The sequence below is a fragment of the Kerstersia similis genome, from assembly GCF_965139615.1.
Classification (GTDB): Bacteria; Pseudomonadota; Gammaproteobacteria; order Burkholderiales; family Burkholderiaceae_B; genus Kerstersia; species Kerstersia similis.
Window position 1 is genome coordinate 1 of sequence record NZ_CBCSIQ010000026.1, and the last position, 56,494, is coordinate 56,494.

General features: G+C 62.5%; 46 protein-coding genes and 3 tRNA genes (1 of these 49 cut by a window edge). 23 read left to right on the top strand and 26 right to left on the bottom strand.

Annotated features, from left to right (window positions below; all coding sequences use genetic code 11):
• Window positions 1-473: TSUP family transporter (locus ACNA1V_RS14245; protein WP_415834266.1), on the top strand; the 473-nt coding region annotated here is incomplete at its 5' end.
• A 12-nt stretch (window positions 474-485) separates the two neighbouring features.
• Here the strand turns inward: ACNA1V_RS14245 and ACNA1V_RS14250 are convergent.
• Window positions 486-1,385 (bottom strand): IclR family transcriptional regulator domain-containing protein, encoded by a 900-nt coding sequence (locus ACNA1V_RS14250; protein WP_415834267.1) that lies wholly within the window; start codon window positions 1,383-1,385, stop codon window positions 486-488.
• A 179-nt stretch (window positions 1,386-1,564) separates the two neighbouring features.
• Between ACNA1V_RS14250 and pobA the strand changes: the two genes are divergently transcribed.
• Window positions 1,565-2,740: a 4-hydroxybenzoate 3-monooxygenase gene (pobA, locus tag ACNA1V_RS14255; protein ID WP_415834268.1), complete on the top strand. Its 1,176-nt coding sequence runs from the start codon at window positions 1,565-1,567 to the stop codon at window positions 2,738-2,740.
• Between the two features lie 176 nt (window positions 2,741-2,916).
• On the opposite strand, the gene ACNA1V_RS14260 is transcribed toward pobA, so the two are convergent.
• Window positions 2,917-4,122, bottom strand: a complete 1,206-nt coding sequence (locus ACNA1V_RS14260; RefSeq protein WP_415834269.1) for an MFS transporter — start codon at window positions 4,120-4,122, stop codon at window positions 2,917-2,919.
• Between the two features lie 111 nt (window positions 4,123-4,233).
• On the opposite strand from ACNA1V_RS14260, the gene ACNA1V_RS14265 reads away from it, so the two are divergent.
• On the top strand, window positions 4,234-4,677 hold the full coding sequence (locus ACNA1V_RS14265) for a winged helix-turn-helix transcriptional regulator (RefSeq protein ID WP_415834270.1): 444 nt from the start codon (window positions 4,234-4,236) through the stop codon (window positions 4,675-4,677).
• A 150-nt stretch (window positions 4,678-4,827) separates the two neighbouring features.
• Here ACNA1V_RS14265 and ACNA1V_RS14270 read toward each other — a convergent pair whose 3' ends face one another.
• Entirely contained in the window at window positions 4,828-5,121 is a 294-nt protein-coding gene (locus ACNA1V_RS14270; protein WP_415834271.1) for a hypothetical protein, read from the bottom strand.
• 473 nt (window positions 5,122-5,594) lie between these two features.
• On the opposite strand from ACNA1V_RS14270, the gene ypfH reads away from it, so the two are divergent.
• A complete protein-coding gene (ypfH, locus tag ACNA1V_RS14275; RefSeq protein WP_415834272.1) occupies window positions 5,595-6,320 on the top strand; it encodes an esterase in 726 nt (241 codons plus the stop codon).
• Between the two features lie 94 nt (window positions 6,321-6,414).
• Window positions 6,415-7,911 (top strand): AMP nucleosidase, encoded by a 1,497-nt coding sequence (locus tag ACNA1V_RS14280; RefSeq protein ID WP_415834273.1) that lies wholly within the window; start codon window positions 6,415-6,417, stop codon window positions 7,909-7,911.
• Between the two features lie 52 nt (window positions 7,912-7,963).
• Here ACNA1V_RS14280 and ACNA1V_RS14285 read toward each other — a convergent pair whose 3' ends face one another.
• Entirely contained in the window at window positions 7,964-8,851 is an 888-nt protein-coding gene (locus ACNA1V_RS14285; protein ID WP_415834274.1) for a LysR family transcriptional regulator, read from the bottom strand.
• A 111-nt stretch (window positions 8,852-8,962) separates the two neighbouring features.
• On the opposite strand from ACNA1V_RS14285, the gene ACNA1V_RS14290 reads away from it, so the two are divergent.
• A complete protein-coding gene (locus tag ACNA1V_RS14290) occupies window positions 8,963-10,138 on the top strand; it encodes a YeiH family protein (protein ID WP_415834275.1) in 1,176 nt (391 codons plus the stop codon).
• A gap of 128 nt (window positions 10,139-10,266) precedes the next feature.
• Here the strand turns inward: ACNA1V_RS14290 and ACNA1V_RS14295 are convergent, their stop codons facing one another.
• From ACNA1V_RS14295 to ACNA1V_RS14315, 5 genes are read right to left on the bottom strand one after another with little or no spacing between them, the layout of a single operon-like run.
• Window positions 10,267-11,886, bottom strand: coding sequence for a long-chain-fatty-acid--CoA ligase (locus ACNA1V_RS14295; protein WP_415834276.1), 1,620 nt, complete (start codon window positions 11,884-11,886; stop codon window positions 10,267-10,269).
• A gap of 39 nt (window positions 11,887-11,925) precedes the next feature.
• On the bottom strand, window positions 11,926-13,683 hold the full coding sequence (locus ACNA1V_RS14300) for an acyl-CoA dehydrogenase C-terminal domain-containing protein (protein ID WP_415834277.1): 1,758 nt from the start codon (window positions 13,681-13,683) through the stop codon (window positions 11,926-11,928).
• A gap of 35 nt (window positions 13,684-13,718) precedes the next feature.
• Window positions 13,719-16,037, bottom strand: a complete 2,319-nt coding sequence (locus ACNA1V_RS14305) for a 3-hydroxyacyl-CoA dehydrogenase/enoyl-CoA hydratase family protein (RefSeq protein WP_415834278.1) — start codon at window positions 16,035-16,037, stop codon at window positions 13,719-13,721.
• A gap of 31 nt (window positions 16,038-16,068) precedes the next feature.
• Window positions 16,069-17,190 carry a thiolase family protein gene (locus ACNA1V_RS14310; protein ID WP_415834279.1) on the bottom strand — a complete coding sequence of 374 codons (1,122 nt, stop codon included), beginning with the start codon at window positions 17,188-17,190 and terminating at the stop codon, window positions 16,069-16,071.
• 43 nt (window positions 17,191-17,233) lie between these two features.
• Window positions 17,234-18,904 (bottom strand): electron transfer flavoprotein-ubiquinone oxidoreductase, encoded by a 1,671-nt coding sequence (locus tag ACNA1V_RS14315; RefSeq protein ID WP_415834308.1) that lies wholly within the window; start codon window positions 18,902-18,904, stop codon window positions 17,234-17,236.
• A gap of 302 nt (window positions 18,905-19,206) precedes the next feature.
• Between ACNA1V_RS14315 and ACNA1V_RS14320 the strand changes: the two genes are divergently transcribed.
• Both ACNA1V_RS14320 and ACNA1V_RS14325 read left to right on the top strand, forming a co-directional pair.
• Entirely contained in the window at window positions 19,207-19,851 is a 645-nt protein-coding gene (locus ACNA1V_RS14320; RefSeq protein ID WP_415834280.1) for a TetR/AcrR family transcriptional regulator, read from the top strand.
• A 273-nt stretch (window positions 19,852-20,124) separates the two neighbouring features.
• A complete protein-coding gene (locus ACNA1V_RS14325) occupies window positions 20,125-20,964 on the top strand; it encodes a mechanosensitive ion channel family protein (protein WP_415834281.1) in 840 nt (279 codons plus the stop codon).
• 46 nt (window positions 20,965-21,010) lie between these two features.
• On the opposite strand, the gene ACNA1V_RS14330 is transcribed toward ACNA1V_RS14325, so the two are convergent.
• The gene (locus ACNA1V_RS14330; RefSeq protein ID WP_415834282.1) at window positions 21,011-21,790 is read right to left on the bottom strand and encodes an RNA methyltransferase; all 780 of its coding nucleotides are present in this window, start codon (window positions 21,788-21,790) and stop codon (window positions 21,011-21,013) included.
• A gap of 94 nt (window positions 21,791-21,884) precedes the next feature.
• On the opposite strand from ACNA1V_RS14330, the gene ACNA1V_RS14335 reads away from it, so the two are divergent.
• The 3 genes from ACNA1V_RS14335 to ACNA1V_RS14345 all read left to right on the top strand — a co-directional run bounded on the left by ACNA1V_RS14335 (window position 21,885) and on the right by ACNA1V_RS14345 (window position 25,479).
• Window positions 21,885-22,670, top strand: coding sequence for an inositol monophosphatase family protein (locus tag ACNA1V_RS14335; protein ID WP_415834283.1), 786 nt, complete (start codon window positions 21,885-21,887; stop codon window positions 22,668-22,670).
• A 193-nt stretch (window positions 22,671-22,863) separates the two neighbouring features.
• Complete coding sequence (locus ACNA1V_RS14340; RefSeq protein WP_415834284.1) at window positions 22,864-24,444, top strand: TerC family protein; 1,581 nt, start codon at window positions 22,864-22,866, stop codon at window positions 24,442-24,444.
• 183 nt (window positions 24,445-24,627) lie between these two features.
• Complete coding sequence (locus ACNA1V_RS14345) at window positions 24,628-25,479, top strand: undecaprenyl-diphosphate phosphatase (protein ID WP_415834285.1); 852 nt, start codon at window positions 24,628-24,630, stop codon at window positions 25,477-25,479.
• 240 nt (window positions 25,480-25,719) lie between these two features.
• Here ACNA1V_RS14345 and ACNA1V_RS14350 read toward each other — a convergent pair whose 3' ends face one another.
• The 3 genes from ACNA1V_RS14350 to ACNA1V_RS14360 all read right to left on the bottom strand — a co-directional run bounded on the left by ACNA1V_RS14350 (window position 25,720) and on the right by ACNA1V_RS14360 (window position 27,828).
• Window positions 25,720-26,502 (bottom strand): UDP-2,3-diacylglucosamine diphosphatase, encoded by a 783-nt coding sequence (locus tag ACNA1V_RS14350; RefSeq protein WP_415834309.1) that lies wholly within the window; start codon window positions 26,500-26,502, stop codon window positions 25,720-25,722.
• 1 nt (window position 26,503) lies between these two features.
• Window positions 26,504-27,013, bottom strand: a complete 510-nt coding sequence (locus tag ACNA1V_RS14355) for a peptidylprolyl isomerase (protein WP_415834286.1) — start codon at window positions 27,011-27,013, stop codon at window positions 26,504-26,506.
• 143 nt (window positions 27,014-27,156) lie between these two features.
• Window positions 27,157-27,828, bottom strand: a complete 672-nt coding sequence (locus ACNA1V_RS14360; RefSeq protein ID WP_415834287.1) for a tetratricopeptide repeat protein — start codon at window positions 27,826-27,828, stop codon at window positions 27,157-27,159.
• 209 nt (window positions 27,829-28,037) lie between these two features.
• Here ACNA1V_RS14360 and cysS point away from each other — a divergent pair, with 209 nt between their 5' ends.
• From cysS to ACNA1V_RS14390, 6 genes are all read left to right on the top strand, one after another.
• Entirely contained in the window at window positions 28,038-29,528 is a 1,491-nt protein-coding gene (gene cysS, locus ACNA1V_RS14365) for a cysteine--tRNA ligase (protein ID WP_415834288.1), read from the top strand.
• A complete protein-coding gene (locus ACNA1V_RS14370; protein WP_415834289.1) occupies window positions 29,525-30,184 on the top strand; it encodes a DNA-3-methyladenine glycosylase family protein in 660 nt (219 codons plus the stop codon). Before cysS ends, ACNA1V_RS14370 begins: the two co-directional genes overlap by 4 nt.
• Before the next feature lie 41 nt (window positions 30,185-30,225).
• Complete coding sequence (locus tag ACNA1V_RS14375) at window positions 30,226-31,191, top strand: acetyl-CoA carboxylase carboxyltransferase subunit alpha (RefSeq protein ID WP_415834290.1); 966 nt, start codon at window positions 30,226-30,228, stop codon at window positions 31,189-31,191.
• Window positions 31,192-31,198: 7 nt separating this feature from the next.
• Window positions 31,199-32,224, top strand: coding sequence for a tRNA lysidine(34) synthetase TilS (gene tilS / locus ACNA1V_RS14380; RefSeq protein WP_415834291.1), 1,026 nt, complete (start codon window positions 31,199-31,201; stop codon window positions 32,222-32,224).
• Window positions 32,225-32,541: 317 nt separating this feature from the next.
• Window positions 32,542-33,804 (top strand): aspartate kinase, encoded by a 1,263-nt coding sequence (locus ACNA1V_RS14385; RefSeq protein ID WP_415834292.1) that lies wholly within the window; start codon window positions 32,542-32,544, stop codon window positions 33,802-33,804.
• A 322-nt stretch (window positions 33,805-34,126) separates the two neighbouring features.
• Window positions 34,127-35,488, top strand: a complete 1,362-nt coding sequence (locus tag ACNA1V_RS14390) for an MFS transporter (protein WP_415834293.1) — start codon at window positions 34,127-34,129, stop codon at window positions 35,486-35,488.
• Window positions 35,489-35,493: 5 nt separating this feature from the next.
• On the opposite strand, the gene ACNA1V_RS14395 is transcribed toward ACNA1V_RS14390, so the two are convergent.
• The 6 genes from ACNA1V_RS14395 to baeS all read right to left on the bottom strand — a co-directional run bounded on the left by ACNA1V_RS14395 (window position 35,494) and on the right by baeS (window position 42,870).
• The gene (locus ACNA1V_RS14395) at window positions 35,494-36,885 is read right to left on the bottom strand and encodes a TolC family protein (protein WP_415834294.1); all 1,392 of its coding nucleotides are present in this window, start codon (window positions 36,883-36,885) and stop codon (window positions 35,494-35,496) included.
• A gap of 2 nt (window positions 36,886-36,887) precedes the next feature.
• Window positions 36,888-38,849, bottom strand: coding sequence for a MacB family efflux pump subunit (locus ACNA1V_RS14400; protein WP_415834295.1), 1,962 nt, complete (start codon window positions 38,847-38,849; stop codon window positions 36,888-36,890).
• Window positions 38,849-40,054: an efflux RND transporter periplasmic adaptor subunit gene (locus tag ACNA1V_RS14405; RefSeq protein ID WP_415834296.1), complete on the bottom strand. Its 1,206-nt coding sequence runs from the start codon at window positions 40,052-40,054 to the stop codon at window positions 38,849-38,851. The genes ACNA1V_RS14400 and ACNA1V_RS14405 overlap by 1 nt, the downstream gene beginning before the upstream one ends.
• 13 nt (window positions 40,055-40,067) lie before the next feature.
• On the bottom strand, window positions 40,068-40,631 hold the full coding sequence (locus ACNA1V_RS14410) for a Spy/CpxP family protein refolding chaperone (protein ID WP_415834297.1): 564 nt from the start codon (window positions 40,629-40,631) through the stop codon (window positions 40,068-40,070).
• Between the two features lie 125 nt (window positions 40,632-40,756).
• Window positions 40,757-41,470 carry a response regulator gene (locus ACNA1V_RS14415; protein WP_415834298.1) on the bottom strand — a complete coding sequence of 238 codons (714 nt, stop codon included), beginning with the start codon at window positions 41,468-41,470 and terminating at the stop codon, window positions 40,757-40,759.
• Window positions 41,467-42,870: a sensor histidine kinase efflux regulator BaeS gene (gene baeS / locus ACNA1V_RS14420; protein WP_415834299.1), complete on the bottom strand. Its 1,404-nt coding sequence runs from the start codon at window positions 42,868-42,870 to the stop codon at window positions 41,467-41,469. The genes ACNA1V_RS14415 and baeS overlap by 4 nt, the downstream gene beginning before the upstream one ends.
• A gap of 302 nt (window positions 42,871-43,172) precedes the next feature.
• Here baeS and ACNA1V_RS14425 point away from each other — a divergent pair.
• The 4 genes from ACNA1V_RS14425 to ACNA1V_RS14440 all read left to right on the top strand — a co-directional run bounded on the left by ACNA1V_RS14425 (window position 43,173) and on the right by ACNA1V_RS14440 (window position 45,945).
• Window positions 43,173-43,265, top strand: a tRNA-Ser gene (locus ACNA1V_RS14425).
• Window positions 43,266-43,544: 279 nt separating this feature from the next.
• A tRNA-Arg gene (locus ACNA1V_RS14430) sits at window positions 43,545-43,621 on the top strand.
• A 395-nt stretch (window positions 43,622-44,016) separates the two neighbouring features.
• The gene (locus ACNA1V_RS14435) at window positions 44,017-45,618 is read left to right on the top strand and encodes an inorganic phosphate transporter (protein ID WP_415834300.1); all 1,602 of its coding nucleotides are present in this window, start codon (window positions 44,017-44,019) and stop codon (window positions 45,616-45,618) included.
• A gap of 250 nt (window positions 45,619-45,868) precedes the next feature.
• A tRNA-Arg gene (locus tag ACNA1V_RS14440) sits at window positions 45,869-45,945 on the top strand.
• A 201-nt stretch (window positions 45,946-46,146) separates the two neighbouring features.
• On the opposite strand, the gene fumC is transcribed toward ACNA1V_RS14440, so the two are convergent.
• From fumC to ACNA1V_RS14475, 7 genes are all read right to left on the bottom strand, one after another.
• Window positions 46,147-47,604, bottom strand: a complete 1,458-nt coding sequence (fumC, locus tag ACNA1V_RS14445; protein WP_415834301.1) for a class II fumarate hydratase — start codon at window positions 47,602-47,604, stop codon at window positions 46,147-46,149.
• Between the two features lie 407 nt (window positions 47,605-48,011).
• Entirely contained in the window at window positions 48,012-48,143 is a 132-nt protein-coding gene (locus tag ACNA1V_RS14450) for a hypothetical protein (protein ID WP_415834302.1), read from the bottom strand.
• A gap of 245 nt (window positions 48,144-48,388) precedes the next feature.
• Window positions 48,389-50,023, bottom strand: a complete 1,635-nt coding sequence (locus ACNA1V_RS14455; RefSeq protein WP_415834303.1) for an FAD-binding protein — start codon at window positions 50,021-50,023, stop codon at window positions 48,389-48,391.
• Between the two features lie 171 nt (window positions 50,024-50,194).
• Window positions 50,195-51,091 carry an ATP-binding cassette domain-containing protein gene (locus tag ACNA1V_RS14460; RefSeq protein WP_415834304.1) on the bottom strand — a complete coding sequence of 299 codons (897 nt, stop codon included), beginning with the start codon at window positions 51,089-51,091 and terminating at the stop codon, window positions 50,195-50,197.
• The gene (gene ssuC, locus ACNA1V_RS14465; protein ID WP_415834310.1) at window positions 51,088-51,867 is read right to left on the bottom strand and encodes an aliphatic sulfonate ABC transporter permease SsuC; all 780 of its coding nucleotides are present in this window, start codon (window positions 51,865-51,867) and stop codon (window positions 51,088-51,090) included. The genes ACNA1V_RS14460 and ssuC overlap by 4 nt, the downstream gene beginning before the upstream one ends.
• 38 nt (window positions 51,868-51,905) lie before the next feature.
• Window positions 51,906-53,060 (bottom strand): ABC transporter substrate-binding protein, encoded by a 1,155-nt coding sequence (locus tag ACNA1V_RS14470; protein ID WP_415834305.1) that lies wholly within the window; start codon window positions 53,058-53,060, stop codon window positions 51,906-51,908.
• Between the two features lie 308 nt (window positions 53,061-53,368).
• Entirely contained in the window at window positions 53,369-54,772 is a 1,404-nt protein-coding gene (locus tag ACNA1V_RS14475; protein WP_415834306.1) for a hypothetical protein, read from the bottom strand.
• A 507-nt stretch (window positions 54,773-55,279) separates the two neighbouring features.
• Between ACNA1V_RS14475 and ACNA1V_RS14480 the strand changes: the two genes are divergently transcribed.
• On the top strand, window positions 55,280-55,831 hold the full coding sequence (locus ACNA1V_RS14480; protein WP_415834307.1) for a SecDF P1 head subdomain-containing protein: 552 nt from the start codon (window positions 55,280-55,282) through the stop codon (window positions 55,829-55,831).
• Between the two features lie 425 nt (window positions 55,832-56,256).
• Window positions 56,257-56,494, top strand: the beginning of a protein-coding gene (locus ACNA1V_RS14485; protein ID WP_415834311.1) for a lipoate--protein ligase family protein. Its footprint extends 488 nt past the window's final position; 238 of the gene's 726 nt are visible here — the first part of the coding sequence; its start codon is at window positions 56,257-56,259; the stop codon falls past the right edge of the window.

A 56,494-nucleotide genomic window follows, 5' to 3' on the forward strand; every position in this document is an offset into this window, starting at 1 on the left:
GCCTGGGGGCGCCGGCAGGGGGCTGGGCCAGCCTGACGCTGGGTGTGGCCTTGCTGGCCTATGCAATCTGGGGTCTGGCCGGCCGCACGCTGGCAGTTCCGCCGCATCATGAACGCTGGATGGGGCCGGTGGCCGGTGTGTTGACGGGGTTGCTCACGGCGGCTTCCGGCGTATTCGTGCTGCCGGCCGTGCCCTACCTGCAGGGCTTGGGGTTGGGCCGGGATGCCCTGATACGCGCCATGGGCCTGGCGTTTACCGTTTCGACCCTGGCCTTGGGGGCTGGGCTCTGGTGGAATGCCAGTTATGACCTGTGGATCCTGGCGGTGTCCTGTCTCATGCTGCTGCCCGCAGTGGCCGGGATGCAACTGGGCGCCATGCTGCGGGCGCGCTTGTCCGTGGCGCGTTTCCGGTTTTGCTTCTTTGTGTGTCTGGCTGGTCTGGGCTTGCACATGCTGCTGCGCCAGTGGGGCTGATCGGGGCCAGCGTCAAAGCAGCCCGCGCAATTCGCGGGCGGCATCCAGCATGGCGGGCAACATTTCCAGGCGCACCTGTGACGGTGTTCGGCCTTGCGTGGATGAGACGATGTTCAGCGCCGCCAGCGCAACGCCTTTCATGTTGCGCAAGGGAATCGCCAGCGCATGCACGCCCAGCTCATGTTCTTCGCTGACCTGGCAGTAATCCTGCTTGCGCGCGGTATCCAGGCTTTGGCGCAGTTCGCGGATATCGGTGATCGAGTTGGGCGTCAGGCGTGGCAACTCCCGCTGATTGCCAGGGCCGGGGCCTTGCAGCCAGCGTTCCAGCTCAGGTCGGCTGAGCAAGGCCAGCATCATGCGTCCGGTGGAAGTGGCATGGGCGGGCAGGCGGGCGCCCAGATGCAGGCCATAGGGCAGCATGGCGCGTTCGCCTCCGCCATAGTTGGCGCTGCGGGCAACGATCACGCTTTCATCTCCGTCCAGCACACCGACAGAGAATGAACCACCGGTTTGGGCCGCCAGGCGATTGAGCGTCGCTTGCACCACACGCGGCAGGCGGGCGGATGACAGATAGCTGCCTGAGAAACGTAGAACCTTGGGCGAGAGCCAGAAATAATGGCCGTCGCTCTCCAGGTAGCCGAGATGGGCGAGCGTGAGCAGGTGGCGCCTGGCGGCGGCGCGCGTCAGGCCGGCGCGTTCTGCTGCCAGGGTGGCGTTCAGACGCTGCCGTTCGGTATCGAAGCTTTCCAGCACGGCCAGCCCTTTGGCCAGGCCGGCGATGAAGTCGGCATGGGCAATATCGCCGGCTGCCTTGTCCCGGCGACGCGACTGCGTCTGGCCGACTGCGGCACTGGTGGCGTCAGGCCGCTCGGCAGAGGGGAGGGAGGGGGCTTGAAAACGGGAGCGAGACATGGTGCCTGAGCGACGAGACAGTTAGGTTCTATCAATAATTGCGCGATTATCGCACAGCTGTTCCGATGATCGCGCAATAGGCAAGTGGAGCCATGGCATAAAGAAAGCGGGTCTTTTAGTCTGCTCGGGTGGGCACGGAATTGGATTCCGGCCAGAAAAATATCATCAGGAGACTCCCCATGCGTACCCAAGTCGTCATCATCGGCGCCGGCCCTTCCGGCTTGCTGCTCGGCCAGTTGCTGTACAAGGCCGGCATCGACAACATCATCCTCGAACGTCAGACGGGCGACTATGTGCTGGGCCGCATTCGCGCCGGCGTGCTGGAGCAAGTCGCCGTTGATTTGCTGGACCGCGCCGGCGTGGGTTCGCGCATGCATGAAGAAGGCTTGCAGCATCATGGCATCGAACTGTTGTTCAAGGGAGAGCGCCATCGTATCGACCTGACCGGCTTGTCGGGCGGGAAGTCTGTGCTGGTGTATGGCCAGACCGAAGTCACCCGCGACCTGATGGAAGTCCGCGCAGCTGAGGGCCTGACGACCGTCTATGAGGCTGCCAATGTCAACCTGCATGATTTCGATAGCGAGCACCCGCGCGTGCGCTATACCAAGGATGGCCAGGAACACGAGATTGAATGTGACTTCATCGCCGGTTGCGACGGTTTCCATGGCGTCAGCCGTGCCAGTGTGCCGGCGTCCGCCATTCACAATTACGAGAAGGTCTATCCCTTTGGCTGGCTGGGCCTGTTGTCCGATACGCCGCCGGTCAGCGATGAACTGATTTACGCCAACACCACGCGCGGTTTCGCGCTGTGCAGCATGCGCAGCCAGACCCGCAGTCGCTACTACCTGCAGGTGCCGCTGACGGACAAGGTTGAAGCCTGGAGTGACGATGCCTTCTGGAACGAATTGCGCCTGCGCCTGGATGAAGAGGCGCGCGAGAACCTGGTGACCGGCCCGTCGCTGGAAAAGAGCATTGCGCCGCTGCGCAGCTTTGTCGCGGAACCCATGCGCTTCGGTCGCCTGTTCCTGGCGGGGGATGCGGCCCACATCGTGCCGCCCACGGGCGCCAAGGGCTTGAACCTGGCAGCTTCCGACGTCGGCTATCTGTCGGAGTCCATCACCGAGTTCTATGACGAGAAGAGCCAGGCAGGTATCGACAGCTACTCGCAGCGTTGCCTGAGCCGTATCTGGAAGGCAGAGCGTTTCTCCTGGTGGTTTACGTCGCTGATGCACCGTTTCCCCGCCGAAGGCGAATTCGGTCAGAAAATCCAGGAAGCCGAGCTGGATTACCTGGTGAAGTCGGTCGCGGCTTCTACTTCCTTGGCGGAAAACTATGTCGGCCTGCCGATGAAATAATGGCGGCGACGCCTGGCCCTGCGGGCCTCACGCACTGAGTGAGGACAGATGACCGGTGCTGCCCTGAGGATGGGCAGCACCGGTTTTTTTCCTTGCACGGGCTAGGACGCGGCATTGTCGGAGGCTACCGGGGGAGGGCTGCCCCGAGGGCCGTCCCGAAGGCCGGCATCGCTGTGTCAGGCCTGGGCCGCATTAGCCTGCGGAGTTGCCTGCCGTGTCAGCCACCAGAACCACAGTGCAAGCGCGCTGACCACCGCGCCCAACAGGCATACACCTTGCCAGCCCGCATGGGCATAGGTGAGGGTGGTACCGATGGCGCCCAGCCCGCTGCCGAGGGCATAGAACAGCATGTAGAGCCCGACCAGTCGGCTATGGGCTTCAGGGCGTGTGCGGAAGATCAGGCTCTGATTGGTGACGTGCAGCGCCTGACCACCAAGATCGAGCAGTACGATGCCGATCACCAGCGCCCACAGCGACCATTCCATCAGCGACAGCGGCCACCAGGCCAGCAGCAAGACCGCCAGCGCCGCCGCGCTGGTGCGCTGGGCATGGCCACGGTCGGCCCAGTGTCCGGCACGCGCAGCGGCCAGGGCGCCCACCACACCGACCAGGCCAAATGCCCCGATGAGGGTGTGCGAAAAACTGTATGGCGGCGCGCTCAAGGGCAGCACCAGCGCGCTCCAGAAGATATTGAATGCGGCGAACATCAACAACGCCAACATGCCGCGCACTTGCAGCACTTTTTCTTCCCGCAGCAGCGTCAGCATGGATGCGATCAGGCGAGGGTAAGACATAGGATGGGCAGTTAACGGCAGGGCAGGCAAGCGTCGCCACAGCGGCAGTGCGATCAGCAGCATCAGCACGGCGGCGCAGAAATACACGCCTCGCCAGCCCGCCAGATCGCTGACGCCCCCCGCGAACACGCGCGCAAGCAACAGGCCGATGAAAACGCCACTCTGCGCGGTACCGACGACCCGCCCTTGTTCATGGGGCGCGGCGGCGCTGGCCGCATAGGCGATCAGCCCCTGGGTCATCGCCGTGCCTAGCAGCCCCACGGCCAGCATGCCCGCCAGCAGGACACTGGCGGATTGCGCCATGCCGACGGTCACCAATGCCGCCACCAGTGCCAGCAGCTGCACCATCATCAATCGGCGGCGGTCCAGGCGGTCACCCAGCGGCACCAGCAACAGCAGGGCCAAGGCGCAGCCAAGCTGAGTGGCCGTTACCACGCCACCCACAGCGGCATGACTGATGCTGAAATCGCGAGCCAGCGCATCCAGCAGAGGTTGCGCGTAGTACACGTTAGCCACGCTCAAGCCGCTGGCTGCAGCAAACAGCAGCACCAGGCCACGCGGCATATTCGCAGTTCGGGAGGAGTCCATATTCCCTGATCCATTTAATCTGGTTTCAAAACAAAACTGATTGAATGTTAGGGTGCATGGTTTTAAAATGCAACCGGAAAATCCGATTGTTGCTATCTGTCTGGAGAAGTCATGCCGCGCCGTCTTGCCAGCGACGAACCCTGTCCTGTTGCTCGTGCCGTCGATGTGATCGGGGATCGCTGGTCGCTGCTGATCGTGCGCGATGCGTTCGATGGCACGCGCCGCTTCAGCGACTTCCAGCGCAGCCTGGGCATGGCTCGCAATATCCTGTCGGACCGTCTGCGGAAGCTGGTGGAAGCAGGCATTCTCGCCACCCAGGATGCTTCGGATGGCACGGCCTATCAGGAATACGTGCTGACGCCGCAGGGTGAGAGTCTGTTTTCTGTCGTGGTGGCCTTGCGCCAGTGGGGGGAGCAGCACCTGTTCGCGCCTGGTGAACGCCATTCGGTGCTGATCGACAAGCGTACCGGTACGCCGGTTGCGACCATGGCGCCACAGGCCCACGATGGTTCCGTGCTGTTGCCTGCCGTGACCGAAGTGCGGAAAGTGGAATAAGGAGCAATGCGGCTGGCTGTGATAGCCATGTCATCCCATGAAAAAAGCGCAGCCTATGGGCTGCGCTTTTGCTTGCAAGGCTGGTGTCAGCAAGCTTGTCCGCGGACGGCAGATCGCTGGCAGGACCAAGGGGAACGGGTCACGGGGAAATCAAGGTTCCTGGCGTGACGGATCCGGAGCGAACAGCGTGGAGAGGATGTCTATTCCGTGGCTGATGGCCATATCTATGGCCTGGGCCGGACTGAGGGCATAGGCGATGTTGCTGCCCGCGGCATTGTTGAAAGCAGGCACCGGATACGTGAAGCCGGGGTCGTCCGGCTGGCTGGCCTTGCGGATGTCCAGCATGGCGGTAAAGGCCGGGCTGGAGCCGCTGGCGCCTTCCGGCGCGGTGGACAGGCGAGCAAGTAGCAGATAGCCCTTGTAGATGTAGCGATTCGGGTACACCAGGCACATCTCCTGTAGAACGTCTTGGCGGGGTGCTGGCCCGGCAGGCGGAAAGGCCGGCAGGGCAGGGCAAGACGATGACTCCCCGGAGCAGAGCGCTGCCGGATCGTGGCGGAGACGCACCGACGGAGCCGCCTGGTGTGCATCACGACCGATCCCAAGCGGCAAGGCCAGCACAGGTGGTCAGGAATTAATCACTATGGAGAGTATCTGCCTGACTGTCAAGCCTTGCTTGCAGGAAGCGGGAAAATCCGGATATTTTCTTCAATTTCGCCGTTTCCCCGATAGATTGTCGTGATTCTGTCTTGAATGTCGGGTAGATAAGGTCAGCATCCGCACCGGCAGGGTGCTGTTGCCGGTAGCGGGCGCCGCGCCAATCTGTCTGGCGGAATACCGCGAGCGGCGGCAGGGCCTTCATGGCAATGTTGTAAAGCCAACATACAATAGCCCGCTAGCAGCAGGAGAAGGCAGACATGACAGACGCTCAAGACACCACGCAGTTTTCTTCGGACGGCGAAGCCCATTGGCTGGTGCCGCCCACCCACGATGGTCAGGCCCCCGGACAGCTGTTCGTCCTGTTCCACGGGCAAGGCGGCGAACCGGCAGACTTGCTCTGGCTGGCGCGCACCTTGCAGGCCCAATGGTCGGGCGCGGCCATCATGGCATTGCGGGCGCCGTATCCTGCCGGCGCCAGCGAGGCGGAAGGCAGGCAATGGTTTGTGGCCGAGGACGCGGACGCGGAACAACTGGCGGCCCAGGTATCCGCCGGTTTGCCGCCATTGCTCAAATTGATCCGCCGGGTGCAGGCGCAGTGGCAGATAGCCCCCGCAGCGACGGCCTTGTTCGGTCTGGGGCAGGGCGGCCTGATCGCATTGGAGCTGTCAGCCGCTGACCATGCGCTGGCCGGCCGGGTAATCGCTTTTTCTGCCGGCTATGCCAGATTGCCGCTGGAAGCGGCGGCCGAAACGAGCGTGCATCTTCTGCATGGTGCGGACGACACGGTGATTCCGCCTTCGTCCTCGCAAGCCGCATTCGACCGTATTCAGGAGCTGGAAGGCGATGCGACGCTGGATATCCTGCCCGATGTCGGCCATGAACTGCATGTGGCCCTGGTGACACGCGCCATCGAGCGCCTGCGCACCCATGTTCCGCTGCATATCTGGCAAACCGCCCTCATGAGTGCACGCCAGTCCAGTTGATGCCAGGCGGGATCCGCCCGCCTGCATGCAGGCGACGTTCCGCCCCATTGTTCCATAGTGGCCGTCAATCCCGGCCGGCCAGGAGAGCCTACGCATGTCCGCGCATTTCCCTTCGGTGGTACTGACGCCGGAACCGGTCGAGTTCCAGTCCTTTGAGGTCGCCGCCGCAGCGGTGGATCGCCTGATCGAGATCTACGAGCGTAATACGGCTTTTCTGCGCAGCCATTTCGCAGCCCTGGCGCGTGGCGAGCAACTGCCGCGTTCGGCGCGGCTGCGGGCCTGGTACCCGGCGATCCGCATCCAGGTGGATACCTATGACCTGGTTGATACGCGCCTGTCTTACGGGCACGTGTCCGAACCCGGCATCTACGAGGCCACCATCACGCAGCCACGCCTGTTCCAGGCATATCTGGTGGAGCAGATCGGCTTGCTGCTGCTGCATCACAAGGTGAAGGTGACGGTAGGGGAATCCGAGACGCCGATTCCCCTGCATTTCGCCTTTCCCGGCGGTGCGCATGTCGAGGGCGTGGATCTGGCGGCGCTGGGCCGGCCGCTGCGCGATATCTTCGATGTACCGGACCTGACCATCACCGATGATGCCATCGTCAATGGCAGCTGGCGTCCGGTGCCGGGCAAGCCGCACCCGCTGGCGCCGTTTACCGCGCCCCGGGTGGACTACTCCCTGCATCGCCTGCAGCACTACTCGGCGACATCGCCGGCGCATTTCCAGAATTTCGTGCTGTTCACCAATTACCAGTTCTATGTGGATGAGTTCTGCGCCTACGCACGGGCGCGGCTGGCGGATGGCGTGGGAGGCTATGAATCCTTCATTGAACCGGGCAATGTCGTCACGCTGCGCGGCGAGGCTGGCCCGGTGTCCGGGACGGCGCCGGAACGCCTGCCACAGATGCCGGCCTACCACTTGTGCCGGGCAGGCCATGGCGGTATCACGCTGATCAATATCGGCGTCGGTCCTTCCAATGCCAAGACGATTACCGATCATGTGGCCGTGCTGCGCCCGCAAGCCTGGCTGATGGTCGGGCATTGCGCGGGCCTGCGTTCAACCCAGCGGCTGGGCGATTATGTGCTGGCGCACGGCTATGTACGGGACGATCATGTGCTGGATGCCGACTTGCCGCTATGGGTGCCGGTACCGCCATTGGCAGAGGTGCAGGTAGCGCTGGAGACGGCGGTGGAGGAGGTTGCCGGCCTGTCGGGCTGGGAGTTGAAGCGCATCATGCGTACCGGCACCGTCGCCAGCATCGACAACCGCAATTGGGAGTTGCGGGATCATCAGGAACTGGTGGAACGGTTCGCGCAGTCGCGCGCCATTGCGTTGGATATGGAGTCCGCCACGATCGCGGCCAATGGCTTCCGCTTCCGGGTTCCCTATGGCACCTTGCTGTGCGTGTCCGACAAGCCGCTGCATGGCGAATTGAAACTGCCGGGCATGGCCAATGATTTCTATCGGCGCCAGGTCGGCCAGCATTTGCAGATCGGCATTCATGCCCTGGAGCTTCTGGCCAGCATGCCCAAGGAAAGGCTGCATTCGCGCAAGCTGCGCAGCTTCATCGAGACAGCGTTCCAGTAGGCCAGTGCGGCCGTTGCGGCTGGCACTGCGCTGGCATTGCTGCCGACAGCGTTTATGCCGCCAGCAGCAATGCCAGCGCAGGAGAGAATTGCTTGCTGCGATGGCGGATGCGATAGAGCTGGCGATGCAGCGCTGGCAATGTCGTTTGCAGCAGGTGCAGCCGGCCCAGGGCCAGCAGATCCTGGACTGCACTGCGTGACAGGCAGGCAATGCCCAGGCCGGCAGCTGCAGCCTGCTTGATGGCTTCGGTGCTGCCCAGTTGCAATGCCTGGTCGAAGTTGCCCAGATGCGGCAGCAACACATTGTCAACCGCTTCGCGGGTGCCGGAGCCGCTTTCCCTGAGCAGCCAGCGCTGCTGGCGCAGCAGTTCCAGGCCGCAAGGCTCGGGTAGCTGTGCAAGCGGGTGCCGGGCAGCCACGACAAAAACCAGTTCATCACTGAGCCAGGGCAAGGCTTCCAGCTCGTCGCTATGGCAGGGGCCTTCGATCACACCGGCATCCACTTCGCGGCGCAGCACGGCACCGACGATTTCCTGGGTATTGCCGATGCGCATTTCGACGCTGGCGAGCGCATGCGTATCCAGCAAGCGGGCAATGCGCTCAGGCATCAGGTAATTGCCTATGGTGGTACTGGCGCCCAGCCGGATGCGCGCCGGCAGGGGCATGCCCGGGCTGGCGTCGTCCATGCCGAAATTGATTTCGATATCCCGTGCCATATCCAGCAGCGAACGTGCCGGGTCCAGCAGCGCACGGCCGGTTTCATTGAGCTGCAGCCGTTTGCCGATACGGTCGAACAGACTGGCACCCAGCATGGACTCCAGTTCCCCCAGCGCGGCGCTGGTGGCGGATTGCGACAGCGGAATGCTGCTGGCAGCCGCAGTGGTGCTGCCATGTTCGGCGATGGCGGTGAAGATCTGCAGCTGTCGCAGCGTGATCCGCATGGGTGTCGCTCTGTTTATCTGTTATTTCGATAGGTTATAGAAATATAACCTGTTTTACAGATATTTTTTTCAAGGTCATTATGTTCTCAATTCATAAGGAATTGATCTGTAATGACTGCAAATCATATGTTGGGCGCCGGCAGCACGGCGCTCGCGCCGGAGGGGAAGGCTACGCATGAGCCGGGCAGTGGCGTGCGGACGGTGCCTGGGCCCGGTGCTGCACCCCTTGTGGCTCAGCGCAGGGCATGGCAGGTCAGCCCCTTGCTTGCCGGCCTGTTGCTGACAGGTGGCATCGCCGCTGCGGCGCAAGGTCTGGCCAGCCAGCCGTGGGCGCAGGCGCATGGTATCGCGGCGCTGACCCTGGCCATCGTGGTGGGCATGGTTCTTGGCAATACCGTCTATCCCTCGTTCGCTCGCCATGTGAGTGCGGGCGTCGATTTTTCAAAGGCGCGTTTGTTGCGTGCCGGTATTGTGTTGTATGGCCTGCGCTTGACCTTCGCCGATGTTGCCCTGGTGGGTTACGAGGGGGTGCTGCTTGACGCCTGTATGCTGCTTTCGACGTTTTGTCTGGCCTGGTGGCTGGGGACGCGTTTCCTGGGCCTGGACCGGCAGACGGCCTTGCTGATCGGGGCAGGCAGTTCGATTTGCGGGGCAGCTGCCGTGATGGCCGCCGGTCCGGTGGTGGGCGGCCGGCCGGCGCAGATCAGTGTCGCCGTCGCGACGGTGGTGATTTTTGGCACGGTTGCCATGTTTGCCTGGCCGGCCTTGTATCACCTCGGACAAGAGCTGGGGTGGATTCAGATGGATGCCCGCGCTGCGGGCGTGTTCATCGGGGCCACAGTGCACGAGGTGGCGCAGGTGGTGGCCGCCGGGCGTGCGCTGGGCACTGAGGCAGCGGATGCCGCTGTCATCGCCAAAATGGTGCGTGTCATGATGCTGGCGCCGTTTCTGCTGGGGCTGGCGCTCTTGCTGGCGCGCCGGCAGGGCGAGGGCGCGGCGGCGGGACAGGGGCGGCGCGGGATCGCCGTTCCCTGGTTCGCTTTCGGTTTCATCCTGATGGCGGCGTTCAATTCCTGGGTTGCGCTGCCGCCGGCAGTGCTCAGCCTGGCATTGGACCTGGATACGATTCTGCTGGCCATGGCAATGGCCGCGCTGGGCTTGACGACCCATGTTTCGGCTTTGCGCCGGGCGGGGCTGCGCCCCTTGCTGCTGGCTTTGCTGCTGTTTGTCTGGCTGCTGGGGGGCGGGCTGGCGCTGAATGCACTGGTGCACGCCGTCCTGGCCTGATAGCCGCAGCCGGGGCGTGCGCATAACGCATGCATGCCAGGGGACTGGTTGCGCACCCATGGCATGCATGCGTACTTCGGGGCTGTCGTTCAGGGCTTGTACGACAGCGATTCATTCGGAGGCAGGCGTCAGAAGCGTGTTTGATAGTGTTCCTGCACCAGTTGCCGAATGGCGGCTTTCAGCAGTTTCCCCGTTGCGGTGTGAGGCAGTTCCTCGACGATCAGCACATCATCCGGAATGCTCCATTTGGCGATTTTGCCGCTGTAGATCTCTAGCATATCGTCCCGGGTGAAAGCATGGCCGGGACGGATCACGGCGACCAGGATAGGGCGTTCCCCCCAGCGCGGGTCGGCCATTGCCACCACGGCGGCTTCCTGAATCGCGGGGTGCGCCTGGGCCAGATTTTCCAGTTCCACGGAACTGATCCATTCACCGCCGGATTTCACGACATCCTTATTGCGATCGACGATCTGGACGAAGCCATCTTCATCCATGGTGATGATGTCTCCGGTATCGAACCAGCCGGGTACGACGGCATGTGCCGGGCTGGGGGGCGCGTTGTAGTAGCTGCCCGCCACCCAGGGGCCACGGATGAGCATGGAACCAAATGATTTGCCGTCACGCGGCACGGCCTGGCCATCCTGGCCGTGAATCATGAATTCCATGCCGAAGACGGGGCGTCCCTGTTTGGCTTCCAGCATGAGCCGCTGTTCCGGCGAGAGCGCCTGATGTTTGGGCAGCAGGCTGCACGACAGTCCGACCGGACTGGTTTCGGTCATGCCCCAGGCATGACGGGTTTCCACGCCCATGCGATGAAAGCGTGCCAGCATGATTGGCGGGGCGGCCGCGCCACCGATGGCAACGCGCTTCAGGTCCGGCAGCTGCTGGCCATTTTTTTCCATCCAGTCCTGCAAGGCCATCCAGACGGTAGGCACGCCTGCCGTGAAAGTGACTTTCTCGCTGGCAAACAGTTCGTGCAGGCTGGCGCCATCCAGCCGCGGCCCTGGCATGACCAGTTTGGCGCCCACCATGGGCGCGGCAAACGGCAGGCCCCAGGCATTCACATGAAACATGGGCACGACAGGGACAATCGTGTCGCTGGCGGACAGCCCCAGTACATCGGGGGCGGGAATGGCCATGGCATGCAGGACGGTGGAGCGGTGGCTGTACAGCACCCCTTTGGGGTCGCCGGTCGTGCCGGAGCTGTAGCACAGGCCGGATGCCGTGTTTTCATCGAAGACCGGCCAGTCGTAATGCGGGGATTCGGCGCCGATCAGGGTTTCATAGCAGAGCAGTCCGGGCAGGGCAGCGGACGCCGGCATATGGGCTTCGTCGGTCAGCAGCACCACCGCCTTCATGCCCTGCAATTGTTCGGCCAGCGATTCCAGCAGCGGCAGGAAACTCAGGTCGGCAAAGAGGACGCTGTCCTCGGCATGCTGGATGATGTAGCTGATTTGCTCCTTGAAGAGGCGCGGGTTGATGGTATGGCACACCAGCCCCGAGCCGGAGACGCCGTAATACAGTTCCAGGTGGCGATAGCCGTTCCAGGCCAGGGTGGCGACTCGGTCTCCGAAGGCCAGGCCCAGGCGCTGCAAGGCATTGGCGAGCTGCTGGCTGCGTTGCCAGGCATCGGTATAGGTATAGCGGTGCAGCGGCCCTTCGACAGTGCGTGAGACGATTTCGGTCTGGCCGTGGTAGGTCGCGGCATGACGCAGAATCGAAGAGATCAGCAGAGGTTGGTGCATCATATTGCCGAGCATTGTGTCTCCTCCAATTGTCGGCGCAGCTTAGAACGCGTCCGCAGCGAGTTGCGCCAGGTCGGCGGCATCTGCGCGGATCGCCTGTTCCAGGGCGATGGTCTGGGGCAGCAGGCGGGTGATGAAAAAACGTGCCGCGGCCTGCTTGCGCTGGTGCAGCGGCGTCGTGCGGGCCTGGCTCTTTTCGGCCATGCGTACCCACAACCAGCCATAGGCGACCAGGGCGAAAAAGCGCAGGTAATCGGTGGCGGCGGCGCCCAGCGCGTTGGCATCGCGGGCGACCGACAGCAAATGGACGGTCACGCCTTCCAGGCGTTGCAGCGCCTGCAGGACGGGTTGTGCCAGCGCGGCGCTGTCGGGATGGCTGACTTGTTCGAGTTCGCTGCGCACCAACGCAAAGAAACGCTGGGCGACGGCGCCGTTTTCCATGGGCAGCTTGCGGCCGACCAGGTCCATGGCCTGAACGCCGTTGGTGCCTTCATAAATCTGGGTGATGCGGGCATCACGGACATACTGTTCCATGCCCCATTCGCGGATGTAGCCATGGCCGCCGAACACCTGCTGGCTGAGCACGGCAGTTTCGAAACCGAAGTCGGTGAACGCCGCCTTGATGACCGGCGTCAGCAGGGCCACAAAGCCATCGGCCTGTTGCCGGGTGGCGGCGTCAGGATGCAAGGTGGCGGTATCCATCTGCAAGGCTGTCCAGACGGCCAGCGCACGGCCGGCATCGCTCAGGGCGCGGCCAGTCAGCAGCATGCGGCGTACATCGGCATGTTCGATGATGGGCACCGGCCCGCGGCTGCCATCGGCAGAGCGGCCCTGGAGGCGTTCGCGGGCGTAGGCGGCAGCCTTTTGCGTGGCAGCTTCGCCGATGCCCAGCCCTTGAATGCCGACGAACAGGCGTTCCGCGTTCATCATGGTGAACATGGCATTGAGCCCGCGTCCGGCTTCGCCAACCAGCCAGCCGATGGCGCCGTCATAGTTCATGACGCAGGTGGGCTGGGCGTGAATCCCCATTTTGTGTTCCAGGGCGCCCACCGACATGTGGTTGCGCTCGCCCGGTTCGCCATTGGCATCCGGCAGGAATTTGGGCGCCAGGAAGAGGCTGATGCCCTTCACGCCCGGCGCAGCGCCGGGCAAGCGCGCCAGTACCAGATGAACGATATTGCCGCCGAAGTCCTGGTCGCCGGAAGAAATGAAAATCTTGGTGCCGGTAATGCGGTAGCTGCCATCTTCCAACGGTTCCGCGCGGGTGGTGAGCAAGCCCAGGTCGGTGCCGGCCGAGGCTTCGGTCAGCGCCATGGCGCCTGTCCATTCGCCGCTGACCATGCGCGGCAGATAGAGCGCTTTCAAGGCCGGGCTGGCGTGATGCGAAATGGTCTCCACGGCGCCGTGCGTCAGGCCGGGGAACAGCCCGAACGACAGGTTGGCCGACGATACCATCTCATTGAGCAGGATCTGCAGCGTGAGCGGCAGGCCCTGGCCACCATATTCGGTCGAGCCCGACAGGCCGCACCAGCCTGCCTCGCGGAAGGCTTGGTAAGCCGCGGCCAGCCCTGGCGGGGTCGTGACCTGACCGTTTTCCAGGCGGCAACCGGTTTCATCGCCGCTGCGGTTCAGCGGTTCTATCACTTCGACGCAGAACTTGCCGCCTTCTTCCAGAATGCTGAGCGCCAGATCGGTATCGACTTCTTCGCAGCCGGGCAGGGCGGCCATGCTGGCATTGAAGTCGAACACGTCCGACAGCAGGAATTGGGCATCTTCGGTAATGGGGGTATAAGCAGTCATCGTGTTTCCTTGTCTTGAGGGGACAGCAGGGAAAATCAGTTGCGCAGCGGCTTGCCGGTATCCAGCATATGACGGACCCGTGCCTGGCTGGCGGGGGTGGCGAGCAAGTCGAGAAAGGCAGTGCGTTCCAGTTGAAGCAGGGCATCCTCCGTCAAGGGGTGCAGCGGGTCGGCGGCGTTGCCGCCGCTCAGGATGCCGGCAAGCGCCATGTTGACGACGCCATCGTGGGGGCTGGCACGGCCAGCCTGGATCTCGGCATCAATCAGATTTTGCAGCGCGGCCAGGCCGGCGCCGCCTGCCACCTGGAGTGTCGCAGGTTCGGGCGCCCGGTAATCCTGCGCCAGTTGCAGCGCTTTTTCCTTGGCATCTGCCAGCAGCCGGTTGCGGTTCATGCTGATGCCATCACGGGGTGTCAGAAAGCCCAGTTTACGGGCGTCGAAGGCGCTGGCGGAAACCTTGGCTGCCGAGATGAGATTGAACGCGGCGATGGCCGGGGCCACCGGGCCTCGGGGAACGCCAGGCGCATGCTGCATGCGCAGCAGCATTTCCTTGCAGCCGCCCCAGCCGGGAATGACGCCGATACGGGTTTCGACCAGCCCCATGGATAGCTCTGCATGGGCCTGGATGGCATCGCAATGCAGCAGGATTTCGCAGCCGCCGCCCAGAGCCAGGCCCGCAGCGGCGCCGACCACGGGAAAGGGGGCATATTTCACGGCCTGGAAGGTGTCATGCCCCAGGTCGAGGAAGCGCTCCAGTCCGGCGATGCCATGTTGTTCCAGTGTTTCGAGAAACACGCGCAAATCGGCCCCTGCGCTGAAGGCGTTTGCATCGCTGCCGATCACCAAGGCCCGGAAATGGCTGCGGGTGTGCGCCAGCGCCGCCTGGATGGTTTCCAGCAGGGCAGGGTTGAAGGTATTCATCTTGGTGCGGAAGGCCAGGCCGGCGACGCCGTCACCCAGATCCCAGAGTTCGGCCGTCTCCCAGCGTGCTGCGGGCGGGCGTGCCAGGGACAGGTCGCCCAGCAGCAGCACGCCGGGCGCGCGTTGCTGCCGCTGGCGGCTGCCGTCTGGCAGCAGGCAGGCACGCCGGCCGTCCTGTACCGAGTAGAAACCGCCTTGGCCCGCCGCCAGGGCCAGGTAGGCCGGAACGGGCAGGCCGCGCGCCTGCAGGCGTTGCGCCAGCCAGTCGGTGCCCAGGCGATCCATCAGTTCGAAGGGACCTTCCTTCCAGCCATAGCCATTGCGCATGGCTTCATCGACATCAAAAGGGGTATCGGCGATTTCGGGAACCAACGCCGCAGCATAGGCCAGTGCCTGCTCCATGACGGCGGCGGCATATTGCCCGCCGCGGCCCGGGTGTTCCATCAGCGCGCGGGGATTGCCACGGCTGGCCTGCAGGCTGTCCGAAGCGACGGCACGCTGGGGCCGGTATTCACCGGTGGCCAGGTCAGTGACATCGCGCTGGCGGCGGTCGGCTGAGAGCCGCACGAAACCTGCGCCGCTTTTGCGGCCCAGGCGGTTTTCGCGGATCATGCGGGCGATCAGTGGCGGCTCGGCGTCGCAGGCCTGGATGGCATCGCCGGCTGGTGTGGCCTGTTGCAGAATGCGCAGCAGAGTGGGCATCAGGTCTATGCCTACCAGATCCAGCAGGCCGAAAATGCCGGTGGCGGGAATGCCGAAGGGGCGGCTGATGATGGCATCCGCTTCTTCCACATCCAGGCCCAGCCGGATGGCTTCATTTTGGGCGACAACCATCCAGTAGTTGCCGATGCGATTGCCGATGAAGCCCGGCGTATCCTTGCAGCGCACCACGGTTTTGCCCAGTTGCTGATCGGCGAAGCGGCTAATGGTAGTGACGGCATCCTGGCGGGTCTGCGGCCCGGTGATCAGTTCCAGCAAACGCATGATGCGCGGCGGATTGAAAAAATGGGTAATGAGGAAATCGCTGCAGAAGCGTTCCGGCATGTCCGCTGTCAGCGCGGCCAGCGGGATGGTCGAGGTATTGGACGACACAATGCTGCCGGGCTTGCGAATGGCATCTATCTCGCGATAAAGCGCCTGTTTGATCTCCCGTTTTTCGGCAATGGCTTCGATAATCCAGTCGGCATCCGCCAGCGCCGGCAGGTCTGTGGCCACTGCGCCCGTGCGCAGGCGCGCCGCGAAAGCCGGATCCATGAAGCCGCCGGCCTTCAGTTGCCGGGCGACGCCAGTGTCTGCATTGGCCTTGTCGATATCCAGCAGGATGACTTCCAGGCCGGCATTGGCCAAGTGGGCGGCAATGCCGGCCCCCATGACGCCCGCGCCGATAACCGCCGCCTTGTGTATCGAGCCCGTGCCGAGGGTGTTCGTGTTCATGGTGTGTGTGTCCAGGGTGCTTGTGTTCATATCAGACGGCCTCCATTACCATGGCGATGCCCTGGCCGCCACCGATGCATTGGGTGGCCAGGGCATAGCGGCCGCCGTCGCGGCGCAGCAGGCTGGCGGCCTTGCCGACCAGGCGCGCGCCGGTCGCGCCCAGGGGGTGCCCCAGGGCGATGGCGCCGCCATCGCGGTTCAGCCGTGCGGGGTCTATGTCGAGATCCTGGCAGCAGGCCAGCACCTGAACGGCAAAGGCTTCGTTCATTTCTATGACATCCAGTTGCGTGGCGCCAATGCCGGCGCGGCTCAGCGCCTTGCGCGTCGCTGCCACCGGCCCGATACCCATGATCTCCGGGGCGCAGCCCGAGATGGCATAGCCGGCTACACGTGCCAGTGGTTGCAGGTCATGGCGTTGTACAAATGCTTCCGAGCACACGAGCGTGGCCGAAGCACCATCGGTGAGCGGTGAGGCATTGCCGGCGGTGACGCTGCCGTCGGCCTTGAAAACGGTTTTCAGGCTGGCAAGCTTGTCGGTATCCGTGGCGCGGGGGCAGCCGTCTTCTGCGACCCCGTGAAATGGCGTGATTTCCGCAGCCAGGCTGCCATTGGCGCGTGCTGCCAACGCCTTGCGCTGGCTTTCCAGGGCATAGGCGTCTTGAGCGCTGCGCGTGATGCCGTAGCGGCTGGCCAGGTTTTCGGCTGTCAGGCCCATGTTCAGGAATGCGGTGCGCAGGGCTTCATCCCAGGCCGGGTTGGGCAGCGGGTTGAAGCCCATCATGGGCACCCTGCTCATGCACTCGACACCGCCGGCAATGAAGGCGTCGCCTGCGCCCATGGCGATGGCACCGGCGGCCATTTGCACGGCCTGCAGGGAAGACCCGCACCAGCGGTTGACAGTAGAGGCGCCCACGGACAGCGGCAGTCCGGCCGTCAGTGCCGCGCAGCGGGCGATGTTCAGGCCCTGCTCGCCTTCCGGGAAGGCGCATCCCAGGTTGACATCTTCCAGCAGGTTCGGATCCAGGCCGGTGCGTTGAACCAGGGCAGAGATTACATGGGCGGCAAGATCGTCGGGCCGTACGCCGGCCAGCGCGCCGCGATAGGCAGGCGTGAAAGGGCTGCGCAGGTAATCGACGATATAGGCAGTTGTCATGATGGGGGTTCCCATGAGGGGCGGCGTGTTGGCCGTTAAGGGGTTACATGTTGGGATAGTTCGGCCCGCCGCCACCTTCCGGCGGCGTCCAGGTAATGTTCTGGGCGGGATCCTTGATGTCACAGGTTTTGCAATGCACACAGTTCTGCGCATTGATCACAAAACGCGGCGCGGGGCTGGCAGCCGCCGCGTCCGGCGTGGCAGGGGGATCGTTCACGACTTCATAGACGCCGGCCGGGCAATACAGCCGGGCCGGTTCGCCATAGCGCGGCAGATTGCTGGCGATGGGAATGTCCGGATTTTTCAGCTTCAGGTGGGAAGGCTGATTTTCCGCATGGCTGGTGCTGGACAGAAAGACTGACGAGAGCTTGTCGAATGTCAGGACACCGTCATACTTGGGATAGGTAATAGGGCGCACAGCCGCCAGCGGCTGCAGACAGGCGTGATCCGGCCGGCGATGGGCCAGGGTGCCGAATGGCGATTTGCCCGTCCAGGTCTGGCACCACATGTCCAGGCCGCCCAGACCGATGCCCAGCGGCGTACCGAAACGCGACCAGAGCGGCTTGACGTTACGCACCGGCTTCAGGTCACGGCCAATGGCCGAGTCGCGCCAACCGTTGCTATAGGTTTCCAGGATATCGTGCCCGCGCCCGGCGGCCAGCGCCTCGAAGGCGGCATCGGCGGCCTGCATGCCGGAGTGCACCGCGTTGTGGCTGCCCTTGATGCGCGGCACATTCATGAAGCCCGCCGCGCAGCCTATCAGTGCGCCGCCGGGAAAGGCGAGCTTGGGCACGGATTGCCAGCCGCCTTCAGTTAGTGCGCGTGCGCCATAGGCCAGGCGCCGGGCGCCGGAAAAGGTATCGCGAATCAGGGGATGGGTCTTGAAACGCTGGAACTCGTCATAGGGGGAAAGCGTCGGGTTTTTATAGTCCAGGTGCAGGACGAAACCGACACTTACCAGATGATCGTCGAAGTGGTAGAGGAAAGAGCCGCCGCCGGTCTGCCTATCCAGCGGCCAGCCAAAGGAGTGTTGCACCAGCCCGGGACGGAAGTGTTCCGGGCTGACTTGCCATAGCTCCTTGATGCCCAGGCCGAATTTTTGCGGAGAGATGCCGGCATCCAGTCCATATCGGGCCAGCAACTGCTTGCTGAGGCTGCCGCGTGCACCCTCGGCAAAGAGGGTATAGCGTGCCCGCAGCTCCATGCCGGGTGCATAGTCGTCGCGTGGCTGGCCGTCGCGGCCTATGCCCATGTCGCCGGTCGCAATCCCGCAGACCGCGCCTTGAGTGTCGTACAGCACTTCGGTGGCGGCAAAGCCGGGATAGACATCCACCCCCAGGGCTTCTGCCTGGGCGGCGAGATAGCGCGCAAGATTGCCCAGGGAACCGATGAAGTTGCCATGGTTGCTCATCAGGGGCGGCATGAGCCGGTTGGGCAGGCGTGTGCCGCCCTTGCGCCAGAGGAAATAGAAATGGTCGTCGGTGACGGGCGTGCTCAGGGGCCGTTCGGGATCTTCACGCCACTCGGGCAGCAGCGCGTCTAGGCCGGAGGGGTCTATGACGGCGCCCGACAGAATGTGCGCGCCGACTTCGGAGCCTTTTTCCACGACCACCACGGAGATTTCCTGTCCGGCCGAGGCGGCGCGTTGCTTGAGCCGGATCGCCGCGGCCAGCCCGGCAGGGCCGGCACCGACAATCACGACATCAAAGTCCATGGATTCGCGCTGGGTTTCGCTTGTCACTGCAGGTTTCCTGGCAAGAGTGGCTGGGCGGCCTGGCATCGCCGCCGAAGCGAGGATCTCAGGCCGACGCGGTGCGGACAGGCCGGAAACGGGCTGTCAGACGCCTGGTTTATGAATCGTTAAAGGACTATATCAAACGATTGGTGTAATGGCGAAGGCGGCGATTCTCCCAGCTTGACGCTGGCGCGCGAACACGCTATATCCGCACATTCCCGGCGCGTAGCCTGTAGGATGCGGCAGGTCGGGAAGATTCAATCAATCAGGTCGGAGCAGAGATGAGCGGTAAGGGAAGCGGGGCAGATAAGCGGGACAGCAGGGGAAAGTTCATCAGCGCCTTGCCTGTCGAGGGCATGAGCGAACGTCATCGCGAGGTGCTGGAAGCTGCCGCAGCCTTGTTTGCCGAACGGGGCTACGCTGCGACATCGGTACGCGATATCGGTGAGCGGGTGGGCCTGCTGGGCGGTTCCCTGTATCACTACATCAAGTCCAAGGAGGCGTTGTTCGTCAATATTCACGATATGGCGCTGCAGGTTGCGGAAGACCGCATCAAGTCCGCGATGGCCGACCATGTGGATCCCTGGAAACGTCTGGAGGCCGCCTGTATTGCCATGCTGGATATCCAGCTGGATCCGGAATCGCTGACCATGCCCCTGATGAGCGATTTCAATGCCGTACCGCTGGAAATCCGCGTCAGCCTGGTTGCCAAGCGGGATAAGTTCGAAGAAATATTCCGCAGCCTGATTGCCGATTTGCCGCTGGCGCCCGACCTGAATAGAAACGTGTACCGCCTGTTGCTGCTCACGCTGCTGAATAATGTCAGTGGCTGGTATCGCCAGGGCCTGCTTTCCCCGGCGGAGATCGGCCAGCAGATCCTGCGGATTTTCCGGCACGACGACATCAGCGCTGGCGCGGCTGGGTAATAGCGGCGCCAGGGAGGACAAACCGCGCAAGTCGGCGGTACTCGCCTTGTATGGCGGTGGTCAATTTTTGATCATGAATTTCAAGTCATTGATTCCTATGGCTGAAATTCGTTGCTCCCCAAGCTATCCAGAAAGTTGTCCACATTTTTTCGGGATAAGAATCGAAAATTGAGGGGCAGCCGGGCTGGGGGCGGCCGGATGGGTATGCTAGGCTGTCGCCAGCTCCGTCAGCCGCTGTGGCGGCGGACAACAAGGTTTCTCAGGAGTTTCTTCATGACTGAATCCGTCAGCAAGGCCATACTGGAATCCCAGGCCTACGATTTCGCCATTACGTTATTGATCGCCGTCGTCATCCTGATTGTCGGCTGGTGGATCTCCAAATGGCTGGGTTCCGTGGTGCGCCGCGCCGCGACCAGCTCGCCGCGCATTGATGCAACCATTGTTCCCATCCTCAGCAGCACGGCGGTGTGGGCCGTCCGTGTCTTTACATTGGTGGCCGTGCTGGCGCGTTTTGGTGTGCAGACGGCCAGCATCATCGCCGTCCTGGGGGCGGCAGGCCTGGCGATTGGCCTGGCGTTGCAGAACACGCTGCAGAATATTGCGGCAGGTGTCATGCTGCTGGGGTTGCGCCCCATGCGTGCCGGCGAGTACATCTCGGTGGGCGGCACCAATGAAGGGACGGTCGAGGAGATCGGCCTGTTCATGACCCGCCTGACGCAGTTCGATGGCATCGCCATTTCGCTGCCCAACAGCACGGTCTGGGGCGCGAACATCATCAATTACAGCCGCAACCCGACCCGTCGCCTGGATCTGGAAGCCCAGGTGCGTTACGACGATGACCTGGACACCGCCGTCAACAGCCTCAAGGCCTTGATCAACGATCACCCGCTGGTATTCAAGGATCCGGCGCCGATGGTGATGGTGATGGGCTACCGTGAGAATGGCGTCAGCATCAATGTCCGGGTGTGGACGGACAACGCGAAGTATTGGGAATTGCGTTGGGACCTGCTGTACAAGATCCGCAAGACGCTGGTCGATGCCGGGATGGGAGCCGCCGTGCCGGTGCGCGAACTGCAAGGCCCGGTGGTGGCCAAGGAACGTCGCGAAGGCTGAGGTTCAGCCATCTGACCCGCGCCGGCGCGGGTCAGATGGGGATAGTTCAGGACGGTTTGCGATGGTGCTGTGGCGCCAGCATCGCGGTGCAGACGCCGCGCATCATATCGACTTCGTCACGGGTGAGGGCGCTGCGGCCAAACAGGTGCTGCATGCGCGGCACCAGTTTCTTAGGATGTTCTGGGTCAAGGAATCCAACGGCAATCAGCGCTTCCCGCCAGTGCTCCAGAAAGGCCTGCACTTGGCCGTTGCTTGCCAGGGCGGTGCCCGGATCTATGCTCTGGATCGGCGTATGCGGCAAGGCCCGGCCTTCGGCACCCAGGGCGTAGCGCATTTCCCAGGCTGCCAGTTGCAGCGCCTGCGCCACATTGAGCGAACTGTATTCCGGATTGGCGGGGATATGGCAGATGCGCTGGCACAGGGCGATATGCGCATTGGTCAGCCCGCTGCGTTCCGTACCTAATACAATAGCAACGCTGGCATCTGCCTGTGAGACCAGCAATTCGCGGCTTTCCGCTGCAGCTTCGCGTATGTCGCAGACCGGTGGGCCGATGTCGCGTGGCCTGGCGGTGAGGGCATAAGCCCGGGTGACCGGGGCGAGCGCTTCTTCAAGAGAAGCTGTTATCAGTGCGCCAGACAGGATATCATCGGCGCCACTGGCCATGGCAATGGCGTCGGGGTGCAGGGTGATATCGTCCAGTTTCGGGGTGACCAGCACCAGCGAGGAAAACCCCATGGTCTTGATGGCCCGGGCAGCTGCTCCCACATTTCCAGGGTGGCTGGGGGAGGTCATGATGAAGCGTACACGCGAAAAAACAGGCGTCATTTAAAATACCGGTCTGGGCCTACTGCCAGTTACTTTTATATAGGCCCTGGATGGGAGTCATCCAGGGCCTGCGAACGGATCAATACGGAATTCTATGCATCCCATGCTCAACACCGCCGTGAAGGCGGCGCGCCGTGCCGGCGCGATCATCAACCGTGCCAGCCTGGACCTCGACAAGATTCAGGTCGGCCGCAAGGGGCCCAACGATTATGTCACGGAAATCGACCGGGCCGCAGAGCAGGCCATCATCGAAATCCTGAGCACCGCCTATCCCGACCATGCCTTCCTGGCGGAAGAGTCGGGCGACGTCCCCGCTGCCGACGGCTCGGCCGAATCCGAGTACCGCTGGATCATCGACCCGCTCGACGGCACGACGAATTTCATCCACGGCTATCCTTCCTTTGCCGTGTCCATTGCTTTGCAGCATCGTGGCGTGACCACCCAGGCGGTGATTTACGATCCCTCCACCAATGAATTGTTCACGGCCAGCCGTGGCGGTGGCGCATTCCTGAATGACCGCCGTGTGCGCGTGGGCAATCGTGCGCGCTACCACGATGCCTTGCTGGGTGTGCGCTGGTCCAGCGGCGCAGGCCCGGTGGGCGTGCCGCGCTATCGTGAACTGATGGAGCAATGTTCGGGCGTGCGCCGCAGCGGCTCGGTCGTGCTGGATATGGCTTATGTTGCCGTGGGCCGGCTGGATGGTTTCTGCGGAATGGGCCTGAAGCCCTGGGATCTGGCCGCAGCTGGCCTGATGGTGCTGGAAGCCGGCGGCCTGGTCGGCGACTTCGAAGGCGAGCAGACCTGGTTCGAAAGCGGCAATGTGCTGGCCGGTTCGCCCAAGATCTTCACGCAAATGCTCGGCCATTTGCAGCTGGACTGAACGCTGCCGGAACGAGCGCTATCCTGCCTGCCGGCAGGTGCGGCAAACGTAAAAACAACGGGTGTGGATCGACATGATCCGCACCCGTTGTTTTTTTCAATTGTCTGCGATATGGATTTTTTTATTCGCTTGCGCCGCGTATGACACAGAATCCTAGTACGATTGGAAGCTTCTGGAACAACTGGAGTCTTACATGGAGTGGCTGCTGGACCCTTCAGCATGGGTCGGCTTGCTGACATTGGTCGTGCTTGAGCTGGTGCTCGGTATCGACAACTTGGTATTCATCGCTATCCTGGCGGAGAAACTGCCGCCCTCGCAGCGGGATCGCGCCCGTCTTATCGGCTTGTCACTGGCGCTTATCATGCGTCTGGGGCTGCTGGCTGCGATTTCCTGGATCGCGACCCTCACTACACCCCTGTTTTCCATCGGCTCGCTGAGCTTCTCAGGACGCGATCTGATATTAATGGTCGGTGGCTTCTTCCTGCTTTTCAAGGGCACGATGGAGCTGCACGAGCGTATTGAAGGCAAAACGCACCATGTCCGCGGCCCCCGTGTCTATGCGGGCTTCTGGGTCATCGTGACGCAGATCGTGGTACTGGACGCCGTCTTCTCGCTGGACGCCGTGATTACCGCTGTCGGGATGGCCGAGCACCTCTCCGTGATGATGCTGGCGGTGATTATTGCCATTGGCGTGATGCTGATTGCATCCAAGCCGCTGACGATCTTCATCAATCGACACCCCACCGTCGTGGTGCTGTGTCTGGGCTTCCTCCTGATGATCGGTTTCTCTCTGGTCGCGGAAGCGTTTGGTTTCAAGGTGCCCAAGGGCTATCTGTATGCGGCCATCGGTTTCTCGATCCTGATCGAAGTGCTCAATCAGCTGGCGCGCCGCAGCATGGTGCGTACGGTCGCCGCGCGTCCGATGCGGGAACGTACGGCAGAAGCGGTGTTGCGCATGTTGGGCAAGCGCCTGCCGGATGAAATCGAGACCGATCAGCCCGCGCCTGAGGCGCCTACCGTCGGCTTCGGTGTCGAGGAGCGCAATATGGTCAGTGGCGTACTGACGCTGGCCGAGCGTTCCATCCAGTCCATCATGACGCCGCGTACGGACATCAGCTGGGTCAACCTGAAAGATAGCCCCGAGGTCATCCGTGAGCAGCTGAGCGCATCGCCGCACAGTTTCTTCCCGGTATGTGACGGCGTGCTGGATGAAGTGGTGGGCGTTGGCCGGGTGAAGGACATGATTGCCGACCTCATCACAGAAGGCGCCATCCGCCGCGACAGGCTGCGTGAACCGTTGATCGTGCATGAGTCCATAGATATCCTGCGCCTGATCGACACGCTCAAGCGCTCGCGCGGCCAGCTGGTGCTGGTGACCGACGAGTTCGGCGCCATCGACGGCCTGGTGACCCCGATCGACATTTTCGAGGCCATTGCCGGCGAGTTCCCTGACGAGGACGAAACGCCGGATGTGGTTCAGGATGGCGATAACCGTTGGCGTGTCAACGGCGCGGCAGACCTGCATTACCTGGAGCAAGTCCTGGAAGTGGATGGCCTGGTGGATGAAGCCGATGATTACACGACGCTGGCGGGGTATCTGCTGGCGCGTTTCGGCAGCCTGCCGCAGGTTGATGATGTCTGCGAATATGTGCAGGATCATGTGCGCGTGCGTTTCAAGGTGCTGGCACTGGAAGGGCGGCGTATTGCCGAGGTGCTGGTAGAGCGCACCGTTCTGGAGCCGGAAATGCCGGATGGTGGTTCTCAGGCCACCTGATGCACGGAGCGGGGCCGGCTTGCCGGCCCCGTGTTCAAGAAAGGGTCAGCCAAGCCGGTTATGATGCGGCGTTTCGGTTTGTTCCTTGCACCTGCCGGGTCAGGTGCCGGATGATCATCACGTTTGAGCCTGGCAGTGGCTGGCAGCCACTGCCGCTTTTTTTGAATCACTATCGGAATGGATATGGACGCAGGACTTCTACATCTGGTCAAAGCCTTTTTTCTGGGCATCATCGAAGGGTTGACGGAATTCATTCCGGTGTCCAGTACCGGACACTTGATTCTGATCGGCGACTGGATCAGCTTTCAGAGCAGCGATGGCAAGGTGTTTGAAGTGGTGATCCAGCTGGGCGCCATCCTGGCCGTGATGTGGATTTTCCGTGCCAGGCTGGGTCAGTTGATCGGTGGAACCTTGCGCGGCGAACGCCAGGAAGTCCGGTTTGCACGCAACCTGATCGTGGCATTCCTGCCCGCCGGCATTGTGGGCGCCATTTTCATCAGCCAGATCAAGGCGATCTTCTACCATCCCGGTGTCGTTGCCACGACACTGATCATCGGCGGCTTCATCATGCTGTATGTGGAGCGCAACGCCCATAATGCGAAGGCGCCCAAGCAGACTGCCGCTGATGTTCGCGCAACGTCTTATACCCTGGAAGATATTTCCTGGAAGCAGGCGCTGGGCGTGGGCGTGGCGCAGTGCGTCGCCATGATTCCGGGCACGTCGCGCTCGGGGGCGACCATCGTCGGCGGCATGATCGCGGGGATTCAGCGCAAGACCGCCACGGAGTTTTCGTTCTTCCTGGCAATGCCGACCATGCTGGGTGCGGCGGTGTATGACATGTACCGCAACTATCATTTGCTGACGCAGCACGATCTGTCGGCGATTGCCGTCGGTTTCGTGGCGGCATTCCTGAGCGCCATCCTGGTGGTGCGTGCAGTGTTGCGCTTCGTTGCCAACCACACCTATCGCGGCTTCGCCTGGTATCGCATCGCTCTGGGCCTGGTGGTCGCTGTCGTGCTGTTTGCGAAGGGCTGATCAGGCAAGATCGGATGGGAGTCATGGCAGGCAGCACGGTGAACCGTCTGCCGCGCCGTGTTCCGGAATTGGCTTGAAAGGCGGCGCCGCACCTGGCGCAGCGCTGAAGGAAAAATGCCTGTCATGGCGGCAATAGTCGCCATGACAGGCATTTTTTTTACAGGCGTTTTTTAACCTGGTGGTTTTGGTTTTCCTTCTGGGCGCTGCGCTTGGGCAGCGCCGAAGGAAAATGCAGGGGGGTCAGCTTTCTTCCTGCCCGGCTTCTTCCAGATCGTAGGCGGTCATGCCGTCCCGATCCAGTGCGAACCAGCCGCCGCGCCAGGGCTGTTCGTCACAGCTCCAATCGGGCAGCACCCAACGCTCGCAGGCCCGGCCATCCACCTGCAGGACATGCCGTGCGGGACGATGCGTGTGGCCGTGGATCATCAGGGAGACACCCGTGTCACGGAAGGCCGCCTCAATGGCGGCCGCGTTGACATCCATGATTTCCTGGGACTTCTGCTGATTGGCCTGCATGCTGTCGCTGCGGGCCTGCTGCGCCATTTTCAGGCGCTCAGGAATCGGCATCGACAGGAATTGCGCCTGCCATTGCGGATTGCGTACCATGGCCCGGAACTGCTGGTAGGCCTGGTCGTCGGTGCAATACTCATCGCCGTGCGACAGCAGCACGGTGCGGTAATCCGTTGCCAGCAGCACTTCATCGGGCAGCAGTTGCGCGCCCAATTGTCCTGCCAGGGTTTCGCCCATCAGAAAATCCCGGTTGCCCCGGCCGATCCAGAGAGGAATCCGGCTGGCGGTGTCGCGCATGGCGGCAAGCACATCTGCCAGCCAGGGCGGGGCAATGGCAACGGTGTCGTCACCAATCCAGAAATCAAAGATATCGCCCGGCAACAGCAGGGCATCGGCTTCTTCGGCAGCTGCCGCGAGAAAACCGATGAATGCCTCGTTGGTGGCAGGCGTGGCTTGCGCCAGATGCAGATCGGCGGCGAACCACAGCGTGCCGGGCAGCGTCAGGCGCGGCAACTTATTCAATCGTTTCTGCCTTGATGATCACCACGTCTTCGACCGGAACGTCCTGGTGGAAACCACGGCTGCCGGTGCGGGTGCCCTTGATCTTGTCCACGATGTCCTGGCCTTCCACGACTTCGCCGAAGACGGCGTAGCCCCAGCCTTGCGGGGTGGGCGCGCTGAAGTTCAGGAAGTCGTTGTCCTTGACGTTGATGAAGAACTGGGCCGTGGCCGAATGCGGATCGCTGGTGCGGGCCATGGCCAGCGTATAGCGCTTGTTCTTCAGGCCGTTGTCGGCTTCGTTCTTGATCGGGGCATGGGTTTGCTTTTGCTTCATGCCGGCTTCAAAACCGCCGCCCTGGATCATGAAACCGTCGATGATGCGGTGGAAGATCGTGCCGTCGTAGAAGCCTTCCTGAACATAGGTCAGGAAGTTGGCGGCGCTGACCGGTGCTTTTTCTGCGTCCAGGGCGATAATGATGTCGCCTTGGTTGGTCTGCAGTTTGACGCGGGGCTGATTGCTCATGACGGGGGCTCCTTGGCTTGTCGGTGAAATGGCCGGGCTGGGCTGTTTGCCTGCGTTGACAGGCATGAAGGCATAGCCTGCGGCGACGATAGCCGCAAGAGCAATGCCGGAGAACGCCAGCCGGCGGGTAAAAGTCCTGTTGGTCATGGCTGGACCTCAGGGGAAGAAAGGGATTGTACGGCGGAGATGCGGCCATCCAGGCCGCGCAGGCCCAGGCCGCGGGCGCGCTCGAAAGCGCGTGTCGCCTGCGCCAGCCGGAGGTCTCCGAGATTGGCCCAGGCCAGCGCGTAGCCTGGGTCGGCATTGAGGGCCATGGAGAGGGCATCCTCGGCCAGGTCGAGCTTGCCGGCGCGCCAGTACAGCGCTGCCAGATTATTCCAGGGCTCGGGCAATTCCGGGTAGTTCGAGGTCATTTCGCGATAGATATCCATGGCCTGAGCCGTCTGGCCGCTGGCTTGAAGCGCGCGTGCGTAGAGGAACTGCAGTTGCACATCGACGCCCGGATCGCTGCGGCTGCTTTCCTCGGCCAGCCGCTGCTCGATGCGCGTCATGGCTTCGCGGGTGTTGCCGCTGTCGAGCAGGCGGGCGATTTCCGCTGCGGTTTCGCTGGCGCTGGGGGGCAGAGCAGTATCGACGCCAGGTTTGAGGGCTTCAAGAAAGCGGGCCAAGGTATCCGAGCCGCCGCTGGGCTCGCCCTTGCCGTTTGGCGTGGGCAGATCGACGACGGGCAGCGCCTGGGCATGCACCGCCGGTGCTGCCAGCAGAAAGCTGGCCAGCAGGGCGCGGGACAGAAAAATCGAGAAGGTTTTGGTCATATCGCCTGGGCGGATTTCATTGCAAAGACTGCCGGGCTTGAAGTCAGGGCAGCCGTGCTTGCTATACTTGCCGATCGCCATTTTAGCCTTGCTTGCCGTCCGGTACGGTACGCCGCAGGCTGCGCCGCGCCATCAGGGGGGATTTCTCCAGGATTGCATGCCTGCGCAGCCACGTTCATCACCTGTCATACATCGGGCCGTTCGACTTCATGATGCAGATTCACAACACCCTGTCACGTACCAAGGATTCCTTGCGCCCCATCGAGCCGGGCAAGGTGCGCATGTATGTGTGCGGCATGACGGTGTATGACTACTGCCACCTGGGCCATGCGCGGATGCTGGTCAGCTTCGACGTCGTGCAGCGCTGGCTGCGGGCCAGCGGGCTGGATGTGCGCTATGTGCGCAACATTACGGATATCGACGACAAAATCATCCGTCGTGCGGTCCAGAGCGGCAAGCGCATCGGTGAAGTGACGTCCTTTTTCATTGATGCCATGCATGCCGACGAACGGGCGCTGGGCGTGCAGCCGCCGGATGCCGAGCCGCGTGCGACCGAGCATGTGGGCGATATGCTGGGCATCATTGCCAAGCTGGAAGAAAAAGGCCTGGCCTACCGCGCCGAGGATGGCGATGTGAATTATTCGGTCCGGGCCTTCCCGGGCTATGGCAAGCTGTCCGGGCGCAGTCTGGACGATTTGCGCGCCGGTGAGCGGGTGGCGGTCGATACCAGCAAACGGGATCCCCTGGATTTTGTGCTCTGGAAGGCAGCCAAGCCGGATGAGCCGGCGGATACGCGCTGGGATTCTCCGTACGGTTTTGGCCGGCCGGGCTGGCATATTGAGTGCTCGGCCATGAGCAAGGCCTTGCTGGGCTTGCCGCTGGATATTCATGGTGGCGGGCCGGACTTGAAGTTCCCGCACCATGAAAACGAAATCGCCCAGACGGAAGGCGCCTACGATCAGACTTTGGCGAATATCTGGATGCATTGCGGCCCCTTGATGGTGGATGCAGACAAGATGTCCAAGTCGCTGGGTAATTTCCGCACGATCCGGCAGACCATTGCCCGCGATGCGGCGCACGAGGAGCATCGGGAAGGGGAAGGGGACGAGTGGTTCAACCGCCGCGAAGCGGAAATGCTGCGTTTCTTCATCGTGCGCAATCATTACCGCAGTGCCTTGAACTACGCGCCCGACAATCTGAACGATGCGCAGAATGCGCTGGATCGGCTGTATCGCAGTTTGCAGGCGGTGCGTCCCGATGACGCCGGCGTGGATTGGAACCATCCCAGCGCGCAGGCCTTCAAGGCCGCCATGGATGATGATTTCAATGCGCCGGGTGCACTGGCGGTGCTGTTCGAGCTGGCCGGCGAAGCCAACCGCGGTGGCTCGGCTCGCGTGGCTGGCCAACTGCGCGCGCTGGGCGAGTTGCTGGGCCTGCTGCAGCAGGATCCGGAAGCCTATTTCAAGTGGCCGACGCGCTATCGGCAGAAACCGGTGGCGGAAGGCGCTGGGGATCACGCCACGGCCACGGCCGGCGCTGCCCTGGACGATGCCGCCGTCGATGCCCTGGTGGCGCAACGCGGCGAAGCCAAGCGAGCCCGTGATTTTGCCCGGGCCGATGCCTTGCGGGCCGAATTGCGCGCAGCAGGCGTGGAATTGGACGACAAACCGGGCGGCGTGACGGTCTGGAGGCGTGCATGAGCCAGGCAAGCCAGCCCGGCCTGGACGGCTCGGTCAAACCCGCTTATTGGGATGCGGCAGTCGCGCACCTGCTGCGACGTGACCGCATCCTGAAAAAAATCATTCCCCAGCATGATGGCAGCTGGCTGGTCTCACGCGGTACGCCTTTCGCGACCCTGGTGCGTTCGGTGGTCGGCCAGCAGATTTCCGTCAAGGCCGCCAACGCGCTCTGGGAAAAATTGAGCCTGGCGAGCCAGTCGGTGCATGAGCCCGCAGTCTATCTGGCGCTGGGAGAGGACGGCTTGCGCGGCCTGGGCCTGCCCAAGCGGAAAGCAGAGTATGTCCTTGATCTGGCAGCAGGTTTTCAAGAGCGTCGCTTGCGTCCGGAACTGTGGGACGGTATGGACGACGAGGCCGTCATTGCCGAATTGACCACCATTCGGGGTATCGGCCGCTGGACAGCGGAAATGTTTCTGATCTTTAATCTACAACGGCCGGATGTCCTGCCGTTGGATGATGCCGGCCTGCTGAAAGCCATTTCGCAGCATTATTTCAGTGGCGAGCCCGTGTCGCGCTTCGAGGCGCGCGAGGTGTCGCAGGCATGGCAGCCCTGGCGTACTGTCGCCACCTGGTATCTCTGGCGCAGCCTGAATGCCGTCGCAGTGCCTTCCTGCTGACGGCTCGGGCTCGTCTTCACGCATACGGAATCTCATACGCAATGCGCAATACATTTCTCGAATTCGAACAGCCTCTGGCAGAGCTGGAAAGCAAAATTGAACAGCTGCGCTTTGTCCAGACTGATTCGGCAGTCGATATTTCGGATGAAATCTCCAAACTGCAGCAGAAAAGCCAGACGCTGGCCAAAAGCATTTATGCCAAGCTGACCCCGTGGCAGACGGCCCTGGTGGCGCGCCACCCGCAGCGGCCCTACACGCTGGATTATGTGCGCGAGATATTCACCGATTTCCATGAGCTGCATGGTGATCGCATGTACGCCGACGACCAATCCATCATCGGCGGCCTGGCGCGTTTCGAAGGCAAGCCCTGCATGGTCATCGGCCATCAGAAGGGCCGTGATACCAAGGAACGCGCCCGCCGGAATTTCGGCATGCCGCGTCCGGAAGGTTATCGCAAGGCGCTGCGCCTGATGCGCCTGGCAGAAAAATTCCGCCTGCCGGTTTTCACCTTTGTCGATACGCCGGGCGCCTATCCTGGCGTGGGAGCGGAAGAGCGCGGCCAATCCGAAGCCATCGGCCACAATCTATATGCGATGGCTGAGCTGCGGGTGCCCATCATTGCGACGATCATCGGCGAAGGCGGCTCGGGCGGCGCATTGGCGATTGCCGTTGGCAATACCGTGATGATGCTGCAATACTCCACTTATTCGGTCATTTCGCCCGAAGGCTGCGCTTCCATTCTTTGGCGCAGCGCGGACAAAGCCTCGGAAGCTGCCGCTGCGCTGGCGATTACCGCGCCGCGCCTGAAGGAGCTGGGGCTGATCGACCGCGTGGTCAATGAACCCATAGGCGGTGCGCATCGCGACCCCGGCGTCATGGCGCGCCTGCTGCGCCGTGCGTTGGCCGATGCCTTGCGCCAACTGAGCGGCATGACACCCGAGCAACTCGTTGCGCATCGACTGGAGCGCATTCGCGCCTACGGCGAAGTGCAGGAAGTCAAGGGCTGAGGACAGCATGCAAGCGGCGGCTCGCGGCTCGAGCGCCGGCGCCGCCAGTGCGCTGACCGAGCCCTTGCGGGAGATGTTGGCCGGCCTGCCCGCAGGAACACGCATCGCCGTGGGCCTGAGCGGCGGGCCGGATTCATTTGCGCTGGCTTGCTGCGCGGCGCCCCTGGCGCATAGCCTGGGGCTGGAACTGCAGGGTTTCCATGTGCATCATGGTTTGCTGGCGCAGGCCGACGCCTGGGCTGCGCAGGCGCGTGCGCTGGGGGAACAGCTGGGGTGCCCGGTGCATGTCGCCCGGGTGGACGTCACCGGCGCTGCTGCGCTAGGCATGGAAGCGGCCGCCCGTGAGGCGCGCTACGCCGCATTGGCGGAGCTGGCCCAGTCCCATGGCGTAGGCATCATCCTGCTGGCGCATCACCAGGACGATCAGGCGGAAACCGTCTTGCTGCGCTTGTTGCGCGGCACCGGCCCGGAAGGCCTGGCCGCCATGGCGCGGCAAAGCGAGCGTGACGGCGTTGCCTATTGGCGGCCGTGGCTGGATGTGCCGCGCAGCCGCATCGTGCCGGTTGCCCAAGCCTATGCCGGGCAGTATGGCGTGCCATTGGCAGATGACCCGACCAATCTCGACCCGCGCTATACCCGTGCGGCGCTGCGCGTGCAATTGGCCCCTGTGCTGGATGAGCGCTGGCGTGGCTGGCGCAGCATCCTGGCGCGCCATGCGCGCCTGGCGGCGCAACAGGCCGAGATGATGGCGGAGCTGGCCAGCGCGGATTTGCAGGCGTTGGATCCTGCGCCCGACGGCAGTTTTTCGCTGGCCCGCTGGCGTGAGCTTTCCGCTGCTCGCCAGGCGCATGTATTTCGGTATTGGCTGCAAACCCAAGGGGCGTTGATGCCGACCGAAGCCCGGTTGAATGACATGCTGCGGCAGTTGCGCCAGTTGCATGCCCTGGGGCACGATCGCCGTATGGCGGTCAGGCACGGCGCCTGGCAGGTCAGCTGCGTGAAAGGACGGGTAGGGCTGACCCGCCATGCCTGAGCAGCTTGCCCCGGCAGGCATAGGCAGCGAGCTTTGTGCAGCCTGATGCTGGGCCGCCGTGGTGGTTCGGGCGCAGGCGCAGCGCTAGGGCAGGCAGCCGCACCAGCACCAGACCGCAGGACGGCCCAGGCTTGGGAATCGGCTGCTTTTTCTCAGGAAGGACCACAGTGACGCAAGTTCTGTAAGGAAATTGCTCACTTGGCTATCTATCGTTGATAAGATAGAACGTTTGCGCTATATGCGGTAAACACTTAGCGTTAAAATTATTCCCCTTTTATTTCCCGTTCAACGGGCGCGTGCTTAAAACCGGGTGGAAGATGGCTCTGATAGTTCACAAGTACGGCGGAACCTCCATGGGGTCTGTCGAAAGGATCAAGAATGTTGCGCGGCGCGTGGCCAAATGGCACGCGGCTGGCCATAAGGTCGTGGTGGTGCCGTCTGCCATGTCGGGCGAGACCAACCGCCTGCTCGGTTTGGCGCGTGAAATTTCTGCCATGCCCGATGGCCGCGAACTGGACATGATTGCCGCTACGGGTGAACAGGCCAGCAGCGGCCTGCTGGCGCTGGCGCTGCAGGCCGAAGGCGTGGCTGCGCGCAGCTATGCCGGCTGGCAGGTGCCAGTGCGTACCGATTCCGCCTATACCAAGGCACGCATCCAGGAAATCGACGGCACGCGCGTACAGGCCGATCTGGACGCCGGCCGCGTGGTTGTCATCACCGGCTTTCAGGGTGTGGATGACAACGGCTACATCACCACGCTGGGCCGTGGCGGTTCCGACACCTCGGCGGTGGCGGTTGCTGCCGCGCTGGGCGCCGACGAGTGCCTGATCTATACCGATGTCGATGGCGTTTACACCACCGATCCGCGTATCGTTCCGGAAGCCCGCCGCCTGAACGTCGTTTCCTTCGAGGAAATGCTGGAAATGGCGTCGCTGGGCTCCAAGGTGCTGCAGATTCGCTCGGTGGAGTTTGCCGGCAAGTACCGTGTCCCGGTGCGAGTGTTGTCCTCGCTCACCGACCCCCTTATTCCGCTCGACGAAGAAATGCGCTCGGGCACGCTCATTACATTCGAGGAAGACGAAAAAATGGAATCCGCCGTTGTCTCCGGCATCGCGTTCAGCCGCGATGAGGCCAAGATCACCCTGGTCGGCGTGCCCGACACCCCCGGCGTGGCCTCGGCCATCCTGGGCCCGGTTGCTGCTGCCGGTATCGACGTGGACATGATCATCCAGAACCAGTCGGTCGAAGGCACCACGCTGTTCTCCTTCACGGTCAACCGCAACGAACTGCTGCGTGCCCGCCAGGTGCTCGACACGCAAGTCGTGCCCGCCATCAAGGCCCGTGAAGTGCTGACCGACGAAAAGGTCTGCAAGGTTTCCATCGTGGGCATCGGCATGCGCTCGCATGTTGGCGTGGCTGCGCTGATGTTCGAAACGCTGGCCAAGGAAGGCATCAATATCCGCATGATCAGCACCAGCGAAATCAAGACTTCGGTCGTGATCGAAGACAAGTACATGGAGTTGGCAGTGCGTTCGCTGCACAAGGCCTTTGGCCTGGATGGCGAGCCCAAGCTGGCCTGAGTGCCGGGCCGGGAGCAGGCCGGTGCGCTAGCGCACCCGCCGGGCGACCCGCGTGGCTGAGAAAACGGTCCTCGATGAATATCGAGGGCCGTTTTTTTTGTCCATGGCCTGCTGCGTTGGCTGTGTTGGATTGCCGACAATCCGTGTTCATGGCACGGACGGGCAACGGCCTTGGGAGTAGAATTCCGTCCGCTTCCTATGCGGGCGCAGTAGTGGAGTGGTCCGGGGCATAACCCAGGGCGTGGTGGCTGGCGATACGGGCCGTGCCTCCCATGCGCGCGTGTGGTCATCCTCCGGCCTGTGGCCGGCTTCCGAGGTTTGTATGTTGCGGCAATTGCTGGCCAACGCGCTGGCACCTTTACTTGGCCTGTTTATCATCTGTATCGGTAACGGCTTCATTTCCTCCCTGACGTCGATCAGGCTGGATGCGGCGGGTGAATCCGCCATCATCGTCGGGATCGTTTCCTCCGCCTACTTTATCGGCCTCACCCTGGGGGCCATGTTCAACGATCGCCTGATCGTGCGCATCGGGCATATCCGGGCCTATAGCAGTTTTGCTTCCCTGATTGCCGTGACGGTGCTGTTGCAGGGCTTGTTCCTGGATGCCTGGGGCTGGGCTTTGCTGCGCATGATCAATGGCTGGGCCACGGTGGGCGTGTTCCTGGTGGTAGAGAGCTGGCTGCTGATGGCGGCAGACCCGAAGCTGCGCGGACGGCTGCTGGCGGTCTATATGATTTCCTTGTATGGCGCCGGGATGGTGGGCCAGGCCATGCTGGGCATGGTGGATGCCTCCGGTGCCGCCGCCCCATTCATGGTGGCCGGCATGCTGGCCTCGCTATCGGTCATGCCCATGGTGATTCTGCCGCGGGTATCGCCTATCGTGGAGCGCGTCGAACCCCTGCCGCCGCATCGTCTGCTGCGCATGTCGCCTACCGGCGTGATCGGCTGTTTCGGGTCGGGGGTGGCGATTGCGGCGGTCTATACGCTGCTGCCGCTCTATTTGCAGCGCATCGGCCTGAGCGTGGGGGATATCGGCCGGATGATGGCCATTACGATTTTCGGCGCAATGGTATTGCAATACCCCGTCGGGCGCTGGTCAGATCGGCAAAGCCGGCAGCTTGTACTGATTTCGCTCAGCGTATTTTGTACGATCCTGTCATTGGCCATCCTGCTGTTGCCGGCATCCTTGCCGCTGCTTTCGGTCTTGCTGTTCCTGCTGGGCGGCGGTGTATTTGCCATCTATCCGGTGTCGGTCAGCCATGCGGCCGACAGGGCCACCGCCGATGCGTTGGTACGTATGATTCAGGGGCTTTTGCTGATCAATTCCCTGGGTTCCGTGCTGAGCCCGCTGGCGATTGCGCCGATGATGACATGGATGGGGGCCAGCGGCCTTTTCTGGGCGTTCACCTTGTTGAACCTTGCCATGCTGGCGCTCTATATCTGGCGTCGCAAGGAGCGTCCGGCCCCTCTGCCGGCCGCACCGTTTGCCGCCGCGTCGCAGATGTCGCCGACCGGTGTGGAGCTGCGCGTGACGGAAGACCTGGTGCAAGGGGCGCTGGATAATGAACTGATGGATGCGGTGGGCGCAGGTGCTGCGGGCAGCGGTGTCAGCGCGACGGACAGCGGCGCTGCAAGTGTTGCGAGTTCCGCAGCTGCTGCAGCCGCAGGCGCGGGCAAGCATTGACCGCCTCAGGCCGCTTCAGGCGGCCCGCCCAGCGCCTGCCAGAGCTTCAGCTGGTTGATGCGCTGGTTGAGTTGCGCATCCCACAGGGCCGTTTCGCTGTTGCGCCGGGCATCCTGCGCATCCAGCAGCGTTTTCAGATCCACGGCGCCAGCCTGATAACGGACTTCCTGCAGATTTTCGGTTTGCCGTGCCGCGTCCAGCGCGAGTTGGCGCTGGCCGGTTTCCTCGGTGTAGCGGGTTTGGGCCGACAGCGCGTTCTCCACTTCCGCAAAGGCCTGGTACAAGGTCTGGCGGAAGCTGATGATGGCCAGTTCGGTATCCGTATCGGCAATCTCGCGGTTCAGGCGCATCTCTGTCGCTTGCAGAAAAGGCAGGCTGAGACCGGCGCCCAGCGTGGCGACAGGATTCGATAGCAAATTGAGCAAGGCGCTGCTGCTGGTGCCCAGCGCGCCTGTCAGTGACAGGCGCGGATAGTAATCGGCACGTGTGGCATCGGCGCTGGCATAGCTTTTTTTCAGGCGCCGTTCTGCGGCCTGGACATCAGGGCGACGGGCCACCAGGCTGGCGGGCAGGCCGGCGGCCAGCGCAGGCAGTTGAATGTCTGGCAGTTGCGTCGGTACCGGCAGCTCGGTGCTGGGGGGCGCGTCGCGCAACAGGGCCAGGGCGCGCAGGTTTTCATCACGGCTTTGCAGCAGTTGGGCGTGGGTGCTTTCCAGGCTGGCCAGACTACGGGTGATTTCCGCCAGATCCAGGGCGCTGGCTGCGCCGGCGCGATGCTGTACGTCGATGATTTGCCGGGTTTTGCGGGCATTGGCGATGTTGGCGCTGCTGGCGGCGATGCGTTGATTCAGGTAGCCCGCCTGCCAGTACAGCGAGGCTGTCGTGACAACCAGGCCCTGACGCACGGCATCACGGTCGGCTTCCGTGGCCTGGGCTTCCCACTGTGCGGCCGCGTCCCTGGCAGACAGGCGGCCCCAGATATCCCATTCGTAGGAAAGCCCCAGCCGTGCGCTGCTTTGGCGGTTTTCCTGCCCATGGTCGAGATCCCGGCTCAGGTTGCTGCTGGCATCGGCCGAGAGGCTGGGGCGCATGGCATCGGCGCTCAGGCCCGCCTGCAGGCGGGCGCGCTGGGTTTTCAGCCCGGCGCTGGCCAGGTCGCTGTTGCGCGCCAGGACATCGGCAACCCAGCGTTCCAGCAGCGGGTCGTGGAATTGCTGCCACCAGCCGTCGATGTCCTGTGCGGCGTCGAGCGTGATAGGCGCGGCATTTTCCTCTTGCCATTGGGCGGGAATCTCCACTTTGGGGGGCGTGTAAGGCGTGTGCACGGCACAACCGGCCAGCAGCAGGGCCAGCGTCAGTACGGTGCCGCTGGCACGCCAGGAAAGCGGGGCAGGCATGTTCATCCTTTTGAAAGGGCAACGATAGGATCCAGATTGGCGGCGCTGCGTGCCGGCAGGTAGCCGAACACAATGCCTACCAGGCTGGAGCAGGCTACGGCAGCCACCATGGACATGCTTGAAAACACCATGGAGAACTCCGTGCTGAAGAGCGAGAACAAGGCGCCTATGCCCAGCGCACCGAGGATGCCCAGGACGCCGCCGAACAGGCAGACCAGCACGGCTTCGATCAGGAACTGCTGCATGATGTCGCTGCGGCGTGCGCCGATGGCCATGCGCACGCCGATTTCCCCGGTGCGCTCGGTCACGGAGACCAGCATGATGTTCATGACCCCGATCCCCCCCACGACCAGCGAAATCAGGGCGATGGCCGAAATTAGCAACCGCATGGTGGCGCTGGTGCTTTCGATGGTGTTACGGATGCTGTCCGTGTTGACGATAAAGAAGTCCTGCGCCTTGTGGCGGCGCGTCAACAGGGTTTCCACGCCTTGCTGGGCGGCCGTGGTCGAGATGTTGTCCGCGACCCGGATCGTGATATTGCGCAGGTAGGATTGCCCCAGGATACGGCTCATGGCGGTGGTATAGGGAACCCAGACATTGAGCTGTTCGCTGTTGCCGAACGGAGAGTCGTTTTTGGCCGTGACGCCGATGACCCGCACAGGAATATTGCCCAGCAGTATCACCTGGCCTAGCGGGTCTGTGTTGGGGCCGAACAGCGTATCGCGTGTGTTCTGATCAATAACCGCTTCTTGCGCCAGGCTTTTCACTGCTGCGGCATTGAAGGCCCGTCCGGCGGCAATGTTCAGGCCTTTCACGCGGAAGTACTGCTCGCTGACGCCGTTGATCTGGCCATTGGCCGAGGTATTGCCAAAGCGCAGGCTGGCGGTGCTGCTGACGAGCGGGGTGATGCTATCCACATAGGGCTGCTGGGCGAGGGCATCGACGTCACCAGGCACCAGGGTGCGGATGCGGCCGGAGCGTTCGTCGCCAAATCCGCGGCCGGAGAAAATTTCCAGCGTATTGGTACCGATGGCGCTGATATCTGCCAGCACCCGCTGGCGCGAGCCTTCTCCCAGCGCGACGACCGACACCACGGATGCAATACCGATGATGATGCCCAGCATGGTCAGGAAGGTGCGCAGCTTATGGGCGCGCATGGCCCGCCAGGCCATGCGCGCGGCTTCGAGGTAGCGGTCGCTGTTGCGTGTGCGCCCCTTGGCCTCGACGGCCGGTTCCTCCGGCGTCGTTTGCGCCGGTGCCGGCGCCTCGGGATTGCGGCGGTCGGCGATGATGCGGCCATCATGGATTTCTATGATGCGCTGCGCGTGGCGCGCCACGTTCATATCGTGGGTGACGATGATGACAGTATGGCCACGGCCATGCAGTTCCTGCAGGATATCCAGCACATCCTTGCCGCTGCGGCTGTCTAGCGCCCCGGTCGGTTCATCGGCCAGGACAATCTGGCCGCCGTTCATCAGGGCCCGGGCAATGCTGACGCGCTGCTGTTGTCCGCCGGAGAGCTCGCCGGGCAGATGCAAGGCGCGGTCGGCCAGCCCCAGCCGCCCAAGCAGCGCCAGGGCGCGTTGATCACGCTCCTGGCTGGACAGGCCGGCATAAATGGCTGGCGTCTCGACGTTGTCTCGCGCATTCAGGTCAGGCAGCAGATGGTAGCGCTGGAAAATGAAGCCGAAACGCTCGCGCCGCAGGGCGGCCAGGCCGTCGGCATCCAGGCTGGTGACATCCGTGCCGGCAATGCGGTACTCGCCTGCGCTGGCACGATCCAGGCAGCCAAGCAAGTTCATCAGCGTGGATTTGCCCGAACCGGAGGCGCCGACGATCGCGACCATTTCGCCGGCGTGGATCTGCAGGTCGATGTCCTGCAGCACGGCAACGCGCTGTTCTCCGCTGCCGAATTCGCGGCGGATGCCGCGCATCGCCAGCAAGGGCTGTGCGGACGTATTCATTACAGCCTCATGCCGGGGGCGCGGCGCATGCCGCCGCCGCTGGAGACCTGGCTGGCGTCGCCGAGGATGATGGCATCGCCGGCATTCAGGCCGGAGAGCACCTGGGCCTGAACCTGGTTATCCATGCCGATGGTGATGCGGCGTTCCTGCGGGCGGCCCTGGGCGTCCAGCACACGTACCAGATAGCTGCCATCGGCCTGGGCGGCACCCAGCGCCGAAGAGGGAATGACCAGTGCATCTTCGGCCTGCGCCAGCACGATATAGACTTGCGCCGTCATGTCGATGCGCAGCAGGCCGTCGGGGTTCTGGACATCGAACAGGCCGTTGTAATACACCGCGGAGCTCGACGAGCTGCTGCTCGATGAACTACTGCTCGACGTGCTGCTGGTGCTGCTGCTTTCTGGTGCGGGTTCAATGGCGCGCAGCACGGCGCTGCGGCGCTGGCCGGGCTGGCCCAGGATGGTGAAGTACACCGGGTCGCCGGGCGCCACGCGTACGACATCCGCCTCGGAAATCTGCGCCTTGACCGTCAGCGTATCGAGTTGCGCGACGGTGAGGATGGTGGGGGTTTGCTGATTGGCATTCAGGGTCTGGCCTTCTTCGGCGGATAGGCCGACGACTACGCCGTCTATGGGTGAGGCAATGCGGGTATAGCCCAGGTTCAGCGTGGCGGTATCGACGGATACGGAGGCCTGCTCGACCTGTGCTTTCACCGACTCCACGCCAGCACGTGCGGCCGCCAGGGACGCGACTGCCGCTTCATAGGACTCGCGTGAGCTGGCGTCGGCCGCCAGCATGGTTTTCTGGCGCGTGTGCGCCAGTTCGGCCTGCTTCAACTGCGCCTGGCGCGAGGCCAGTTCCGCCCGGGCACTGGCCAGGCCGGCCCTGGCGTTGCGCAGGACGTTTTCCTGGGGCAGCGAATCTATTTCTGCCAGTAGCTGGCCTTTCTCGACTCGATCGCCCAGGGCCACTTTCAGGCTGACGAGCTGCCCGGAAACCTGGGCACCGACGTCCACCTGCTTGTAGGCTTGCAAGGTTCCTGTGGCCAGAACGGTGTCTTCAATGGCAGCCCGGCGGACGGGCACGGTGACAAAGCTGCTGTTTGCCTGGGACGGGGATATCCAGGCGTAGCTGATTGCGGCAATGGTGGCGGCTGCGGCGATGCCGCAGCCTGCCAGCAGCCAACGGCGGGAGATGCGGGCCATGGCTGTCGGGTGCTTAGCGTTGCAGCTGGTGGCGACGCTCGCCCTGCTGATGGGCGTTGCGGCGGTTGTCCTGACGGCGTTCTGCCAGTTGCTCGCGTTGTTCCGGGGTCAGGACGTGATAAAGCGCGTTGTCTCGTTGCACACGCAGCCGCGCCTCTTCGGCAACCGCATTGCCCAGTGCGTCGGTGGCGCGTTTGAGGGCATTGGCATCGAGTTTGTCGGTGCGGCTGAGTTCACGCAGCTCGCTGTGGGCCTGACGCAGCGCCTTGCGGCTTTCGTGCAGCGCCGGTTCTGCCTGGTGGCGGATATTGAACAACTGGTCACGCTGCGCTTCGCTCAGGTCCAGGCGTTCGAAACCGGGGCCAAAGCCAGGCCCAAACCCATGCGCGAAGCCTGGGCCATCCATGTCGCCATGGCGCATCATGCCAGGATGCGGATGGCTGCGCTCCTGCAGTTGCGGTGCCGCCGGGGCGTTGCTGGTGTTGGCAGGCTGTGCCAGGACGGGGGCAGCCAGGGCAGCCAGCAGGGCGCCGGCCACCAGTTGGCGGGACAGGACAGGGGTGGAAAATCCGATCATGATTGCGCTCCTTTGCAGATGGCAGCCGGTGGAAATTTCCGGCTTGCAAACAGATTAAAGGGGCAATGGGGGAGAAATATGGGTGTATTGGTCAGAAATTGTGGAGATCCCGGCAGCCGGTCGCGTCAGTCCAGTTCCAGTCGGTATCCCACGCCGTAGATCGACCGGATGATGTCGTCTTCCGGGCGAATGACCTGCAGCTTGCGGCGCAAATTCTTGATATGGCTATCGACCGTGCGGTCAGCGACGACACGATGATCGTTATAGAGCTGGCTGAGCAGTTGATCGCGCGAGAAGATGATGCCGGGAGCCGAAGCAAGCGTACGCAGCATGCGGAATTCCACGGGCGTCAAGGAGAGGGGCTGTCCATCCAGTGTGGCCAGGTAGCGATCGCTGTCGATATGCAGCGCTGCGCCCGGCTCTTCCGTGCCGGCCGGGGTGTTTTCTTCCGGGGGGCGTTGCGCGGCTTGCGCATAGGACAGGGTGCGGCGTAGCAGCGCTTTGACGCGGGCGATGACTTCCCGGGGGCTGAACGGTTTGCAGATGTAGTCGTCTGCGCCCAGTTCCAGGCCCAGCAGACGGTCGATTTCTTCCACTCTTGCTGTCAGCATGATGATGGGCACATGGCCCAGTTGCCGCAGTTCGCGGCAAATGTCCAGGCCGTCCCGTCCGGGCAGCATCAGATCCAGCAGAACCAGATCGGGTTGGTGTTGCTGGTAGGCGGGCAGCGCCTCATTGCCGTTGTTGACCCAGAGCGCCTGGAAGCCGGCGGCCGTCAGATAGTCTTGCAGCAGCTGGGCCAGTTTGGGTTCGTCCTCGACGATCAGAATGGTGCTCATGGCTGTGTCGTTTTCTGTGTGGGAATCGGGAAAATGGCGGTAATGCGCAAGCCGCCCAGCTCTGACGCCGAGGCGCTCAGGCGTCCATGGTGGGCCTGGACGATGCGTTCGCACAGGGCGAGCCCCAGGCCAGCGCCGCCACGGGATCGGTTGCGTGAGGATTCCACGCGATACAGGCGCTCGAAAAGACGGGGCAGCGCTTCTTCCGGGACACCCGGTGCGGAGTCCTCGACGATCAGGTGTATCTCTTGTTCCACCCTGTCCAGACGGATACGAACCAGGCCGCCGGCGTCGGTGTAGCGCACGGAGTTTTCCAGCAGGTTGTTCAGCAGCTGGGTCAAGCGCTGGGTATCGCCTTCGATGGCCGGTAACCCCGGGGGAGCCTGCAGTTCGGCGCGCAGCCCGGCCGACGCCAGGCGTTCGCCGAAAAAGGATAGTGCCGTGTCCGCCAGGCCGGCCAGATCGACCGGATGCATGCGGTAGCTCAGTGCGCCTAGATCGGCCAGGGAGAATTCATGCAGGTCGTCGATCAGCTTGTTCAGCATGGTGACTTCAGCGTGCATGGAGGCAATCGTGGCCGGGGTCAGCTGGCGCACGCCGTCCTGCACGGCCTCCAGCTCGCCGCGCAGGATGGCCAGCGGCGTGCGGATTTCATGGGATAGGTCTGCCATCATCTGGCGCCGCAGGTGTTCGTTCTTTTCCAGGGCCTGGGCCAGGCGGTTGAAATCGAGGGCCAGCTGGCCCAGTTCGTCGCGCGATGTCTGTTCGATGCGGATCGCATAGTCGCCGGCTGCCAGCCGGTGGGTGGCGCGGGCGATGCGCTGCACCGGGGCGAGGAAGCTGCGGGCCAGCAGCATGCTGACCACTGCGGCCAGCAGCAGCGACAGGCCGAGGATGGTCCAGGCGGTGCGGGTCTGCTCGCGCTGGAAGCGGTTGTCCGGGGCATCCGGGGTGTGGTCCGGCGGTTCCACGGCCAGCCAGCCGATCGTGCTGTCCTGGAGCCGGATGGGGTAGAGGGGGGTGCCGCTGGAGGGCACGCGCTCGCCGGCGACGAGCTGGCGGTTCTCATCCAGCAGGATCAGCGCCAGTGGCGGCATGGGCGGAGGGGGCATGGCTCCGCGCTCCTGGTGCGGCATCTGGTTACGCGAGGACGCGCGCTGCAGGCGCAGCCATAATGAATTGTTGCTGCGCAGGAAGTCCCAGTCTCCGTGATGCGCGTAGGCGGTGGTGAGGGCCTGCGTCAGCTCCTCCCGCTTGCGTTCTTCGCGCTGCTGGATGTAGCTGCGAAAGCCCGCGTCGAAGCTGTAGCGAATGGCCGCACCCAGGGCCAGCGTCACGACGATGCAGGTAGCGAACAGGGTCAGGAACAGTTTGAAGGTAATGCCGGATTGCAGTTTCATTGCTATGCCGCCAAAGCAGGCGCCGCCAGGGCAGATGGGGGTATTGTCACGCATCTGTGCGTAACTGGGCGTATCGCTGGCGCTGGCGGGCAGGATTCCATGGTTTCTTCATTTTTCGCCGGCTATCCTGGGCCGCAGGCTTGGGTGTGGCAAGGCGGCGGCATGGTGGTCCTGGGCGCGAAGGCAGAAAGCATCAGGCGGAAAAGCCGGAGACACGAAAAGGCCGGGGATCCGTCGTTTGAAAAAATATTGGCTAGTCTGGATACAAAACAAAAAATATCGTGCTAGAATTACGGTTTCACGGAGACGTGGCCGAGTGGTTGAAGGTACTCCCCTGCTAAGGGAGCATACGGCTTATACCCGTATCGAGGGTTCGAATCCCTCCGTCTCCGCCAGTTAGAACTAAGCCCTTGAGACATCAAGGGCTTTTTTCTGCCTGCTCGGTTTGCATGTCCGGATGGATGTCCGGGGCAGGGCATCCCGGCTGTGATGTCCGGGGTGGTACCGGCCAGCCTGGAGAAAATGCCAGGCAAAAATATGTAGAAAAATGGCTTGCAAATTAAATTTCAGGCATGCTATATTTCTGCTTCTGCATTTTTCACGCAGCCCTGGCAATCAGGGCAAAGCCTGCATAGTCAATCAATGTCTGTGCCAGCTTGCGGAGAAAACAGAATGCGCCCGTAGCTCAGTTGGATAGAGTACTTGGCTACGAACCAAGGGGTCGTGGGTTCGAATCCTGCCGGGCGCGCCAATTCAGAGGGGCTTACAGCAAGACTGTAAGCCCCTTTTTCATTCCTCCCCCCTTTTTTTCTCCCCATTTTCATTTGCTGCACCACCTGGCGCGCGAGGCTGGGGGGGAGCAGCCGGGACGAGTGGGCAGCTTGGGGCGGCTATACCGGAAATCGTTCGGAAAAGCACCCACCGCAGCAACTTCTGTGCGCTTTTCTGTCGCCTGCTTGCGATTCTCGTGCGTGCCCTCTCCCTATTTTGCGAAAAGCATGGTCAAATTCCTGTCATTTTTGGATGGCAGTTCAATCGACCACATCATCATGAACCGTTCAGGATGAGAACTGCTGTTAGCCGTCAGTCGGGCTGGTGTGCCTGCCTGGGGGCTTTGGGTGGCGAGTTGGAAACAGAATACTTCTCATGAGTGCATCTCCACTGCATGCCAAGCCCGTCGATGATACGGTGGGCTCCTGGCGCATCAGCGTGTTTTTTGCCGTACTTCTGGTCAGTATCACTGGCTATTTCATCTACTGGGCACTGGGCTTTACCAACTTCAACCAGCCCGTTCTATTGATCCTGGCGATCCTGTTCGGGATCTTCATGGCGTTCAATATCGGCGGCAATGATGTCGCCAATTCCTTTGGCACCAGTGTCGGGGCGCGCACCTTGACAGTTAAGCAGGCCTTGCTGATCGCAGCGGTCTTCGAGGTCAGTGGCGCGGTGCTGGCGGGCGGGGAGGTCACGGCGACTATCCGTGGCGGGATTGTCGATATGTCGGCCATGCATCTGGAGCCCCTGCAGCTGGTCTATATCATGATGTCGGCGCTTTGCGCCGCGGCGATATGGTTGCTGTACGCGTCCAAAAAAGGCTATCCAGTTTCTACGACCCACTCCATCGTGGGCGCGATTGTCGGCAGTTCCATTACCCTGGGCATCATGCTCAATGGCGGTGGCGCGGCGCTGGATCTGGTGCAGTGGGACAAGATCGGCACCATCGTGGCATCCTGGATTGTGTCGCCGCTGCTGGGCGGTGTGGTGGCCTATCTGCTCTATAAGCAGGTCAAGCACCATGTCCTGAACTACAACGAAACGGCGGATGCCCAGCTCCGGGAAAACCGTCGTGCTCGCCGGGACTATAAAAAGCAGCACAAAGAAGCGTTTGAGCGCTTGTCGGACCTCCAGAAAGCCTCCTATAGCCGCCTGCTGGAGCAGGATGCGCAGTTGATGGAGGACGGGGAGTACGAGCCCGAGCATTTGCAATCGGATTACTATCGCGGCCTGCATCAGTTCGAGCAGCGCAAGGAAGAAATCCGGGCATACCGCGCCCTGGAAAATGGCGTGCCGCTGATTGCCGCGCTGGGCGCCGTCGTTATTGCTTCCATGTTGTTGTTCAAGGGATTGAAGAACGCCAATCTGGGCTTGTCGTCGCTGCACATGTATGTGCTGATCGGCATGATCGGCGCCTTTGTCTGGATGGCGACGTTCATTTTTGCCAAGACCCTCAAGCGCAAGTCCCTGAGCAAATCCACCTTCATGATGTTCAGCTGGATGCAGCTGTTCACGGCGGCTGCGTTTGCCTTCAGTCATGGCTCCAACGATATCTCGAATGCCATTGGTCCGTTTGCAGCCATTTTGGATGTATTGCGTACCGGCGTGATTGGTGAGGCGGCGGCCATTCCGACGGAAGCCATGCTGACTTTTGGCGTGGCCTTGGTGGTGGGCCTGTGGTTCATCGGCAAGGAAGTGATCGCCACGGTAGGAACCAACCTGACCAAAATGCACCCGGCCTCGGGCTTTTCGGCCGAGCTGGCGGCGGCGGCAGTCGTCATGATGGCTTCGCTGATGGGCCTGCCCGTCTCCAGTACGCACATTCTGATCGGAGCCGTGCTGGGTATCGGCCTGGCCAATCGTCAGACCAACTGGGGCCTGATGAAGCCGATTGCGATGGCCTGGGTCATCACCTTGCCTGCAGCGGCGATTCTCAGCTCCATCATTTTCGTTATCCTGAACAGCGTATTCTGAACCTGGCAGGCCAGCTCTGGCCTGCTCCAGGCTCGCTGTCGCAAGCCGCCCGCATGTGTGCCATGCCGGCGGCTTTGTTGTTTGCAGTGGCTGACGGCGCGGGCACTGGCGGAATTTGTGATGCCGGCGTTGATTTTCTTTTTACCTCTTGTGCAGCAACGAAAAATCATGCTATATTTCTTTCTCTGCACTTGTTGCTCCGAATCGCTTCATCGAAGCAATGGATTTGGGATGAACAGCAAGACAGAATGCGCCCGTAGCTCAGTTGGATAGAGTACTTGGCTACGAACCAAGGGGTCGTGGGTTCGAATCCTGCCGGGCGCGCCAATTCAGAAGGGGCTTACAGCGAAAACTGTAAGCCCCTTTTTCTATTTCCGTTGCGCGGCCCGCTGTGCGGCGGCAAGCGCCACATCCATGGATGTATGCTTGTCGAGTCCGTTCATCGACTTTCACCGCCTTCCATCGCCTGATAGGCAGCGGGATGGCTGGGCTTGCGGCCCGACGCGATCCCGTGCCTGTGCGGACGGCTTAGCTGCCTGCCACCCCATGCCCGACCATCAGGGCCGGATTGACGATGGCATCGAACTGCGCTTCATCAATGAAACCGGACTTGAGGGCAGCCGCCTTGAGGGTGGTGCCTTCGTCGTTGGCCAGGTGTGCGATCTTCGAGGCCTTGTCATAGCCAATCACCGGGGACAGGGCCGTGACCAGCATCAGGGATTGATTCACCATGGCATCTATGCGCGGGCGATTCAGTTCCGTGCCTGAGACGGAATAGAGGCGGAATTTCTCACAGGCATCCCCCAGGATCTGGATGGAGTGCAGGGTATTGTTGATGATGATCGGGCGCATGGCATTCAATTCGAAGTTGCCCTGGCTGCCGGCGAAGGCCACGGCATTGTCTTCGCCGAGTACCTGAATGCAGACCATGACCATTGCTTCGCATTGCGTCGGGTTGACTTTGCCGGGCATGATGGAAGAGCCGGGTTCGTTGGCGGGCAGGATCAGTTCGCCCAGGCCACATCGCGGACCAGAGGCCAGCCAACGCATGTCGTTGGCAATTTTCATAAGCGCCACCGCCAGGCCCCGTACCGCAGCCATCGTTGCCACCATGGCGTCCAGCGAGCCCTGGGCGGCAAACTTGTTGGGGGCGGTGACAAAGGGTTTGCCGGTGATTTCCGCAATTTTTGCAGCGATTTCCTCGCTGAAGCCCTGGGGCGCGTTCAGGCCGGTGCCGACCGCTGTACCGCCGGCAGCCAGTTGGTACAGGCCGCTTTGGGAGCGTGCAATATTGGCGAGTGCATCGCGGATCTGCACGGCATAGCCCGACCATTCCTGGCCGACGGTCAAGGGCGTGGCATCCTGCAGATGCGTACGCCCGGTTTTGACGATGTCCATCCATTGCTCGGATTTTTTTTCGATTTCCTCGGCCAGCGCAGTGGCCTGGGGCAGCAGCACATCATCCAGTGCCGAGACTGCGGCAATGTGCATGGCAGTGGGAAAGCTGTCGTTGGAAGATTGCCCCATGTTCACATCGTCGTTGGGATGGACGGGAACCTTGCTGCCCAACTCTCCACCCAGCAGCTGTATCGCCCGGTTGGACAGCACTTCGTTGACGTTCATGTTGGACTGCGTCCCTGAGCCGGTTTGCCAGACGTAGAGAGGGAAGTGGTCGTCCAGTTTGCCTGTAATGGCTTCTTCAGCGGCTTGTACGATGGCCTGGGCCTTCCAGTCGGGCAACCGGCCTGCGGCGGCATTGACCAGTGCGGCCGCTTTTTTGACATATCCGTAGGCGTGATAAACCCGCTTGGGCATACGGTCGTTGCCAATAGAGAAATGCACCAGCGAGCGCTGGGTCTGCGCGCCCCAATAGCGATCGGCGGGGACATCTATACCGCCCATGGAGTCCGTTTCATGACGTACGCCAGTCGCATTGATACCAATGGGAATGTTCAGGATCTTTACGGGGGTGCTGGAGTGGGTCATATCGCCTCGGAGAATGGACTGTCAAATATATTTTTTGAATCAGCAATCATGCGGCGCAGCAATTCCTGCATTGGCCGCGATCTGCCTCTCGTAATATATAGGATGCCCATGAAGGCAATGGTGAAAAAATAAAAATTCGCCCGAATGATTGAAACCAGGTTTGATTTGCAACAAATAGGCGGGAATTCTTTTTCGGATTGAAAAAATAAGATCCTGCTGAAATTGATTGAATGGAATGAATTTATTGTTTTTGGGAAATGAAATGAAAATTCATTGCAAACCGGGCAGTTGGAAAACCGGCAGTACGGTTTGCACGCTGGGGGCAAGGCACCAGCGCTGGCTGGGCCTGGGGACAAGAGGGCAGGACCAGTGCTGGCTGGGCCGCCAGGGCTGAGGCAAGTCCCCCATCATGCTGACGCGGAAAGTTCTTGGGGCAGGCACTGGCGCGCCATGCCTGCCGCGTCGAGTTGAGGCAGCATTCCTGATGCTGCCGTACCCAAAACAATGCCGGAATTTTTTTCTGTAATGAAATCGTTCACGCGCAGAGGAAAATCCAGTCAGGCAGGCATTCCGCTGCGATGGAATGGGCGCAGCCTTCCCTGCATAAGCCATTTTTTTGCCCGCTGCGGGAACCGCATTGCAATTGGCCGGCGTGCGTCGCCATGTGGCCGGCAATGGCAGCCGATAGGCTGCGCTGGCAGTGAGATAGCGGCAATTTTATCTTTCCATTGCCAGCGCGATAGCAGCGGTACGGCACCCTGATGGGCCAAGGGAATGTGTCGGTTCAGGCGGTTTGCGGGGAGGCGGCGGACTGCGTAAGCGGTACGCGATGCAGCCGGATATCATCGAGTCCGCTCACGATGATCCGATCCTGTTGTGCAGGATCGGTTTGCGGCAGTTCCTGCAATCGGTGCATGCCCCGTGTTTCGCGGCGTTCGCTGGCGCTGCGGTAGATCCAGCGGGCGCCAGCCAGCATGGCGGCGGTTTCGCGTGCGTGGCGCGGGCTCTGATCACTGTTCGGGGCCAGGCTGGTGCTGGCCTGATCCCAGAGTGCGTCGAGCTTGTTCAAGGAATCCTGGATGCCGCCCAGGGTACGAAACACGTTTTTTTCTATGGGCAGGATTTCCGCCTGGACGCCTTGGCGGATGTTTGCACTGCGGGCCGTACCGGCCGCGCTCCGGGGGCGCAGGCCGATGCCGCCCAGGCCCCGCAAGGCCAGCTGCGGCGCCGGTGCAGGCTGAGCCGCCGCCACGGCCGCCTGGGCGGCCCACTTGGCCGAGACCAGGCACCAGGCGATGGCCGGGCCCGCGCCACTCATGGCTGCGCCGCATAAGTGGGTGCGTTCCGTGACATCACCAGCGGCATACAGCCCGGGCACGCTGGTGGCCGAGCGCTCATCGGTAGTCAGTCCGCCTGCGGCACGGATCAGCCCCTCATAACGCAGTTCCAGCGGGAAGCGTTCGGTGAAGGGATCCACGCCAATGGCACGGAAGTGCTCATAGATGCTGCTGACGGTTTTGGCGAAGGCCTTGAGATGCGGGTTGCCACGGTTCATGCTGGCATACGCGCCGCCGGTTTCCATGATGGCACGCCCGACGTCGGCGACGGATTCCCAGCCATTGGCAGGCAGTTCACGGCCATTGCCGTCATAGAACGTCGCGCTGCTATACCAGAAGCCTTTGGTGGTCGGGCTGCCTTGCGGGGAAATGCCATAGTGGCCGCTGAATTCCAGCCCCGAAAAGCTGGCGCCCGCTTCGGCGGCCATCAGGTGTCCGTCACCTGTGGTGCCCTCGGTGCCCATGGCGCCGGACAGAAAGGCGTTGCCGCCAGTCGCCAGAATCACGGCACCGGCGCGGACACTCCAGCTTTGGCCGGTCTGTGTGTTGTCGCCCGCAGCGCCCGCGACAGCGTCATCATTGGCCAGAAGCTCCAGGGCCGGGCTGTGATCGAGGATCTGTACGCCCGCCAGCAGCAATTGCTCGCGCAGGAACAGCAAGGCGTAGGGGCCCTGGAAAGCCAGCAGGCTGGGCGGGCTGCCGTCCAGCGTCGGCAGGCCATAGGCGGATTGAAAGCCCAATTCCTTCAGTTGCAGGCCGATGCGATAGCTTTCTTCATAGACGCGCTCAATGTAGGCGAGGTCATCCAGCCCGCAGGCGGCCGCATGGCGCGAATGGATCAGTTTGTCGTTGTAGGCGGTTTCGCCGGGACGGGTGTAGCAGGCGCTGCCGCTGGCCTTGGCGACGACGCCGGCTTCACCGACGACACCCTTTTCTGCCAGGATGACGCTGGCGCCTGCACGCCGGGCGCTCAGGGCGGCCCAGCAGCCGGCCACGCTGCCGCCGATCACGAGAATGTCGGCACGGTATTCATGGCTGTGAGAACCGGGCTGGATGAGATTACTGCTGGGGTATGAGGCCATGGAATTCAACGAAAACAGAAGTTCTATCGGAAAAGAAGCGCGGCAGACATCGCAGCCTGCACCAGGTCTTTCGGCGCCGCCTTGGCTGCACCACTCGTCGCGCCTGGAGCGCGAGGAGTGGTGCAAGATGAGTGGCGCAAGGTGGGCAGCGAAGATCGGTGGTGGGGCGCCTCAGTGTTTTTGCAGCACGCGTTCAAGCACGGTTTCGCGCAGCCCGACAAAAGTCGGGGTACTGCGGATGCGCGGGCGGGGCAGGGGGACTGCCAGATCCAGCGCGACCTGTCCGCCATCCATCAGGACAACGCGATCCCCCAGCGCGACAGCCTCTTCGACTTCGTGGGTCACCAGCAGCACCGTGAAAGCATGGGTCTGCCAGATCTTCTCGACCAATGCCTGCATTTCCAGCCGGGTCAGCGCATCCAGGGCGCCCAGCGGCTCGTCCAGCAGCAACAGGCGCGGGCGATGAATCAAGGCACGCGCCAGCGCGACCCGTTGACGCTGGCCGCCTGATAGCTGGGCGGGCCATTTGCCCGCATGTTCCGCCAGCCCGACTTCCTGCAGCGCCGCTCGGGCACGCGGACGCCAATCGCCACGCAGCCCCAGACCGATGTTGTCGAGCACCGACAACCAGGGCAACAGGCGCGAGTCCTGGAACATCATGCGGATATCCTTGGCGTGGCTGCGCAAGGGTGTACCGTTGGCATGCAACTGGCCGTCTTCACAGGTTTCCAGGCTGGCCAGGGCGCGCAGCAGCGTCGATTTACCGCAGCCCGAGCGGCCGACAATGGCCAGGAACTGGCCGGCCTGGACATCCAGGTCCAATTGCCGGATGACCGGCTGCGAGCCAAAGGATTTTTCCAGGCCGCGCAGGGATAGTGCGAGCCCGGTATCGGCTTGCGATGCTTGCCGCGTCTGGCGGGGGCTTTGGTTGGCAGTCTTGCGGCCGGAACTGGCCGGCAGCGGCTGGGACGCCGGAAGAGCGCCGGCATTGGCCAAAGAATTGGCGCTGGCGGAATTCGGCAGCAGACGGCGCCAGAGGGAAGGAAAGAAGGTGGATGGGCTGCTCATGGCCGGGCCTCTGCCATTTGGTAGGAGGGATGCCATTTCAGCCAGCGCCGCTCCAGCAGGCGAGCCGCCCAATCGGAACTTTTGCCCAGCAAGGCATAGATGATGATGGATAGCACGACGATATCGGTCTGCAGGAATTCGCGCGCCGTCATGGCCAGGTAGCCGACCCCCGATTTGGCCGAGATGGTTTCGGCAACGATCAGCACGATCCAGGAGACGCCCAGGGCGTAGCGCACTCCGACCAGGATGGAGGGCACCGCACCTGGCAATACGACATAGCGCAGCAGGCGCCAGCCGCTCAGGCCGTAGTTGCGAGCCATCTCGATCAGGCCGCTGTCCAGCGAGCGGATGCCGTGATAGGTGTTCAGATAGACCGGAAACAGGGCGGCGAATGTAATCAGGAAAATGCGGGTGGTTTCGTCGATGCCGAACCACATAATGGCCAAGGGCACCAGCGCCAGCGAGGGAATGTTGCGCAGCATCTGCAGCGTGGTATCGAGCAGGCGTTCGCCCGTGCGGGACAGGCCGGTCAGCAAACCGAGCGCCAGCCCCAGTGCCGTGCCGAGGGCGAAGCCGGCGGCAGCACGCACAAAGCTGACGCCGATGTGATGCCAGAGTTCGCCGCTGGCCAGCAGGCGCAGGAAGGTTTGCAGCACTTCCAGCGGCGGCGGAAAGAGCCGGGCGGAGACCAGGCCGCGCGTCGAGGCGTAGTGCCAGACGACGATAGTGAACAGCGGGATCAGCCAAGGCATGAGCTGCCACCACACCGCGCGCAGCGATGTGGTGGCCGGATGGGATGAACGGTTTGCCCGGCTCACTTCGTGCCTTCCGTCGCGGCAGGTTCATGCCATTGCCAATCGGCAATGGAGAAGTCTTCCTTAGCCAGTCCGTTGGACAGCAGGAACGCTTTGGTGCCTTCCAGCAAATCCAGCCCTTGCTGCGGATAAGCGTCGATGTTGAAGGAGCTGACAGGCCAGGATTCGCGCACCACCGGTTCGCTGAATGCCGTCGTCGTCAGGTAATGGGTGTAATAGGCATCGGGGTTGGCGTGCAGATCTCGGGCGCCTTGCTCGCGTGCCTGATCGAAGGCCGCGGCAAAGCCAGGATGTGCCTTCAGGAAGCTTTCACTGGCAACAATGACTGAGTTGCCTTCCAGACCGTGCTGGCTGGCCTGGTCGATGACTTTCAGCCCCAGCGCCTTGAGCTGCGGGCCCAGGCCGGTCGGTGCGGTGTAGGCCGCGATATCTCCCCGTTCTAATGCGGGCTGGGCATCACGCGGGAACAGATGCACCTCTTCGACATCCTTGACGATGCCCTGGTCTTTCAGGCCGGCGAAATAACGGTGCAGATACGAGCCGCGCGGCAACCCGACGCGTTGGCCGGCAAGCTCGGCCGGGCTGTTGACGCCGTTGGCCGGCACCACCAGCCAGGCATCACTGGCGATGGTGTTGAAACCCAGCAGGCGTGTCGCGCCGCCGCTGGAGCGGGCGAAGAGCGCGGGGGTATCGCCGTAGATGCCGACATCCAGCTTGCCGCTCAACAGGGCTTCATTCAGATCGGGGCCATTGGGGAAAATATGCTGGCTGATCTGTGTGAATCCCAGCGGCTTGAGCGCGTTGGCCAGCAGGCCTTGCTCCAGCGCCCAACCCACGGGACCGCCTATGCTTTGCCCCGGTCCGATATAGCCAAGGCGCAAGGTGTAGTTGCCCGCTACTGGCGTAGCCGCAGGGCTTGAGCTATCGGTGGCAGGCGTGCTGCTGGCCGTATTGGTCGAACCGGACGCCGGGGCGCTGGCAGCGCTGCCAGCGCCTGTCGTTGCGGCGGGCGGCTGATTGTTATTGTCGCAGGCAGCCAGGGAGCTTGCGAGCAGCAAGCCGGCAAACAGGCGCAGGCCGGTACGGGCCCAGGCTTTCGGCAAAGGCAGCAGGGAAGGGGAAAAGGCAGTCTGCGGGAGAGTGTTCAGTGTCATGGCGGATGAGTTCACGATATGCGCAGCGCACCATCGTGTGGGCTGCGCAGGCAGGCAGGACGGCGTATGCGGGCGAGCGGGGCCGGGTGTGCGGATGCCGCCTGTCCCTGCCCTGCCATGCATGGCGTACTCCTGTTGCCAGTCCGTGAATTCTAGAAATGCCGCGCCAGCGGATGAACGACGGATTATTTATTTGCTAATGGTGTCTGGAAGCAAATGCTGATGTTGTAAAAAAATGCCGGCCCTGTTTGTACAGGGCCGGCATGGATTGCATGCTGTGCCAGGCTACCGTCGCAGCCTGGGTGGCATCAGCGGCGTTGGGCCGAGAGCGTGTAGCGGCGGTCGCGGTCGCTATCGCCCAGCGTGCGGGCCTGTACCTCGTAGGTGCCGGGCGCCAGTTCAGTGATGATCTGGGCATCCATGTTACCGGCGCTGTCATCGTCCTCGGCCAGCGTCGAGCCGTCTTGCATCAGGGTCAGATAGCTGTCCGAATCCGGTGCGCGCATGGTGATGATGTAGTTGCCGGGCTGGGTGATTTCCAGGGTATAGATGTCCGCTTCGTTGTTGCCGATCAGGAGCGCAGGACGCGGTTCGCCTACCTTCAGGACGCCGCCGCCGGCGTTTTCCGGCACGGGCTGTGTTTTGACAGCCAGCGTATAGGGGCCGCTTTGCCCGCCGCCATTGAGATTGACGTGATAGGTGCCGGCTTGCAAGACGCTGCGGATGCGGTTGCGCTGGCCGCTGCTGCTGCCGCGCGTGTTGCCATTGTTGGCGGTGAGTTCCACATCAGGCTGGAAACCGTCGGCATTCAGGTCAACCGTGACCAGGGCGGGCTGGTTCAGGCGGAAGGAATACGATTGCGCGTCGCCGGTGTAAACGCCTGTGGCTGCCGGTGCATTGAGTTGCAGCGTGGCATTCGGTTCCAGCAGTTCACCAGCGGGCAGGGCCACGCGTTCGACGTCGATGGTGAAGCCGCCCTGGAAGTTTTCCGTGTCCATGGCGGAGTCGGCCACAATGACGTAGTTGCCGGCTTTCAGCGCGACTTGCAGGCGGGCATCGAAATTGCCGCCGCTGTCGTCATCGCTGAACAGATCCACGCCCGAGCCATCACGCAGCACGAGGTAGGGATCCAGTCCTTGCTGGGAGGCGCGCATGTCGATGCGGTAGATGCCGTCCTCGGCGATATTCAGGCGGTACTCCAGCACTTTGCCGGTACCCCAGTCCGCGATGCTCTTGCCGGCGGTGATGGGCTCGCCGGAGTACGGTTCCAATTTTTCCACTTCGACCTGGAAGGGGCCGTAGGCGCTGGCGTCCATGCCGCTGATGGCAATGTCATAGGTACCGGCAGCCTCGGTCTTGAAGCCCAGTACCGTTTTTGCATTGCGGTTCGTGCCGGAGCAGTCGTCGCAAGGGTTGCTCAGGCGCGACACCATGACGCCGTCGCGCAACACGCTGATTTGCGGACGCAGCGAGCCGGTCACGACGATGCGGAACAGTTGGCCTTTGTCGGCTTCCAGCTTGAACAGCGCGCTGCGCACGCCATCGCTGTAGTTCAGCAGGCTTTTGCTGGACAGCTCACCCGAGATTTGCTTGCCTACCGTTAGCGGCACAACAGTCGGCTGCTGGGATTGGTGTTGCTGGAAGTAGAAAAAGACGGCGGAACCCGCGACGATCGCACCGGCGATCGCTGCAAGCGGAGTGGAGAGTTTCATAGATCCTCGTAGGGAGTAGTTCAGGCCAGGCACATCCGTGGCGCGTTTGGCAAGTCGGCCGTTTGCCAGGAGTCAAGGGCAAGGCCGGACCACGCAGCGAGTGCCAGGCAAGCGCGATTTTAGAAGGCCTTGCTGGAATGTGCAGCAGGCGCGCAGGGGGGGCGATGGTATCAGAATGCTACAGCTGCTTTGGGCTGCCATGATGAGGATTCCGGCGGAACTGGCGGGATTCCAGGGCCTCTGGCAGGGCGTGCTGGTGCGGGTTTGCCTGCCTGTGTTGCAAACGCATGCATAAGCTGTGCCGGTATCGGGTGGAGCTCGGGCAGATCAGGCGTGCCGATGGCCGGAAGGCTGGGGGAGACGGTGGCGCTTTGCGCCGCCGGAGATCACGCCTTATGTGTGAAGATGTAAGGCTGTCTGGCAGTCACAGAGCAGCCGTGGCAAGGTACGGCGATATAGTCTCTTTCTAACCTTTTTCGTTTTCAATGGATTTTTGGGCTGACAGCTATGAAAGTTTCTACGCGTCTTTTGTTTCCCTGGCTGACGATGGCGGGTGCCTTCACCCTGGCAGCATGCCAGGGCACGGTGCCGTTGCAGCCGGAAACCTCGCCGGCCGCAGCGGCGCAGCAGACCCAGCAGGCTGCGTCAACGCAAGCCGTGGAGCAATCCGCCGTTCAAGCTGCCCCGGCGATACGCTTTTTCCTGGCGCAGTCCCGTCCTGCGGATGATTTGCTGCAGATTCAGCTGGATCCGCAAACCAGCGTGTATGCTTTGCCCCAGCCGGTTTTTACGCAAGCGGACATGAAGCAGGTCGTGCCTTTGAAGAGCCAGCAGGGGCAGGTGTTCCTGCGTTTCGATTTCAATGAGCGCGGCGCGGAAAAGCTGGAAGCGATCAGCCAGCAGGCAGCGGGCAACTATCTGGTATTGACGATCAATGATCGGGTGGTTGCCATTCCCCAGGTTGCCAGCGCCTACGAAAAGCCTGCCGTACATGTGCCGATGCGCAGCGCCGAAGATGCGCAAGCGGTCGTGAACCTGTTGCGTCAAGGGGGGCAGTGATCCGGGCCTGGTGCCGTATTGTGCCAGGGTGTCATAGGGCAGGGCTGGCGGGGCTGAGCAACGGGCCGCCTGCACAGGTTTGAAGAGAGGGGCATATTCCCATGCATGGTGAGTACAAGGTTCACGGCGGTAAATTGGTAGTGGTGGATCTGGAGGTGGACAGCGGACTGCTGCGCAATGTCAGTGTGGCGGGCGACTTCTTTCTGGAGCCGCCGGAAGCGCTGGATGACATTCGCCAGGCGCTGAACGGCTTGCCGGCTGGGGCGTCCGCTGAGGAACTGGCCGCAGCCATACGCCGTGGGTTGCGGCCGGATGCTGCGTTGATCGGCTTCAGTCCGGAAGCGGTTGCCATTGCCGTGCGGCGGGCCTTGGGCGTAGAGCGCAGCTGGCGTGATTATGAATGGCAGCTGGTGGAAACCGCCCCCATGGCGCCCGCCATGCATCTGGCGCTCGACGAGGTATTGGGGCAGGCGGTGGCTTCCGGCCAGCGTGCGCCGACCCTGCGCTTCTGGGAGTGGAGCCGTCTGGCCATCATCATCGGCTGCTTCCAGTCCCTGAAAAACGAAGTGGATATTGATGCTGCACGCGAGTTGGGCGTCGATGTGGTGCGCCGTATCACAGGAGGGGGCGCCATGTTCGTGGAGCCCGGCTCGGCGATTACCT

What these genes read in the sequence shown, in the direction of transcription:
- ACNA1V_RS14250 (WP_415834267.1), bottom strand. Translation starts at nt 1,385, where the DNA reads ATGTCTCGCTCCCGTTTTCAAGCCCCCTCCCTCCCCTCTGCCGAGCGG.
- pobA (WP_415834268.1), top strand. Translation starts at nt 1,565, where the DNA reads ATGCGTACCCAAGTCGTCATCATCGGCGCCGGCCCTTCCGGCTTGCTG.
- ACNA1V_RS14260 (WP_415834269.1), bottom strand. Translation starts at nt 4,122, where the DNA reads ATGGACTCCTCCCGAACTGCGAATATGCCGCGTGGCCTGGTGCTGCTG.
- ACNA1V_RS14265 (WP_415834270.1), top strand. Translation starts at nt 4,234, where the DNA reads ATGCCGCGCCGTCTTGCCAGCGACGAACCCTGTCCTGTTGCTCGTGCC.
- ypfH (WP_415834272.1), top strand. Translation starts at nt 5,595, where the DNA reads ATGACAGACGCTCAAGACACCACGCAGTTTTCTTCGGACGGCGAAGCC.
- ACNA1V_RS14280 (WP_415834273.1), top strand. Translation starts at nt 6,415, where the DNA reads ATGTCCGCGCATTTCCCTTCGGTGGTACTGACGCCGGAACCGGTCGAG.
- ACNA1V_RS14285 (WP_415834274.1), bottom strand. Translation starts at nt 8,851, where the DNA reads ATGCGGATCACGCTGCGACAGCTGCAGATCTTCACCGCCATCGCCGAA.
- ACNA1V_RS14290 (WP_415834275.1), top strand. Translation starts at nt 8,963, where the DNA reads ATGACTGCAAATCATATGTTGGGCGCCGGCAGCACGGCGCTCGCGCCG.
- ACNA1V_RS14295 (WP_415834276.1), bottom strand. Translation starts at nt 11,886, where the DNA reads ATGATGCACCAACCTCTGCTGATCTCTTCGATTCTGCGTCATGCCGCG.
- ACNA1V_RS14300 (WP_415834277.1), bottom strand. Translation starts at nt 13,683, where the DNA reads ATGACTGCTTATACCCCCATTACCGAAGATGCCCAATTCCTGCTGTCG.
- ACNA1V_RS14305 (WP_415834278.1), bottom strand. Translation starts at nt 16,037, where the DNA reads ATGAACACGAACACCCTCGGCACGGGCTCGATACACAAGGCGGCGGTT.
- ACNA1V_RS14310 (WP_415834279.1), bottom strand. Translation starts at nt 17,190, where the DNA reads ATGACAACTGCCTATATCGTCGATTACCTGCGCAGCCCTTTCACGCCT.
- ACNA1V_RS14315 (WP_415834308.1), bottom strand. Translation starts at nt 18,904, where the DNA reads ATGGACTTTGATGTCGTGATTGTCGGTGCCGGCCCTGCCGGGCTGGCC.
- ACNA1V_RS14320 (WP_415834280.1), top strand. Translation starts at nt 19,207, where the DNA reads ATGAGCGGTAAGGGAAGCGGGGCAGATAAGCGGGACAGCAGGGGAAAG.
- ACNA1V_RS14325 (WP_415834281.1), top strand. Translation starts at nt 20,125, where the DNA reads ATGACTGAATCCGTCAGCAAGGCCATACTGGAATCCCAGGCCTACGAT.
- ACNA1V_RS14330 (WP_415834282.1), bottom strand. Translation starts at nt 21,790, where the DNA reads ATGACGCCTGTTTTTTCGCGTGTACGCTTCATCATGACCTCCCCCAGC.
- ACNA1V_RS14335 (WP_415834283.1), top strand. Translation starts at nt 21,885, where the DNA reads ATGCATCCCATGCTCAACACCGCCGTGAAGGCGGCGCGCCGTGCCGGC.
- ACNA1V_RS14340 (WP_415834284.1), top strand. Translation starts at nt 22,864, where the DNA reads ATGGAGTGGCTGCTGGACCCTTCAGCATGGGTCGGCTTGCTGACATTG.
- ACNA1V_RS14345 (WP_415834285.1), top strand. Translation starts at nt 24,628, where the DNA reads ATGGACGCAGGACTTCTACATCTGGTCAAAGCCTTTTTTCTGGGCATC.
- ACNA1V_RS14355 (WP_415834286.1), bottom strand. Translation starts at nt 27,013, where the DNA reads ATGAGCAATCAGCCCCGCGTCAAACTGCAGACCAACCAAGGCGACATC.
- ACNA1V_RS14360 (WP_415834287.1), bottom strand. Translation starts at nt 27,828, where the DNA reads ATGACCAAAACCTTCTCGATTTTTCTGTCCCGCGCCCTGCTGGCCAGC.
- cysS (WP_415834288.1), top strand. Translation starts at nt 28,038, where the DNA reads ATGATGCAGATTCACAACACCCTGTCACGTACCAAGGATTCCTTGCGC.
- ACNA1V_RS14370 (WP_415834289.1), top strand. Translation starts at nt 29,525, where the DNA reads ATGAGCCAGGCAAGCCAGCCCGGCCTGGACGGCTCGGTCAAACCCGCT.
- ACNA1V_RS14375 (WP_415834290.1), top strand. Translation starts at nt 30,226, where the DNA reads ATGCGCAATACATTTCTCGAATTCGAACAGCCTCTGGCAGAGCTGGAA.
- tilS (WP_415834291.1), top strand. Translation starts at nt 31,199, where the DNA reads ATGCAAGCGGCGGCTCGCGGCTCGAGCGCCGGCGCCGCCAGTGCGCTG.
- ACNA1V_RS14385 (WP_415834292.1), top strand. Translation starts at nt 32,542, where the DNA reads ATGGCTCTGATAGTTCACAAGTACGGCGGAACCTCCATGGGGTCTGTC.
- ACNA1V_RS14390 (WP_415834293.1), top strand. Translation starts at nt 34,127, where the DNA reads ATGTTGCGGCAATTGCTGGCCAACGCGCTGGCACCTTTACTTGGCCTG.
- ACNA1V_RS14395 (WP_415834294.1), bottom strand. Translation starts at nt 36,885, where the DNA reads ATGCCTGCCCCGCTTTCCTGGCGTGCCAGCGGCACCGTACTGACGCTG.
- ACNA1V_RS14400 (WP_415834295.1), bottom strand. Translation starts at nt 38,849, where the DNA reads ATGAATACGTCCGCACAGCCCTTGCTGGCGATGCGCGGCATCCGCCGC.
- ACNA1V_RS14405 (WP_415834296.1), bottom strand. Translation starts at nt 40,054, where the DNA reads ATGGCCCGCATCTCCCGCCGTTGGCTGCTGGCAGGCTGCGGCATCGCC.
- ACNA1V_RS14410 (WP_415834297.1), bottom strand. Translation starts at nt 40,631, where the DNA reads ATGATCGGATTTTCCACCCCTGTCCTGTCCCGCCAACTGGTGGCCGGC.
- ACNA1V_RS14415 (WP_415834298.1), bottom strand. Translation starts at nt 41,470, where the DNA reads ATGAGCACCATTCTGATCGTCGAGGACGAACCCAAACTGGCCCAGCTG.
- baeS (WP_415834299.1), bottom strand. Translation starts at nt 42,870, where the DNA reads ATGAAACTGCAATCCGGCATTACCTTCAAACTGTTCCTGACCCTGTTC.
- ACNA1V_RS14435 (WP_415834300.1), top strand. Translation starts at nt 44,017, where the DNA reads ATGAGTGCATCTCCACTGCATGCCAAGCCCGTCGATGATACGGTGGGC.
- fumC (WP_415834301.1), bottom strand. Translation starts at nt 47,604, where the DNA reads ATGACCCACTCCAGCACCCCCGTAAAGATCCTGAACATTCCCATTGGT.
- ACNA1V_RS14455 (WP_415834303.1), bottom strand. Translation starts at nt 50,023, where the DNA reads ATGGCCTCATACCCCAGCAGTAATCTCATCCAGCCCGGTTCTCACAGC.
- ACNA1V_RS14460 (WP_415834304.1), bottom strand. Translation starts at nt 51,091, where the DNA reads ATGAGCAGCCCATCCACCTTCTTTCCTTCCCTCTGGCGCCGTCTGCTG.
- ACNA1V_RS14470 (WP_415834305.1), bottom strand. Translation starts at nt 53,060, where the DNA reads ATGACACTGAACACTCTCCCGCAGACTGCCTTTTCCCCTTCCCTGCTG.
- ACNA1V_RS14475 (WP_415834306.1), bottom strand. Translation starts at nt 54,772, where the DNA reads ATGAAACTCTCCACTCCGCTTGCAGCGATCGCCGGTGCGATCGTCGCG.
- ACNA1V_RS14480 (WP_415834307.1), top strand. Translation starts at nt 55,280, where the DNA reads ATGAAAGTTTCTACGCGTCTTTTGTTTCCCTGGCTGACGATGGCGGGT.